The following is a 53,592-nucleotide window of genomic DNA, read 5'->3' as shown; positions in this document are numbered from 1 at the left end:
GCCTGCCCTGCGGCCGCGGCAGAGCCAAAGAGGGTTGCGCCTAAAGTGATTTGACCGCTGGATGGTCATGGCCGCAGGCGATCTGGCCCTCGTCCTTCACGCCCACCTCCCCTACGTTCGCTCGAACGAGCCTGGGTCGCTGGAGGAAGACTGGTATTTCCAGGCACTCCAGGAGTGCTACCTACCCCTATTAGCGGTATTGGAGGCCGCCGCCGCCAACCGGCTCCAGCGCCCCCGACTCACCCTCGGCCTCTCGCCCACCTTGCTTTCGCTGCTGGCAGATCGCCAGCTCAATGCCCGATTTTTGCCCTGGATTGGCCTGCGGCAGGAGTTATTGCTGCAGGCACCGGAGGGTCTCGAGGCGGCCGCCGCCCACCTGGGCCAACAACTGGCCGCGGTGGTGAGCCAGTGGGATCAGATCGGGGCTGAGCTGATCCCACGCTTCCAGCGGCTGCAGCAACTGGGTGTGCTCGACCTGATCACCTGTGGCGCCACCCACGGCTACCTGCCCCTGCTGCGCCAGGTGCCCGAGGCGGTGCGGGCCCAGCTGGTCACAGCCGTGCGGGAACATGAACGCCTGCTCGGGCAGCGCCCCCTGGGGATCTGGCTACCGGAGTGCGCCTATTACGAGGGCCTAGACGAGCAGCTGGTGGCCTGCGGCCTGCGCTATTCGGTGCTCGATGGCCACGGGCTGCTGCACGCCCTGCCCCGCCCCCGCTATGGGGTATTTGCGCCGATCTGCTCGCCGGCGGGGGCGGCCTTCTTCGGCCGCGACAGCAGCGCCACCCTGCCGGTGTGGAGCGCCCGCGAGGGCTATCCAGGCGACGGCGCCTACCGGGAATTCCACCGCGACCTGGGCTGGGACCTGCCCGAAGCCGAACTCACCAGCCACGGCATCCGCAGCCGCCGGCCCCTGGGCCTGAAACTGCACCGGGTCACGGCCCAGGGCTGCCCGCTCGAGCAAAAACAGCCCTACGAGCCCGCCATCGCGGCCGAGCGGATCGAGCACCATGCCGCCGCCTACCTGGAGGGGCGGGCCGAGGAGCTAACCGGCCTGGCGAGCTCGATGGAGCGCCGGCCCCTGCTGGTGGCTCCCTTCGACGCCGAACTCTTCGGCCACTGGTGGTTCGAGGGTCCCCAGTTCCTGGCTGCCCTGTTCCGTCAAGCGGAAAGCGCGGGGGTGCGACTGGTGACCCTGCGGGAAGCCCTCAGCGGCGACGAGCCGCTGCAGGTATGCCGCCCCTCCCCCAGCAGCTGGGGCCAGGGGGGCTATCACGACTACTGGCTCAACGACACCAACGCCTGGGTGGTGGCCGAATGGCAACGGGCATCCCAAGCGATGGTGCGACGGGTGCAGCAGGGCGTTGGCAGCGAGGCCCAACGCAGCCTGCTGACCCAGGCCGGAAGGGAGCTGCTGCTGGCCCAGAGCTCCGACTGGAGCTTCATCCTGCGGGCAGGCACCACCACCGAACTGGCCAAGGAGCGGATCGAGCGTCACCTCGATCGCTTCTGGCGCCTGATCGATGCGATCGACAACGGCACCGAGCTGCCAGCCCCATGGCTCAAAGCGATCAGCATCGAAGATGGACTCTTCCCCCTGCTGAACGCGGCCGACTGGGTGCCGCTGCGGAACTGAGGGGCGCACTCACCGCCCCATTACAGCCCGGCCGGCCACAGCAACCGCATCCCCAGCGCCCACTCCCGCCCCCGCTGCGCCATCAGAGCGGCCTTCACGCTCCAGGGCGCCGCAGCAAACAGGCGCACCATCGCCGCCAGCAGTTCGGGCACCGTGGCCGTGTTTGCCAAAAAGCCATACCACTGCTGATTGGGCAGGGAGAAGAAGGTGGCGAAGTGGGCCCGCAGCTGGGGTTCGGAATAGCGCATCAGCTTCTCCAGCCCGAACTGATAGAGGGCGTGCTTTCGGCGCAGCTCAAGGGGCCAGAGCGCCTGCCAGCCCGCCTGGGCCAGACGGGCTGAACCAGCCTGCGGCTCGGCCCGCAGCAGCGCCGCCACCGCCGCTGCCACCACCGGCGCGCGCCGCAGCAGCGAGCCCACCATGTAACCCGAGGCTGGGTGGACCATCGAGGCCGCCCCGCCGAAGCCGAGCACCGGCTGCTGCAAATCCGGTAAAGGCAGGTTCATCGGAAACAGGCAGAACTCCTCGTGCTCCACCTCCAGCACGGCGACGCCTCGATGGGCCAGCCGCCGCTCGAGGCGCTGCTTGAGCGTGGCATAGGGCACCGGTGGCGCCAGGGCCAGGGAGGTCTCCTCCACAAAGAAGCGTCCCTCGCCCAGGTCCATGGCATAAAGGAAGGTGGGAGGCTCGGCCCGCTCAGCCGCGCTGAGGTGATCGCAGCGGTAGTCCATCAGCACGAACTGGCCGGGCTCCACCGGTGGCGCCGAAAAGCGGCCCGTGATCCCGTAGGCCGCCTGACCGGCCACGGGGCCTTCATCGGGTCGTTGCACAAACACCGGCTGATGGCCGGTGGCATCCACCAGCAGACGGGTGCGCAGGCGGCTGCCGTCAGCGCAGCGCAGCACGGTTATGGAGCATCCAGAGTTCTCGCCATCAGAACTTCCCCCGCCTCCACAGTCAGGCTCCAGCTCGAAGCCCGTGGCCTGGCCCTGCAGGATGGCCACGCCGCCGCGGGCACAGGCCTCCAGCCATTGCCCCTGCAGGGCCGAGCGGTTGAACAGGCCGTAGTCGCGCCGGTGCTGCGTGGCCTGGTTGGCTGGGTCGGCCGGGTCGGCGGCGCCGCTGCCGAAGTAGCTCAGCGTGTTACTCCAGCGGTGCTCTAGCAGGTGGCCCAGGCCGAGGTCGTCCACCTCCTCCCCCCAGATGCCGTAGGTGTTCGGCCAGGGGGCGCGGGCATCGTGGGGGGCCAGCAGCGCCACGGCCAGGCCCTGCTCAGCCAGGGCAGCGGCGATACACAGGGCTGCCGGCCCCCCCCCCAGCACCACCACCATCACATCAGTGGGCATCAAGGCGGTACGGAGAAGGCTCATGCTGCATCACAGGGGCAGATAGAGGCTTCGTGGTGTGTCCTGAAAAGAACGAAAACCATGGTGCGCATAGAACGCCGCAGCTGCAGGAGTCTTGGCATCGACGACTAGGGCATAGCCTCCGACCGAGCGCGTGGCGTTGAGGCACCGCTGCACGGCCAAGCCCAGCAACAGGGGGCCGAGATCATGCCCGTGCCAGCGCTGATCCCGGGGCCAGGCGCCCGATTCGAAAACAGGGCACCGGATAGGGAGGCAGTGGCTTGGCATCGCCAGGCTGCAGATCGGCCAACGAGACCTCCGCCGGTGCCAGCGTGTAGAAACCCGCAATCTCCGCAGGAGCATCTGGCGGGACGAGCACGAACGTCTGGCTCACACCACGGCGCACGTTTTGGTGCGCCTGCTGTTTCAGAAAGCGATCGAGGGCAGGCTCACCACAAGAGAACGCCTTGCGGTTGTGACGGATGGGGTCGAGCTGCTGCTCCTCAAACACGGCTCACGCATGTGCGGGCCTGCTCCAACGCATCCCGCAGGGCCGCATTCGGCTCAAACGTTTGAGCTATCGCGGCATGAAAGGCCTTGAAATCCCGTTGAGACAGTGTGATCTGCTGATCGCGCTCAATGGCTTCGGTGGCACGCTGCTTGGCCGCCAAGCGCACAAAAGCAGCCATGGAAACCCCTTCGATGGCTGCCGCCTGGGCAAAGAGCTGCTTGTCTGCAGCGCTGAGCTTGAGATCCAGGCGCTCATCGACGGCCACGTCTTCACAGCCAACGGGGTGAATTGATAATACGGTAAAAAGCCGTATCCGCTTTTCACTCTTCAGTGTTGGTGACGACGGCTTCCCCAGGCTCGGTGGGGGCGGCCTCTTCCTCCTCCGGCGCCGGCGGCACCAGCACCACTTCCGTGAGGCGGTCGCCGGCATCCAGCTTCTGCAGGCGCACGCCGGTGGCGGCGCGGGACTGCTGGGGAATGGCATCGGCCTGAGTGCGCACGATCACCCCCTTCTCGCTCACCAGCAGCAGCTCCTCGCCGGCGCCGAGCACCTTCAGCCCCACCAGCACGTCGCCCTTATTGCGAAACTTGATCGCCCGCAGGCCCATGCCAGCGCGCTTCTGCAGCCGGAATTGATCAACCGGCACCCTCTTGCCCAGGCCGCTGGCGGCAGCCACTAGCACCCAGGGACCCTCGCTGGGGGCCACCTCTTCAGCCTCGTCGTCAGGGGTATCGTCCCCTACGCCGGCGCTGGCCACCTGGTCGGCCAGCTCGGCGGGCAGCACATCCATGCTCACCAGCTGGTCGCCGGGGCGCAGGTTCATGGCACGCACGCCGCGGGCAGTGCGGCCCAGGGGCCGCAGCTCCTCATCGGTGAGCCGGAAGTGGATCGTCATGCCGTTGCGCGATCCGATCAGGATGCTGTCGCCGGGCAGGGCCAGCCGCACCCAGGTGAGAGCATCGCTCTCCACCAGGTCGATGGCAATCAACCCATTGGAGCGAATGTTGGCGAAGGCCGAGAGGCGGGTTCGCTTGATCGTGCCGCCACTGGTGAGCATCACCAGCACGGCGTCTTCAGCAAATTCACTCACCGCCAGCAGCGAGGTGATCTGCTCCTCGCGGGGGATCGGCAGCATCTGCACGATCGGCGTGCCCTTGGCGGCCCGGCTGCAGATCGGCACCCGGTAGGCGGGCACGGTGTACACCACGCCCCGATCAGAAAACAGCAGCAGGTTGTCGTGGTCGTTGCAGCTGATAAATAGCCGCACGGCCTCTTCACCCTGGGTCTTGGTGCCAGCCTTGCCGCGGGTGCCGCGGCTGGTGGCTTCAAATTCGCTCACCGGCATCCGCTTGAGGTAGCCGTTCTCCGTGAGCAGCACCACCGATCGTTCGTTGGCGATCAGATCGATGTCTTCGAGGCCGCCTTCGAGGTCGAGGATCTCGGTGCGGCGAGGGGAGTCATACCGGCTGCGCAGTGCAGCGAGCTCCTCGGTGATGATTGTGAGCACCCGTTCACGTCGGCCGAGGATGTCCTTGTAGTCGGCAATCTTGGTTACCAGATCCTCATGCTCGAGGCGGATCTTGTCGGCCTCCAGGGCCGTCAGCCGCCGCAGCTGCATCTGCAGAATGGCGTCGGCTTGGATCTCGGTGAGGCCGTGGCGCTCCTGGAGCTGCTGCCGGGCCGTGGCCGCATCGGAGGCTGCCCGGATCAGGGCGATGATCGGATCGAGCTGGTCGAGGGCCAGCAGCAGGCCCAGCAGGATGTGGTCGCGTTCCTCCGCCTTGCGCAACAAATAGCGGGTGCGCCGCTCGATCGTCTCGACACGGAAGTCGATAAACACCTGCAACATCTTGCGCAGGGTGAGCAGCACCGGCTCTGACTTCACCAGCGCCAACATGTAGGCGCTAAAGTTGTTTTGTAGCGGCGTGAGTTTGAACAGGTTGTTGAGCACCACCTGGGGGTAGGCGTCACGGCGCAGCTCAATCACGATCCGCATGCCGTCGCGGTCGGATTCGTCGCGAATGTCGGCAATCCCCTCGAGCTTCTTGTCGTTGACCAGCTCGGCGATGCGCTCGATCAAGGATGCCTTGTTGGTTTGGAACGGCAGCTCGGTGATGATTACCGCATCCCGATCGGGGCGGCCCTTGACTTCCAGGGTTTCCACCGAAGCCACACCCCGCATCGTCACCGAGCCGCGGCCGGTGGTGTAGGTCTCGCGGATGCCACGGCGGCCCAGGATCTGTCCCCCGGTTGGGAAGTCGGGGCCCGGGATGATCGCCATCAACTGCAGATCATCGAGCTCGGGGTTGGCAATCAGGGCCAGGGTTCCGTCGATCAGCTCGGTGAGGTTGTGGGGGGGGATGTTGGTCGCCATCCCCACGGCAATGCCCGTGGAGCCATTGAGCAGCAGCTGGGGGATCCGGGCCGGCAGCACGGTGGGCTCCTGTTGGGAGCCGTCGAAGTTGTCGGCAAAGTCGACAGTTTCAGCTTCGATGTCATCGAGCAAGCTATCGGTGGTGAGCGCCTGCAGCCGTGATTCGGTGTAGCGCATGGCGGCCGGGGGATCACCATCCACCGAGCCGAAGTTGCCGTGCCCGTTAACCAGGGGCATGCGCATGTTGAAGTCCTGGGCCATCCGCACCAGGGCGTCGTACACCGCCGTGTCGCCGTGGGGGTGGTATTTGCCGAGCACTTCACCCACCACCCTGGCGCACTTGCGGTAAGGGCGGTCGCTGGTTAGGCCCAGCTCGTACATCGCGTAGAGAATGCGCCGGTGCACCGGCTTGAGACCATCGCGGGCATCGGGCAGGGCCCGGCCCACGATCACACTCATTGCATACTCCAAATAGGAGCGCGACATTTCATTGCGCAGATCGGTCTGGATGATCCGCGAATTGCCGCTACCGCCGGACTCCCCCGGTGAGTCAGCACCGGGTCCGCTGGGGTCCGCCATGGATGACCGCATTGATCAACAGAAAGTTTATCGAACCTCCGGGGGATTGCCCGGATCCGGCCCAATGGCGCCATGACTGCCCCTGCATTCCCACCCCAATCGCTGCCGCAATCCCAGCCGAAATCCCAGCTCCAGTGCCCGCCGCGCCAGGAGGGCGAGCTGCGCCAGCGGCAGGAGCAAGGCGAGCTGCGGGTGCGGGTCGCCGCCGAATATCGCAGCCTGGTGCGAGAGGTGGGCCTGGCCGAGGCCTATGCCGCCACCGATGTGGTGGTGGCGGCCGATGCGGGCTTCATGGATCAGGGCTGCCTAGTCTTGAGCCTCGGCCCCACCGACCCGCCGATCCGCCTGCGCACCGGCCTCCTGGCGGGCGTGCCCGGGCTGACCGGCTGCGGCAGTGGCGAGCTGGTGCTACCCATCGGCGGCGGCCTGGGGGAGGGGGCCGCCCTGAGCGGCGCCCAGCTGCTCAGGTCCCTGCTGGAAGGCCAATCGCTGCCGTTCAATGCCAGCGGTGAGGCCACCCCACTGCACCCCCGCAGGGAACTGCACACCGAACTCAGCCTCGAGCAGATCGGCGCGGGCCGGTTGCTGCTGCACCGGGCTATCAGCGAAAATGGGATTGTGGCGGTGAACCGAGCCGCAGGTCCCTGCCCGAGCCCCTACGGCACCCTGCTGGGAAAGGCCGCAAATGCCCTCTACAACTGCGGCGGCGCCGGCAGCATTGGCCTCACCATGCCCGGGCTCTCCCTGCTGGGGCCGGGCTCACCGGTGCTGGTAGGGGGTGGCTTGGGTTGGGTGGTTGGGGCGGGCAGCGGCCACCAGCCGGGCTGCAAGCGCCAGGCCAGCGGCCATGCCCGCACCCCCGGGGCCGCCGCCGCGGTCAGCGTCGACCTGCACGACCTGCGGCCGGAATGGGTGCGGCCCTGTTTTTTTGAAGGCCATGGCAGCGCCCTGCTGGTGGCGATCGCGGCACCAGTGCCCCTGGTCAACGCCAGGGTGGCGCTTCAGGCGGCCACCGGTCCTGAGCAGCTGGAGGTCCCGGTGCTCGACCTCTCGGTGCCCCGCCGGGTCAAACCGAGGCTGGCCTCCGTCACCTATGCCGAGCTGCTCTGCGGCGAGATCAGTTTGAAGGGGCAGCCCGTGGCCTGCGCCCCCTCCCACAGCCCGCGGCTGGCGGCCGCTATTGCAGAGGCCCTGGTGGGGGCCCTGTGCCGCGGCGAATTCCCCCTGAGGTTGCCCGCCGCAGCGCTGAGTTCGCGAGCCAGCCTGCTACCGATAGAGGCCTAGCTGGGGGCGGGACGCCCAGCGGCCGTAAACTTGGGCCATGGCTGAATCCACCCATAACCCTGCCCCCGTGAACGCAACCCCTGAAAACGGGAATGGGGGCCCAGACCCCGAACAAGTTCCCGAACAAGCTCCAGAACCGAGCGTCGCCACCACCTTGAGTGTGGAAGCCAGTGCCGCCCCGCTCCTTGCCCAGGCAGGGCCTGGTGACGATGGACCCAACAGCGGCGAAGGGGGCGAATGGGAGCTACTGCTGCAGAAGCTGCGCGAATGGCTCAATCAGGGCCAACTCCAGAGCTTCTGGGCCCAGGCGAGCAAGCCAGTCACCCTGCTGGCGGCCCTGGTGGGCGTGCTGCTGGTCTTGAGGATCTATGGCGCCCTGCTGGGGGCCATCGAGAGCCTGCCGCTGGTTCCCGGCCTGCTGGAACTGGCCGGTGTGGTCTGGATGGTGCGCTACGGCGTACCCAAACTGTTGCGTAGCAGCGAGCGCGAGCAACTGCTGGGCGGCCTCAGCAAGCGCTGGAAATCCTTTCGCGGCCAGGGCTGAACCCTGACAAAAACAGGCAATTGGTAGCGCGCCGGTTGATAGCTTGGCCCGAACCCGTAATCTCCAGGTGGATATTCAGCTCGGTCGCTCCCGTACAGTTCGCCGGGCCTACGGCATCGACGAGATCGCCCTGGTGCCGGGGAGTCGCACAGTTGATCCCGCTACAACCGATAGCAGCTGGAGTCTAGGCGGCATCGCTCGGGAGATCCCGATCATCGCCAGTGCCATGGATGGCGTGGTGGATGTGGCGATGGCGCTGGAGCTCAGCCGGCAGGGCGCTCTGGGGGTTCTGAACCTGGAAGGGGTGCAGTGCCGCTACGACGATCCCAATCCCGTGCTGGATCGGATTGCGGCGGTGGGCAATCAGGAGTTCGTGCCGTTGATGCAGGATCTCTACAGCCAGCCCGTGCGCGAAGACCTGATCCGCCAGCGGATCGCCGAGATCAAGAAGGGTGGCGGCATCGCCGCTGTCAGCGCCACCCCGATGGCCGCCCTGAAATTCGGCACGGCGATCGCCGAGGCCGGCGCCGACCTGTTCTTTGTCCAGGCCACGGTGGTGAGTACCGAACACCTCGGCCCCGAAGGCCAGGCCAGCCTGGATCTGGAGGTTCTCTGCCGCACTTTCGGCGTGCCGGTGGTGATCGGCAACTGCGTGACCTACGACGTGGCCCTCAAGCTGATGCGGGCTGGCGCCGCCGGCGTGTTGGTCGGCATCGGCCCGGGAGCCGCCTGCACCAGCCGGGGCGTGCTGGGCATCGGCATCCCCCAGGCCACCGCCGTGGCCGACTGCGCTGCCGCCCGCAACGAATACCTGGCCGAGAGTGGCCGTTACGTGCCGATCGTGGCCGATGGAGGCATCGTCACCGGTGGCGACATCTGCAAGTGTCTTGCCTGCGGCGCCGACTCCGTGATGATCGGTTCGCCCATCGCCCGCGCCAGTGAAGCCCCCGGGCGAGGCTTTCACTGGGGCATGGCAACCCCAAGCCCCCTGCTCCCCCGCGGCACCCGCATCAAGGTGGGCACCACCGGCAGCATAGAGACAATCCTGCGCGGCCCGGCCTGCCTCGACGACGGCACCCAAAACCTGCTGGGCTGCATCCGCACCTCCATGGGCACCCTGGGGGCCCGCACCCTCAAGGAGATGCATGGGGTGGAGGTGGTAGTGGCCCCTTCCCTACTGACCGAGGGCAAGGTGTATCAGAAGGCCCAGCAGCTCGGCATGGGCAAATAGGGCGCGGGATTAGCGTGAATATGTGCGAGCTTCGGCTCACACACTCCTCACACCCTCCGGCCCGGTGCTTCCGGGCTTTTTGTCTTCCCCCCTCACCCACCCCAATCCAGCCCTGATAACGGCCTGCAAAGCTGCTGGGTGGGTGCCAACAACCTTGCTAGATTCGCAGAACCCTGATCCTGCAAGGATGTCTAGCTCTGCTGCTGTCACTGACGCTTCCTTTGAGCAGGATGTGCTCAAGAGTGACTTGCCCGTGCTGATTGATTTCTGGGCACCCTGGTGCGGCCCCTGCCGCATGGTGGCGCCGATCGTCGACGAGATCGCCAGCGAATTCGAGGGCAGAATCAAGGTGTTCAAGCTCAACACTGACGAAAACCCCAACGTCGCCAGCCAGTACGGCATCCGCAGCATCCCGACTCTGATGATCTTCAAGGGCGGCCAGAAGGTAGACACCGTCGTGGGTGCGGTTCCCAAAACCACCCTCTCGGGCACTATTTCCAAATACCTCTGAGCGACCCATCCCGCTTCGGTCAGAGTCCGCTCCAGGCCCTGACCCAGGAACTCGAAAACCACCCCCAACGGCACCTCATTGAGCGATCTCTGGTGTCGTTGTTGCAGATCGGTAGCCGCGAACGCGGCTACCAGGAATGGCGACTGGTCAGTGGGGCCCTCGCTGACATCAGCGAAGCCCTGGAGGTGTTCCAGCCCCACCGGGATACCCGCAAGATCACAGTCTTCGGCTCAGCCCGCACCGTGGCCAGTGATGCCTGCTACGAGCTGGCCGAACAGCTGGCCCGCAGCGCCGTTGAGGCGGGTTTCGAGGTGATGACCGGGGCTGGCGGCGGAATCATGGAAGCCGCCAACAGTGGCGCGGGCTGCGAAGCGAGCATTGGCCTCAATGTGGACCTGCCCTTTGAGCAGCACCCCAACCGCTTTGTCAGCAGCTGCGGCGGCCGACTGCTGCACTTCCGCTATTTCTTCACCCGCAAACTCTTCTTTCTGCGGGAAAGCGATGCCCTCGTCGTTTTACCAGGCGGTTTCGGCACCCTGGATGAATTATTCGAATCACTCACCCTCATCCAGACAGGCCGCACCCCGCCGATTCCCCTGGTGCTGCTTGCCCCCCCAGGCGACGCCTTCTGGAGCGGCTGGCAACGGGATGTCAACCAGGGGCTCGCCGCCCGGGGGCTGATCTCTCCTGAAGACGGTGATCTGCTGATTGAAGCCCACAGCGCTGAAGAGGCGGTGGAGCGCATCAGCCACTTCTACCGCCTGTTCCATTCAGCCCGCCTCGGCGACGACCGCATCGAGCTCCTGCTCAAAGCCCCTCTCCAGAGCGAGCAGCTCGACGACCTCAATCACCGCTTTGACGACTTGGTGGATCAGGGGGTTATCCAGGCCAGCGAAACCGTCGACGACCATGGCCTGCTGCGCCCCTGCCTCTACTTCCACTTCGACCGGCGCCGCATCGGCCGGCTCTATCAACTGCTCGAACAGCTCAACGACCTGGCCCTGCCGCCCGACCAGACATTGGAGCAGCCCGGCCGCCGCAAACCCTCCCCCCAACCATGAGTCGCCTTGGCCTGATCGATTACGGCATGGGCAACCTGCACTCGGTGCAGCGAGGCTTCGAACGTCTGGGCGCTTCAGTTCAGACCGTGCATGGCGCCGAGGAGATGGAGGGCTGCACGGCCCTGGTGCTGCCGGGGGTGGGGGCCTTCGACCCGGCCATGGAGCGGTTGCGCCAGGGGGGCCTGGCCACCGCAATCAGCTCCTGGTGCGCAGCAGGGCGGCCGCTGCTGGGCATCTGCCTGGGCCTCCAGCTGCTATTTGAGGCCAGCGATGAGGGCACAGCTGCCGGCTTGGGCCTGCTCAAGGGTCGTGTGCGGGCCCTGCCGCGTCACCCGGACCAACCGATACCCCACATGGGCTGGGCGCCGCTGATCCCCTCCAGCCCCAGCCCCCTGCTGCCCGCCGACGCCCCCGAGAGCTGGGTGTACTTCGTGCACTCCTATGCCGCCGATCCCAGCGATGGGGCCTGCAACACCGCCCTTGTGGGCTTCGGCGACACCGCCGTCACAGCGGCGGTTTGGCAGGGAGCCATTGGCGCCTGCCAGTTTCACCCGGAGAAATCCGGACCCCACGGCGAGGCCATTCTGCGCCGCTGGCTGGCCTGGCTGGGCCGCCCATGAGCCTGCGGCTGAGCGGTGGTCGCCGTCTGCAGAGTCCACCTGGAAACACCGCCAGGCCCACCAGTTCCCGGGTGCGCCTGGCGGTGATGAACCTGCTGGCGGCAGAGTTGCCCGGCTGTGCCTGGCTGGATCTGTGTAGCGGCAGCGGCGTGATGGCATGCGAGGCCCTGCAAAGGGGGGCCCTACGGGTCGTGGCGATTGAGCAGGACTGCCGCATCGCCGCCGTCGCCAGGGCCAATCTGGATGCGGTGGGCCTGGGCCTGGGCCCCTCGATGGCCCAGTGGGAGGTGCACTGCCGCGAGGTATGCCGCTGGCTCGCGGCCGCTGGGCAGGAGAGCTTTGATCTGATCTATGCCGATCCGCCCTACGCCGCTGAGCTCTACCAAGCCATCGCCGCAAGGGTGGCCGCAGGCAGCTGGCTCAGGCCCGGTGGAACTCTGGTGTGGGAATGCGCGACCAAAACAATGCCAGCCATCCCTGATGGCTGGCACCTGGCTGACCAAAGAACCTATGGCAGCTCCAGCTTGATGCTGCTCAACCAGCCCTAGGCTCAGTGCTGGGGGATCTCAGTCGAGCAGGGTGCCGCGGCGATACTGGTTCCAGGCCGCCACAAACAGGCCGGCGAGGGTGACTGGAATCAGACCGAGCACAATGCCGCAGAGCAGGGGTTCGATCATGGAGGCACTACTGCAACTATTCAATTCTTTCACGCCCATGGCCCCAATCGCGAGCCTTCCGCACCAACTGTGACTGGCCCTCCCCTACCACTTGAAGTAGCGCCATCTGAAGCCGCCCCAACGCAGGCCGCCCCGGGCCGCCCCGGCCTGGTGGTTGCCCTGGTGGGAATGGCCGCTGCGGCCTGCATCGTGGCCCTGTTGCTGGTGCTCCCCGCAGCCCAGGCCGACCCCTACACCCGCCAGGCCCTGGGGCTCAGCGGTTCGGCTGAAAACGGCGGCCTGCTGTTTCGAGTCAACTGTGCCGGCTGCCACGGCATTGCCGGCCAGGGGCTGGTGGGGCCCAACCTGCACGGCGTGGCCGAACGCAAGAATTCGCGCCAGCTGATCCAGCAGGTGGTCAGTGGGCGCACTCCGCCGATGCCCCGATTCCAGCCCGAACCCCAGGCCATGGCAGACCTGCTGGCCTACCTCAACGGACTGGTGTGAGCAGAGCGAGCGAACTCGTGGTGGTGCTGGTGGAGCCCGCAGGTCCGTTGAATGTGGGCAGCGTCGCCAGGCTCTGCGCCAATTTCGAAGTCGCCGAGCTGCGTCTGGTGGCCCCCCGCTGCGACCATTTGGGCGCAGAGGCCCGGCTCCTGGCGGTGCACGGGGCCTGGGTGCTCGAGCAGGCCCGCCTCTTCCCCAGCCTGGCCGCCGCCCTGGCCGACTGCCGCCGGGTGGTGGCCACCAGCGGCCGGCGGGACGGCGAACCCCTGCCCCTGCTGACGCCCGAGCCAGCCCTGCACTGGCTGCGGCAGGGGAGCGCGCCCCTTGCCCTGGTCTTCGGTCGGGAGGACCGGGGCCTCAGCAACGACGAGCTGCTTCAGGCCGGCCGGCTGCTCACCCTGGGCAGCGGTGCGGCCTACCCATCACTCAACCTCTCCCACGCCGTCGCCATGGTGCTGCACAGCTGGCGTGGCCTGCAGGCCCCGCCCAGCTCCGCCCAGCCCCTGCCCGAACCATGCCAGCGCCAGGAAATTGAAGCCATGCTCGGCGACGCCGAAAACCTCCTGCTCGAGGTGGGTTTCCTCCATCCCCACACCGCCCAGGCCCGCATGGCCAAGCTGCGGGGGCTGCTACAGCGGGCCCAGGCCTCCAGCGAGGAGGTGGCGCTGGTGAGGGGCATGGTGCGCCAGCTGCGCTGGGCCAGTGAGCGCGGCGACAGGCCTGGACGGACCCCTTAGCTTCGGAAGACTTTGTTTGCAGGGCTCCGTGTCCGCCGGCCGGCCAACCCGTCCCCCCAACAGCAGCTGGGGCCAACCCCTGCGCCTGGTGTTGCGTCTGGTGGTAATGGGCATCGGCCTGGGGGTGATCACCGGCACCAGCCTCAAGCTGCTGGCGCCCCGCCTGGCCCAGGGCGCCGGCGATGCCGCCGAACCCAAGCCAGAGCTGGCCAAAAGCGGCAAGGGGCTCAGCCAGGGCTCATTTGAGCCCCGCACCGAGCTGACAGCCTTGAGCCAGCGCTGGGGCCAACTGGCCGCAGTCCACAAAGAACTCACCGCCAGCGGCTTCCTGCTGGTGCTCGACGACGGCCGCTACGCCCAGCTCCAGCCCGACCTGCCCCTGCCCGCCGCCAGCTCGATCAAGACGCCGATCCTGCTGGCGGGCCTCGAAGACCTCGACAGCGGCAAGCTGGGCTGGAACGATCCCCTCGCCCTGACCAAGGAACTGGTGGGCGGCGGCGCCGGCTGGATGGCCAGCCGACCGGTTGGTACGCGCTTTCCCTTCTTTGAGGCGGCCACGGAGATGATCCGGGTGAGCGACAACAGCGCCACCAACCTGCTGATCAAAAAGCTGGGCGGCAAAACCGTCTTGAACGAACGCTTCATTGCCATGAACTTGCCCTCGACGGCGGTGAACAACTGGCTGCCCGACCTCAACGGCACCAACACCACCAGCAGCCGTGACCTGGCCAGGGCGATAGCCCTGGTGGACACCGGCGAAAGTCTCAGCCCCCGGGCCCGCGACCTGTTTCGCGAAATCATGGGCAAATCCCGCACCAACACCCTGATTCCTTTGGGCCTGCTGCAGGGCCTCGGCAAGGACGCCGCGGACCCCGACAGCGAGCTGCTGAGCTTCGGGATCACCACTTACAACAAAACTGGTGACATCGGCATCGCCTACTCCGATGCGGCCCTGATCCAACTGCCCACCGGCCAGCGGGCCGTGGCTGCGTTCATGGTGAAGGGCCCTTTCAACGACCCCCGTTCCACCGATTTGATCCGTGCCATGGCTGGCGAAGTGGCCAAAACCTTGGTGGGCCGCAAATGAACCGTCCTCGCCTGCTCCAGGCCGGCTGGCTGCCCCTGCTGCTGCTAACCAGCCTGGCTGGCCCCGCCGCCCTGGCCCAGCCCGCCCCCGTCGTGTTGCGTCCCCAGAGCGTTGCCCCCCTGCCCGGGGGCCTGGATCGGGTGCTGCTGGTGAATGACAACAATCCCGAGCTGATTCGCGAGCCCGGGATCCTGCTTTCCACTTTCCCCGGCACTGGTCGCGGCGTGCCTGCAGCCCACCTGGATGTGGCCTTGAACGGCCGCTTTGATCTGTTCAGCCACCACGTGTATGCGGGCAAGCCGGAGAGCCTCGACTCCACCCTTTGGCTGGCGGTGCTGGCGGCGCCCCGCGGCCCCGGGCCCGTGACCCTGAAGCTGCTGGCCGGCTCCACCGCCCTATCGCAAGCCATCGAACCCGGCCAGGCCGGCGCCCCATTCCTGCCCCTGCCCGCCCTGATGGTGCAGGGCACCACCCCGGTGTGGGCTGGCCCCGGCAGCCGCGTGGCCACCGAATTGCTCTCCCGCCAGCGCAGCCCCGAGCTGCCCGCCAGCTGGACCCTGACCCCGGGCGCTCCCACCACCCTGATCATGTTGCCCCTGCCGGTGCGGGGTCTGGACCCCCTGCTCAACGGCCGCAACCTGCAGCTGCGGCTGGAGAGCTCGGCCCCAGTGAGCCTGGCCACCCTGGCGGCCTTCGGCCGGGGCAATGAGCCGCCGGCCGCCTCTAGCTGGGCCGCCCTGCTGGAGGGGGGCCTCAGCCCCCGCGAGCACAGCCCCACCCCGCGGGGCAGCAAGGGGGGGATGGTGTACTCGCGGGTGAGTGGGGTGCAGGTGGGCAGCACCTGGCGCACCCGCATCACCGATCCGGGCAAGAGCTGGCTGAGCGTGAGCCGGGCGCCGATCTCCTGGCCGATCAGCAGCCTGGAGCGGGGCAGCCTCGGCAGCGGCCAGGTGCAGACCGCCGAGCTGCAGGCCTTCTACCCAGGCACCGCCTGGGCCGCCCACGGCAACTACGGCGTCGAATACGACCTCAGCATTCCGCTCCGCAACGACACCACTAAGCCGGTGGCCCTGCAGCTGGCCCTGGAATCACCGCTCAAGGGCGATGCCGCCAGCGGTGGCCTGCGCTTCAAAAGCACTAGCGGCAGCACTAATGGCAGCACAAGTGGCAGTCGGCCGGTGATGTTCCGCGGCACGGTGGAGGTGACGGGCCTTGATGGCGCCAGCCCGGGCAGCCGGCCCCTTGGCCGGCGCAGCTTCCATTTGGTGCAGCGGGCCGGTGAGCCCAGCCCCGCCTTCGGCACCATCAGCCTGGCGCCAGGGGCCAGCCGCCAGCTGCAGGTGCGGTTGATCTATCCGGCCGATGCCACCCCGCCCCAGGTGCTCAGCCTGTTGCCGGTGCCAGATCCAGCAATTAATCCAGCTGTGGAGCCAGCTGTGAAACAATCCGAATCAACTCCAGCCACTCGTCCGTGACGCCAGTCCGCAAGCGCAGGGTCTTCCCCTTCACCCAGGTCGTCGGGCAGGAGGAGATGAAGCTGGCCCTGCTGCTCAACGTGATCGATCCGCGCATTGGCGGCGTGATGATCATGGGCGACCGGGGCACCGGTAAATCGACCACGATCCGGGCCCTGGCCGACCTGTTGCCCGAAATCGATGTTGTGGCCGGCGACCCCTACAACAGCTCCCCGGTGGACCCCGACCTGCAGAGCGCCGAGGTGCGTGCCCGGGCCGAGCAGGGGGAGTCGCTGCCGGTGGAGCCCCGCCAGGTGCCGATGGTCGACCTGCCCCTGGGAGCCACGGAAGATCGCCTCTGCGGCACCATCGACATCGAGAAGGCCCTCAGCGAGGGCGTTCGCGCCTTTGAACCCGGCCTGCTGGCCAAGGCCAACCGCGGCCTGCTCTACGTCGATGAGGTGAACCTGCTCGACGACCACCTGGTGGACGTGCTGCTGGATTCAGCCGCCTCAGGCTGGAACACGGTGGAGCGCGAAGGGGTGAGTGTGCGCCACCCCGCCCGCTTCGTGCTGATCGGCTCGGGCAACCCGGAGGAGGGGGAGCTGCGGCCCCAGCTGCTCGATCGCTTCGGCATGAGTGTGGAGGTGCGCACCGTGCGCGATCCGGAGCTGCGGGTGCAGGTGGTGGATCAGCGCACCGCCTTCGACAGCGACCCCGACGGCTTCAACAACTCCGTGCAGACAACTCAAGACGCCCTGCAGGAGAGGGTGGTGGCGGCCCAGCAACTGCTCAATCAGGTGCAGCTCGACGACGACCTACGGCTGCGGATCAGCGCCGTCTGCGGCGAGCTGGATGTGGATGGCCTGCGCGGCGACATCGTCACCAACCGGGCCGCCCGGGCCCTGGCGGCCTTCGAGGGGCGCACTGAGGTGGACGAAAACGACGTGGCCCGGGTGGTGGCCTGCTGCCTGCGCCACCGCCTGCGCAAGGACCCCCTCGAGCAGATCGACACGGGCGAAAGAGTCGTGAAGGTGTTCTGCAAGGTGTTCGAGCGGCCCGACTCCGCCGACCGCAGCGCCTTCGAACTGGCCCTGGCTGCCTAGTGCGCATCCTCGGCATCGATCCCGGCCTGGCCCGCGTTGGCTATGGGGTGATCGAGGTGGAGGAGCAGCGCGGCGGCGCCCAGCACCTGCTGGACTGCGGCATCATCCGCACCGAACCGGGCCGCAGCGAGGGCGAGCGGATGGTGGAGATCGCCCGCGACCTGCGGGTACTGATCCGCACCTGGAAGCCCCAGCTGGCGGTGGTGGAGAAGTTTTTCTTCTACCGCTCCAGCACCACGATCTCGGTGGTCCAAGCCCGGGGGGTGCTGATGATGACTCTGGCCCGCTTTGGCGTGGCGGTGGTGGAATTTCCGCCGATGCAGATCAAGCAGGCCCTCACCGGCCATGGCCACGCCCAGAAAGAGGAGGTGCTTGAGGCGGTGATGCGGGAGCTCAACCTCGACACCCCGCCCAGCCCCGACGACGCCGCCGATGCCCTGGCCGCCGCCCTGACGGGCTGGTTCCAGCGATGAGCGCCAGCGGCGGAGCCACCAAGGCGAGCCTGCGCCGTCACTTCCGGGCCCTGCGCCAGGGGTTGGTAGAAAGAGCCCAACCGGCCATTGAGGCCCAGGCCCAGCGGCAGGTGGCCGGCCTGCTGGACGATGGCCGCCTACTTGGCCTCTACTGCCCCTTGCCCGGCGAAATCAACCTGCTCTCGCTGCAAAACCTGCTGCCCGGCCGACTGGCCCTGCCTGCGATCACGGCAAGCCCACGGGATCCAAGTGCCCGGTTGGTCTACCGGCCCTGGCGGGCAGGTGATCCCCTGGAGCCAGATGGTTGCCGCATCCCAGCGCCGCTGGCCGGCGCTGGGGAGCTGCCAGCGCCGGCGCTGGGGCTGCTGCTGGTTCCAGCCCTGGCCTGCGACGCCTCCGGAATCCGCCTGGGCTATGGCGGTGGCTGGTATGACCGGTTGCGGGCCGACCTGGCCTGGGCCCAGGTGCCAGTAGTGGCGGTGCTGCCGCGGGGCTGCCGGGTGGAGCGCCTGCCCCGAGATCCCTGGGATGTGCCCCTCCAGGGCTGGCTGGATGAGGACGGCCTGGCCTGGCTGGACTGGTGAATGGGAAGAGTTGTTGACAAAGGCTTTACGGGGGCCGCAGTCGACTTCGCTCCTTGCCAGGATCGTTTCACCGAAATGTTCCTGATTTGGACCTGCCTGCCTCCCGCTTCGCAGCCAAAACCTCTTCAGCCAAATCCTGTGCAGCCAAACCCATCTCGGCCCCGGAACAGGTGCTGGCCGCCGAACTTCAGAATCGCGGCCAAAGTAATGACGCCCTCTCGATGATGGTGAGTTCGATGGTGCGGATGGTCCAGGCGGGCAAAAGCAGCGATAGTCGTTGGCAAGCCTCCTGATCCCGTAATGCGCCTGCGCCTCCTGCCAGCCTTGTTGTTCCTGGGCGTCGCGGCTACGGCCCTGAGCCAGGCACCGGCCCTGGGCCATGCAATCGAAAGCAGCCTGGAGCGGGTCAGCAGCCTTACCGATCAAATGGTGCTCGAGAGCCGTTTCGGCAATGGCCAGCCCGCCGCCGATGCGGTGGTGCGCCTGATTCCCCCTGGCGGTCAGCCGATTGAGGTAGGCCGCACCGACGCCCTTGGCCAGCTGCGCTTCCAGGTGCCCCAGGACGCCACGGCCCACTGGGAGGTGCAGGTAGATCAGGGACCCGGTCATCGCGATTATCTGGAACTGCCTGGCAAGGTGCACTCAGGCCGGGCTCCGGTGGACAAGCCCGGCAGCCAGCACCTCCAGCAGCTCTCCGATGGCCTGGGTGTGGGCCTGGGCCTCCTCGGCCTCAGCACCATCGGTGGGCTGATGGCCTGGCGTCAGCGGCACCGGCCAGATCGCCGGCCAGATCGCAACTGATGGCCGCCCCCACGGGCAGTCCCGCCCTGGACCACATCGTTGAACGCCTGGCCGGCACTGCGGACCCCAGGCGCCGCTACGAATATGTGCTCTGGCTGGCCAAGAAGCTCGCCCCCCTACCTGAGGAGTTCCGCAACGAAGCCTTCAAGGTGAAGGGCTGCGTCTCCCAGGTGTTTGTAGCTGGGGAGCTGGTCAACGGCACCCTTCACTGGCGCGGCGATTCGGACGCCGCCATCACCAAGGGGCTGCTGGCCCTGTTGATCGAAGGCCTGGAGGGGCTGACGCCAGAGCAAGCGGCAGGAATCGATCCGGCCTTCATCGCCGCCACCGGCCTGCAGACCAGCCTGACGCCATCGCGGGCCAACGGCTTCCTCAACATCCTGCTGAAGATGCAGGCCCAGGCCCAATGCCTGGCGGCTTGACACGGCGTCTTAACACAGCGGCTTGACAACCTCGACGCAACGGATTTCTAGGATCGCCGTTCCGCAATCCCCCAGCGCATGACCATCGGCATCGGCTTGCTCGGGCTCGGCACGGTGGGGGCAGGGGTGGCGGCCATCCTGGCGAGCCCGGAGGGGCGCCATCCGCTGGTGGCAGAGCTGGCCCTGTGCCGGGTGGCGGTGCGCGACCTGGCCCGTCCGCGGCCGGTGGCGCTGGCGAGCGACCTGCTGACCACAGATCCCAGGGCAGTGATCGAAGACCCTGCTGTCGAGATCGTGGTGGAGGTGATGGGCGGCCTCGAGCCTGCCCGCTCCCTGATCCTGCAGGCGATCGCCGCCGGCAAGCCGGTGGTGACCGCAAACAAGGCGGTGATCGCCCGTTACGGCGAGGAGATCGCCGCCGCCGCCGCCGCCCATGGCGTGTACGTGTTGATCGAGGCCGCTGTGGGCGGGGGCATTCCAATCATCGAACCGCTCAAGCAATCCCTCGGCGCAAACCGCATCCAGCGGGTCAGCGGCATCATCAACGGCACCACCAACTACATCCTCAGCCGCATGGCGGCCGAGGGAGCGGCCTACGCCGACGTACTGGCCGATGCCCAGCGGCTGGGCTACGCCGAAGCCGATCCCGCAGCTGATGTGCAGGGGGGGGATGCGGCCGACAAGATCGCCATCCTGGCCGGCCTGGCCTACGGCGGCAGCGTGCCCCGGGACGCCATCCCCACCGCGGGCATCGACCAGCTCGACGCCCGCGATGTGGCCTATGCGGCCCAGCTGGGCTTTGTGGTGAAGCTGCTGGCAGTCGCCGAGGCTATGCCTAATGAAGTGGCTATGCCCAGCGCTGGCGGGCAGGCCGAGCAGCTGCTCGATGTGCGGGTCCATGCCACCCTGCTGCCCAAGGCCCATCCCCTGGCCGGGGTGAATGGCGTCAACAACGCAATCCTGGTGGAAGGGGATCCGGTCGGTGAAGTGATGTTTTACGGGCCCGGAGCCGGGGCCGGGCCGACGGCATCGGCCGTCGTGGCCGACATCCTCAACATCGCCGGCATCCGCCAAGTGATCCACCAGATGGGCAACCAGTTGGGAAACCAGATGGGCAGTGGCGGCAAATCCCCCCTCGATCCGCTGCTGGCGGCCAGCAGCTGGCGCCCCTGCCGCCTGGTGGACAGCGCCATCACCAAACATCGCAACTACGTGCGGCTGCGCACCGGCGACCAGGCGGGTGTGATCGGCAAGATCGGCACCTGCTTCGGGGAGGCGGGGGTATCGATCCAGTCGATCGTGCAGTTCGAGACCCAGAGCGCCGGCGACGCCGAAATCGTGGTGATCACCCACGAGGTGTGCGAAGCCAACTTCCGCCAGGCCCTGGCCGGCATTACCGCCCTCAGCGACGTCCACGCCGTGGCCGCCTGTCTCCGCACCCTCTAGGCCTGGCCGTGGTCAGGTCTGCAAATCGCCACCTGGCCTGGCCAGCGAGGCCCGCGGCAAGCCACAGTGGCTCCATCAATCGAAAGCAATCCTTAAGCTTCTCCGCTGGTTCGATCCGTAAACGCTTTTATGTCCATTACCACTTTTATGACCACTACTACCTGCTCCCCCAACTCGGCCGACCTTCACCAAGGAGCCTGCGTCCACCTGGGCAGTGATGAGCAGCTCTATCAAGTGATCGGCATCGACCACCACCACGACCGCTGCTGGCTGCGCCGCTGGCCCCTGACCCGCCAGGGCTCGGAAGTCTTTGAAATTTCACTGCAGAACGTCAGTCTGGCCGCGCCCCATCGGTCTTGAATGGCCTCTACTTGAATGGCTCCCATCTGACGGCCGCCCCTTGCCCCGCGCCCCGCGGCTGATCAAGTCGTTGATCCAGTCGCCAGTCAAAAAAACCCTGGCCCAGCCCCTCCCCCTGGCCCTGTTGATTGGCAGCCTGGGGCTGGTGCTTCTCCTTTCAAGCTGTAGGGCGCCCAGGCCCAGCCATGGGGGGATCAAGCGCCTGGTGGTTGCCAGCAAAAACCGGGTGGACACGGTTGATCCAGCCGGTGGCTACACCTTCGGAGCCATGCAGCTTTTGAGCGCGATCGGCGATCCGCTCTATGCCATCAATGCCCGCGGCCAGCTGGAGCCGCGCCTGGCGCTAGCCCCGCCTCAAGTCAGTGCCGATGGGCTGACGGCCCGGGTGGAGCTGCGCCAGGGCGTGCGCTTCCACGACGGCACGCCCTTCAACGCTGCGGCCATGGTGTTCACCCTGGAGCGCTTCCTGGCGATCGGCAAGCTCAGTTATCTCCTGGGGGATCGGGTGAGCGGGGTGCGGGCCGTGGGGCCCTACACGCTTGAGCTGACCCTCAAGCGCCCCTTCAGCGCCCTGGCAGAGCTGCTCAGCGCCGTCAACCTCACGCCCCTCTCGCCCAGCGCCTACCGCAATCACCGCAAGAGCTTCCTCAACGACCGCTTCGTCGGCACAGGGCCCTACCGGCTCAGCTTCTTCACCAACCAGCAGCAGCGGCTGGAGCCCTTCGCCGGCTACTGGGGAGCCAGAGCGGCCAACGGCGGCATCGACCTGGTGTCCCTCAGTAATTCCACCGCCCTGTTCGGCGCCCTGCAGAGCGGCGAAGTGGACGTGTTGCTCTCCACCAGCCTGGAGATCGACCAGCAGGCGGCCCTGCGCCGCAGCGCCACGGCAGGCAAGCTGCAGGAGGGCAGCGGGCCAGCCCTCGAGATCGGCTATCTCACCCTGCTCACCGACCAGCCGCCCCTCAACGATCCCCGGCTGCGCCAGGCCGTGGCCTACAGCCTCGATCGGGCCACCATCAGCCGCCGGGTCACCCTGGGCCTGCGACCGCCGCTGCGGGATCTGGTACCCCCCAGCCTCAAGGGCTCCGACCCCACCGCCTGGCCCAGCTACAGCCCGCCCCGGGCCCGCGCCCTCTACCGCCAGGCCGGCTACTGCCAGGGCAAGCGGCTCAGCCTGCCGCTCACCTTCCGCTCCAACATTCCCGCTGACCGGATGTTTGCCCTGACCTGGCAGGCCCAGCTGCGCCAAGATCTGGGCGACTGCGTCGAACTCGAGGTGACCGGCATGGAGGCCACCACCGCCTACCGCCAGCTGGGGGAGGGAGCCTTCCCGCTGATCCTGCTGGAGTGGATGGGCGACTTCCCCGACGCCGACAACTACCTGGTGCCCCTGCTGGGCTGTGAGGAGGCCCGCGGTGAGCGCTGTCTCAAGGGGGCCAGCGCCGCCAGTGGCAGTTTCTGGGCCAAACCAGGGCTGCAGCAGGAGCTGGAGCGCAGTGCCTCCCTGACCGGCCCCGCCCGGGCCGCCCAGCTGCGCCGCATCCAGCGCCAAACCGCCGCTGCCAACCCCTACCTGCCGGTATGGCTGGTGGCACCCCGGGCCTGGGCCCAGCGGAATGTGAGCCAGCCCCGTTTCGACGGCTCCGGCCGGCTGCTGCTGCAGGAGCTCAACAAGCCATGAGCCGCCGTCGCGCCCTGCTGCGCTACCTGGCCGCCCGGCTTGCCCTGGCGCCGCTGATGCTCTTGCTGATCGCCAGCCTGGTTTTCCTGCTGCTGCGGCTGGCTCCAGGCGATCCGATCGATGCCCTGCTCGGCACCCGCGCCCCCGAGAGCGCCCGGGCGGCCCTGCGGACCCAGCTGGGTCTCGACCAGCCCCTGCTGCAGCAATACGGCACCTTCCTGGGCAAGCTGCTGCATGGCGATCTGGGCGCCTCCCTCACCAACCAGGAACCCGTCACGGCGGTGATCCGCCAGAGCCTGCCGGCGTCCCTGGAGCTGGGGGTGGTGGCATTGCTGCTGGCGGCGCTGGTGGGCCTGGCGGTGGGCTTCTCCGGCATCGCCCGGCCCGAGGGCAAGCTCGACCTGGCCGGCCGTCTCTATGGCATCGGCACCTATGCCCTGCCGCCCTTCTGGGCGGCGATGGTGGTGCAGCTGGTGTTTGCCGTGTGGCTGGGCTGGCTGCCGGTGGGGGGCCGCTTCCCGCCCACCCTGCTGCCACCGGAAGGCAGCGGCTTCTACCTATTTGACAGCCTGCGCTCTGGCCTGGCCACGGGCCAATGGCAGCAGCTGGCGGGCAGTGTGCGGCACCTGGTGCTGCCGGCGGCCACCCTGGGCCTGCTGCTGAGCGGCATCTTCGCCAATGCTTTGCGGCTCAACCTGCGCCGCACCCTCGGCTCCGACTATGTGGAGGCGGCCCGCAGCCGTGGCCTGGGCGAAGCCCGGGTGGTGCTGCGCCATGCCCTGCCCAACGCCCTGCTGCCGGTGCTGACAATCACGGGCATCACGGTGGCATCGCTGATCGGCGGCGCCCTGCTGATCGAGGTCACCTACTCCTGGCCAGGCATCGCCTTCCGGCTGCAGGAAGCGATCAGCCAGCGCGACTACCCATTGGTGCAGGGGATTGTCGTGGTGGTAGCTGGCCTGGTGGTGCTGGTGACGGTGGTAGTGGACCTGGTGGTGGCCCTGCTGGATCCCCGCATCAGCTTCTGAGCTCAGGGCTCCGGAATCCGCTGTTTCCAACGGCGGGCCTGGCCGCCGTCAAGCACGTAGGCCTGCACGCCCTCCTGCTCGCGAAGCTGGGGGGAAAGCAGGCTGGGCTGCTCCATACCCTGGAGAAATTCAGTGGTGAAGTTGAGCAAAAGGGCCTGCACCTTGAGCGGCGCGATGCCCACCAGCTCCTCTCCCAGTTGAAACAGGGCCTCGCCCCGGCTTTCAATCCGCACGGGCGAAAAGTGGCTGGCTCCCTCCACCAGCACCAGCCGGCTGCGGGGGTGGCGGGCCCGGGCGAACACCGCCAACTGCTCCTGAACAGGGGGGGTGACCAGATCAAGGCTGCCTCCCACCAGCAGCACGGGCAGATTGAGATCCTGCAGGCTCCGGTAGGGCCAGAGCAGGCTGCCGAAACCATTGAAAGCCACCACCCCCAGCAACGGGGTGGGCTGGGAAACCTGGGCGAGCCCCGGTGCGGCGCTGGCCGCCCCATCCCCGATGATCCCGGGCAGCTGGCATTGCATCAGCCGCGAGAGGTTGGCGAGCGGCAAGGAAACCATGGCCAGCTCACAACGCCGGGCCAAACCCCGCTCCGGCACCAGACCAGCAGCCATCAGCGCCGTCAAGCCCCCAAGGGAATGGCCTAGCAGCACCACCCCCTGTTCGCCGGCCGGCGAAGGGCCAAAGGAAGGCAAGTGACCCTCCCGCTGGGCCTCCAGCACGGCCTGTAGGTCGGCGAGGCGCTGGGGCAGGGCTTCGGCTCCCGGTGGCGGCGCATCCCCCAGCAGGGAGGCCTGCAGTGCCTGCTGGTCGCTGCCGGGATGTTCCAGCACCACCGCCGGCCAGCCGCGATCGGCCAGGGCTGACGCCAGCCAGCTGAGCTGGTCGGGGCTGCCGCCGAGGCCGGGCATCACCAGCAACCAGGGGCCCCGGCGGGGCTGGTGGGCTGGCCAGAGCTCAATCGGCAGGGGCGTGGCCCGGTGGGGCACGGTCAACAGCAGGCGCTTGGGCAGGCGGCTCAAGGAGCCCGTAAAGGCAAGGGGCCTGGAACTACGCCGCGGCAAACCCAGCTGGCGCAGCTGGGCAAGGGCGCCGTTCTGACGCTGGAGCTGCCTGCGCCACTGGCTGGCCAGCTCCAGCGCCCCGTCGATGCGCAGGGTGACACTGGCCACGGGCAGGGAGCGCAACAGCTCCAGGGTGGACACCCTGCCCTGGCTTTGCAGCAGCTGGTGCAGGCTGGCCAGCAGCAACGGGGCCGTGCTGGGACCCTGGCCCTTGCTGGCGGGGACGGTAACGGTGAGCAGCCCTCCGGCTTCCTTGAGCATCTGCTCTCCGGTCCAGCTGTTGAGCAGCTGTTGACCAAAGCTGCGGTTCTGCAACAGGGGGGCCTGCAGCAGCCGGATCAGGTCACGACGGCTCTGGGGCTGGAGCAGGTTGAGCCACACCCCTAGATCCCCAGCCAAATTCCCAGCCAGATCACTATTGCCGTCCCCGGGGCGGGTGGACTGCATCGGCTGGCGGGTAAAGGCCTCCAGCTCCACCAGATCAATCGGCAGCTCGAGCCCGTCAAGCTGGAGGCGCAACTCATCGGCAGCCTGGGCCGGCAGGGGAGCCAGCAGGCTCGCGATCCCACCGAGGGCCGGGGCACCGAGGGGCATGGCACCGAGGAGCAGGGCAGCGAAGGGACGCAGAAACAAGACCGGAAGTGGAACCAGGGGCAAGGACACCCGCCAGACTGGCACCCTGCCGTGAATTGCCCTGCTTGTGCAAACTCCACCGCATCCGTCCAAGCGGATGGCTGGATCAGTTCCCGGCTGCCCTGCGCCACGTGTCCCTGGTTCGGCTGGTGGCCTCGGTGGGGGCAGGCGGGGTGCTCTACCTGACCCCGATCGTGTTCCACCAGGAAGCCTTCAGCGCCCAGGCGGTGACCCAGGGGCTGGCGCTGGCGGCCCTGGCCGGCACGTTGGGGCGCTTGCTGAGCGGCGCCCTGGTGGATCGGGGGCTGGCCTGCTCAATCCCGGTGCTGCTGGCCGCAGTGGCCATTGTGCTTGGTGACCTGCGGCTGGCGAGCACCAGCAGCTTCGCTGGCTATGTCCAGGGCCAACTGCTGCTGGGCGTAGCCGCAGGCCTCTACTGGCCGGCGATCGAGCTGGCAGTGCCACTGGGCTGCAGCTCGGGTCCAGCGCCAATCCCCTCTGCCCGGGGCTATGCCATGGCGCGCAGCGCCGATGCGGCAGGCATCGCCACGGGCGCCCTGGTGGGAGCCCTGCTGGCGGCGGCGGGGCGGCTGCGGGGGATCTACCTGGTCGACAGCATCAGCGCCCTGGTGCTCGTGCTGCTGCTGCTGCGCCAGCCCCTGCCCAACCCGGAGCCGTCCGCTGCCACCGCCGCCGCCAAGACCCCCTGGCGCCAATGGTTGCCAGCCCTGCTACCCGTGCTGGCGATCAGCCTGCTGGCCACCTCCCTACCCGTATTGATGCAAAGCGCCCTGCCTTTAGATCTGGTGCGGGGCGGGCTGGAGCGGGCGGCCATGCCCGAGAGCCTCGGCGCCCTGCTGGTTGGCATTCAGCTGGGGCTGCTGGTGTTGATCCAGTGGCCCGTGGGACAAGCCCTGGCCCGCAGGCCAATCGCCCACGGCCTCGGACTCAGCCTCGCCTGTTTTGCCGCCGGCACAGTGCTGCTGGCCTTCTCGGCCCTCACCCGCCAGGGCCTGTGGCTGGTGTTGTTGGCCCAGCTGCCCCTGGCCCTGGGGGCAGCTGCATTTCTGCCGATCGCCACCGAGGCGGTGATCGAACTGAGCCCGCCTGAACATCGGGGCCTGGCCATGGCCCTCTTCTCCCAGTGCTTTGCCCTGAGCGCCCTGGCTGCACCGCTGCTGGCGGGGCGGGCCCTCGACGCCCAGCGCCACGCCGGCGGCTTCTGGATAGGGATGACCCTGCTGTGCCTGGCGGGGCTCAACCTGGTGAGACGACTTAAACCGCGGCAGGCGGCTCAGGCTTAGGGGCCTGGCTGGCCACCCAGGCCTCATGGGGCAGGGGCTCGGTGCCGTACTCCCAATCGTCGTAGTCGGGATCGTTGCGGATCTTCTGATGAAGCTCCTTCTGCACGTCGAAGTCGTGGAGAGAGTCGGCAGGTGAGTTGGCAGGTGAGTTTGTCTGGGCTGGTTTTTGCTGGGCCGGATCGGTCACGGGGTAAGGGGGCATGTTGGGGCCATTCTGAGCCCCCGCCCCCGGCCCCCGGCCCCCTTCCAAAGGATCAGGCAAATCCGCCGTGTTCCCCCAGCAGGGAAATCCCAACTCGAACGCGCTGATCAGGATTCCACTGAGCTCGGCGTTGCTTGGCCTTGCTGGGCGATGCGGGCGAACATGGTTGCGCGGGCGATGTGCATAGGTCTGTGCGAGCTGCACACATTCCTGAGCAGTGGCGGCGTGGAAGCGGGGGGGGCAGCTGATCAGATCAGCGAGCTGGTCGGAAGTGGCTCTGTTTTCAATGTCGCTTGACATCCGGTTTACTGGAGCTCAAGGCCACAAGCCGCACTGCTCTCAGCGCCTCGTTCCAAGCAGCCTCACGAGGATGTGAAGTTGACGATCTTGTCCGCCATAAAACACGGCGAGAATGCAAATCTAGGCCGCTTCTGCGCAGATCTGAAACCAGTAGATGGCCTAGTAGATCGCCTGACCAAGGGCGAGATACCACAGGCCTGGCAAGAGGTCGTCGTGGATGGACCCGCGCATTGGGGCCACAGCCAGTCGTTCCGAGTGGGCAACTATGGCGTCAACTCTAGCTGCCGCGTGGAGTGCAGCTTGGTCAGCGGGGTCTCCAAAGTCTTGATAGGCCTTACTGAGAAAGGCCTCGATGAGGGCGAGATCCCATTCGGCAGCGGCGGCGAACACCACGGTCCATGCAGCTTTTGTCATGCCCGCCACTTGCTCAGGCGCTCACGCAGCTCGCCGGACGTCACAAACGGGCCACTTGCCCGCTAAGCAAGGAGGGCGTGCAAGGCCGCCCGATCGGCCTGGGCATCGGCGTGCTGCTGCCACAAAAGATCTAGACCCTGCTGAAGAACGGAACTCATTGAAGGGAAACGGCCGGTCTCCGCCAGGGATCGGATCTGGCACAGGCGTCCTGGTCATCGCTTAGAGAGATCGAACTCTTGACGGTCACGACACGATCCACAGGGGTCTCGTCAAGCATGACTGATTAGCACCAGCGGCCAGAGGGGAGAAGGCATCAACAGATGAGTTGATGCGGAAAGAGGGCGCTAGGGTGTTCTACAAATCGTTTAACGAGATCCACAATGGCGATCGGTGTGCGGGTGGCGCCCGAGCTGGAGCAGCAGTTGGATAGGCTGGCGCGGAGCATGGGAAAGAGCCGGAGCGCTTGTGTGCGTGAGGCGATAGCGCAATATGTGCAGCGCTTCAGTAATAACGATGAGGCTCGGCGTCAGTCGGCTTTGATTGCTGAACACAGCGGCAAACCCAACTGGAGTGAGCAACTTCCGGACTGGACTGATTGGACCGCATGACGGAGTTGGACAGCATGACGGTGGCTCTACAACGGGGATTAATCGTGACGGTTGCCACCTCTGGGGTGTACTCAGGCAAGCCAAGACCAGCCGTCGTGGTGCAGGCCAATCGCTGGCTTCAAGGTCATCCAAGTGTCACGCTCTGTCCGCTGACCAGCACCCTGCTGGAGGCACCACTGGTGCGAATTCCCGTGAACCCCAGTGGCAGCAATAGGCTGCGCAAACCCTCACAGCTCATGGCAGACAAGCTTTTCACAGTGCCCACAGCCGCTGTCGGTGCCGTGGTGGGGATCCTGGAATCAGGAACCCTGGCTGAACTCGATCTCGCCCTGCGCAGCTGGCTTGAGCTGCCCTGACTTCACACCAACACCACCAGTTCACCGTCCTGATGCAGCACGTTCCGAACCTCTGGAGCGTTGAGCCCCCCCCTTGGAACCGCAAACCGCTGCAGCCCGACAAGACAACCTGGGGCCAGCACCGCCAGCAACCCTCGCGCCCATCGCACCAGCGGCGTTCACGCCGCGGCAGCCCACGCGGAACCTCAGACGTTGAACAAAAACTCCATCACATCCCCTTCCGCCACTATGTAGTCCTTGCCCTCGGCCCGCAGCCAGCCCTTGGTGCGGGCTGCGGCCAGCGAGCCCGCCTCCAGCAGCTGCTGGGTGCCAATCGTCTGGGCGCGGATGAAGCCCCGCTCGAAATCGGTGTGGATCACCCCGGCGGCCTGGGGGGCGGTCATACCGGCCTGGATCGTCCAGGCGCGGGTTTCCTTTTCGCCGGTGGTGAAATAGGTGCGCAGGCCGAGGAGGGCATAGGTGGCCCGGATCAGGCTCTGCAGGCCGCCTTCCTCAACCCCCAGGCCCGCCAGGAATTCGGCGCGGTCCGCCTCGGGCAGCTCGATCAGCTCGGCCTCCACCTGGGCTGAGATGCGGACGGTGGCAGCCCCCTCCTGCTTGGCCACGGCGGCCAGCTCCTGGCAATAGGCATTGCCGCCGGCCAGGTCGTCTTCGCTCACGTTGGTGGCGTAGATAATCGGCTTGGCGGTGAGCAGCCCTAGGGGCTTGAGCAGCAGTGCCTCCTCGGCGCTGAACACCAAATTGCGAGCCGCCCCGCCGGCCTCCAGCTCGGCCTGGACCCGTTCTAGAACCCCATCTTCGGCCTGGGCCTCCTTGCTGGTGCGCGCCTGCTTCTTGAGCCGCTCGCGGCGTTTCTCCACCTGGGATAGGTCGGCCAGGCCCAGCTCCAGGTTGATCACCTCGGCATCGCGGGCCGGGCCCACCGAACCGCTCACATGGATCACGTCGTCGTTCTCGAAGCAGCGCACCACGTGCACGATCGCGTCCACCTCGCGGATATTGGCCAGAAACTTGTTGCCCAGCCCCTCCCCCTGGCTGGCCCCCTTGACCAGGCCGGCGATATCCACAAACTCCACCTTGGTGGGGATGATCTCCTTGCTGGAGCTGAGGGCCGCCAGCTGGTTGAGGCGGGGATCCGGCACCGAAACGATGCCCGAGTTGGGCTCGATCGTGCAGAAGGGATAGTTGGCGGCTTCGGCCTGGGCATTGGCCACCAGGGCGTTGAACAGGGTCGACTTACCGACGTTGGGCAGTCCGACGATTCCGGCTTTGAGCATTGCTGAAATCTACGGGCCGCAGGCGAGGGCTCCCAGCAGCGAAAATGGTGATCTTCGCCCCCAGGCTGATCCCCACCCTCACTCCGCCACCGGCAGTGTCCAGCCCATCGGCAGCGTCAAAGCCAATCTCCGGGCCCGGCCCTGGCCCAAGCCGGCCCTGGCAAAAGCAACGGCGCCTGTGGGCAGCGGCCGCTGCGGCGGTGGTGCTGGTGGCTGGCATCGCCTTGATCCAGCGGCAGCGCGGCCCGAGCAGCGCCAGCCTGGCGACTTACACCGTGCTTGCCGCCTCCGGCAACCTGCCTGGCGTGGTGAGTGTCAGTGGCGAGCTGGCAGCTGAAAAAAGGGTGAATGTGAGCCCCAAACGCCAAGGCGTAATCGAAGAGCTCTATGTGGAGGAGGGCGACCAGGTGCTACGCGGCCAGGCCCTGGCCCGCATGGATCGCGGTGACCTCGACGACCGCTTGGGGGAGCTCCAGGCCCAGCTGAACTCAGCCCAGGCCGAACTGGTGCGCAGCCGCAGCGAACTGGAGCGCAACGAGCGGCTCTATCGCCAGAACGCCATCAGCCTGAGTGACTACAACAGGGTGCGCAGCACCTTTCTGGTGGATCAAGCTGGCGTGCGCGCCGCTGGTCAACGGCTAGCAGCCCGCCGGGTGGAGCTGGCCGAGCTGGTGGTGCGGGCCCCCTTTGCTGGCGTGATCAGCCAGCGCTTCGCCGATCCCGGTTCCTTTGTGACCCCCACCACCACCGCCTCAGCCACCGCAGGCGCCACCAGCTCCTCGATCGTGGAACTCTCCCAGGGCCTGGAAGTGATTGCCAAGGTGCCCGAGAGCGACATCGGCAGGGTGCACATGGGCCAAAGCGCCACGGTGCGGGTGGATGCCTTTCCAGACCAGCGCTTCGAGGCCAAGGTGCTGCGGATCACACCAAGGGCCGTCAAGATCAACAACGTCACCTCCTTCGATGTGGTGCTGCGCCTGGTGGGTGAGCCGCCCGAGCTGCGGATCGGCATGACCGCCGACATCGGCTTCCGAACCGGCCAGGTGCGGGCCGAAACCCTGGTGCCCACCGTGGCGATCGTGACCGAATCGGGCCGCCCAGGAGTCCTGCTGGTGGGCAAGAACAACCAGCCCACCTTCCAGCCGGTGGAGCTGGGCATCAGCAGCGGCAAGGACACCCAGATAATCTCGGGGCTCAAGAGCGGCACCCGGGTGTTCATCGACCTGCCCCCCTGGGCCAAGAAACGCCCCTAGGGGCTTGTCGCCCGTTGCGCTGAGACCAGGAAGCTGCGGGCAGCCTCCACAATCCGCCCCGAAGCCTGGCCATCGCCGAAGGGGTTGTGGGCCCGGGCCATGGCCTCGTAGGCCTCGGGGTTGTCGAGCAGGCGACTGGCCTCCGCCACCATGTCGGCGCTGTCGGTGCCAATCAGCCGGGCGGTGCCCGCCTCCACTGCCTCGGGCCGCTCGGTGGTGCGGCGCAGCACCAGCACCGGCTTGCCCAGCGATGGCGCCTCCTCCTGCAGACCGCCCGAATCGCTCATCACCAAGGTGGCGCCGCGCATCGCCGCCACCAGCTGGTCGTAGTCGAGGGGCTCCACTAGGAAGGCCCGCGGATGGTCGCCCAACAGGGCCTGCAGCGGTTCGCGCACGGTGGGATTGCGGTGCAGGGGTAGCAACAGGGCGGTGTCCGGGTACCGGTCCAGCAGCTCACGGAAGCCGCGGCCAATCTCCTGCAGCCGCTCACCCCAATTTTCGCGCCGGTGCACCGTGGCCAGGATCACCCGCTGCCGCTCGAAATCCAGGCCGGGCAACTGGTAAGGCGGTGCCTGCTCGGCCATCAGCAGCAGGGCATCGATCACCGTATTGCCGGTCATCAACACCGTGCCCACCACGCCGGAAGCCCGGCAGTTGGCCGCCGAGAGGGGGGTGGGGGCAAAGTGCAGCTGGGTTACCTGGGAGATCAGGCGGCGGTTGGCCTCCTCGGGGAAGGGATCGAGCAGGTTGTCGGTGCGCAGCCCGGCCTCCACATGGCCCACCGGGATCTGCTCATAGAAGGCCGCCAGGGCAGAGGCGAAGGCCGTGGTGGTGTCGCCCTGCACCAGCACCAGATCGGGGCGATGGCTGGCGAATTCCTGCTGCAGCCCCTGCAGGGCGCCGCAGGTGATGTGGGTGAGGGTCTGCTTGGGCACCATCAGGTCCAGGTCGTGGTCGGCCGTCAGGCCAAACAAGGCCATCACCTGGCTCACCATTTCGCGGTGCTGGCCGGTGAGCACCACCCGGGTGCGGAAATCCTCGGCCCGCTGGAACGCCCGGATCACCGGTGCCAGCTTGATGGCCTCCGGACGGGTGCCCAGCACGATCGTGACTAAGGGCTTAGACACCGAAGCTTTGCAGACTTACTGATCCTACGAAGGGCTAATCCTACGAAGGGCGCTGGCAAGAGATCCGGGAAGAAATCCGGGGCTGACAGACAGAAGCGCAGCCGCGAAGCTGGGGCAACGCCGCTGGGCCCATGAGTCAATCCCCCTTTCCCCCCTCGCCCTTCCCGGCCGCGCCCCCCTCACCGCCGGCCGCCAGCCGCCCCAGCTTCGAAAGCGTCAGCCAGCCTGACAACCTGGAGGGCATCGTGCGGATCGCCCACGAGCAGGGCTTCTCCGATGTGCACCTCGGCGTGGGTGAGGAACCCCGCTTCCGGGCCAGGGGGGAAATGACAGGCACCGGCTGGCCGAGCACGGATGCGGCCCGCTTCAACGGCTGGATGCGGGAGATGCTCAGCCCCGCCGCCATCGACGGCTTCCAGCGCGATAAGGACTACGACGGCTCCCACGCCTTCCCCTTTGTGCGGGTGCGCATCAACCTGATGGATTCGTTGCGGGGGCCCGCGATGGTGCTGAGGCTGGTCCCCCAGAAGATCGCCAGCCTCGAAGACCTCAACCTGCCGCCGGTGCTGCAGGAGCTCTGCCGCAGGCCCAAGGGAATGGTCCTGGTGAGCGGAGCCACCGGCTCTGGCAAGAGCACCACCATGGCGGCCATGGTCGATTGGATCAACAGCAACCAGAGCCGGCACATCCTCACGATTGAGGATCCGGTTGAGTTTGTGCACGTCAGTCGTCGCTCCCTGATTCGCCAGCGGGAGGTGGGCCAGCACACCAAGCTGTTTGCCAAAGCGCTGCGGGCAGCCCTGCGGGAGGATCCGGATGTGATCCTGATCGGGGAGATTCGCGACCGGGAAACCCTGGACACCGCCATCGAGGCCTCCCAGACCGGCCATCTGCTGTTTGCCACCCTCCATACCAACTCCGCCATCAAGACGGTGGAACGGATGCTGGGCATGTACCCGCCCAGCGAGCAGGAGAGCGTGCGCCGGGCAGTATCGGAGACCTTGCTGGGCGTAATCGCCCAGGGGCTCATAAAAACCAATGACGGCAAACGGGCCGCCTACCACGACATCCTGATCAACACCGACGCCTGCAAGGACTACATCCAGCGCGGCGAACTCGACGCCATCGAGCAAATAATGGGCCGCAGCGGCTTTGACGGGATGCAGACTGCCAACCAATCCCTGCAGATCCTGGTGGAGCAGGGCCGGGTCAACCCCGTGGACGCCATTGCCGAGAGTCCCAAAGCCAACGAACTGGCCCAGGCCCTGCGTGGTCGCTACTGATTTTCAGGAAAAATATGCAGCGATAGATAGTCAGCGGCTGGCCAACCGGGCCACCACCAGAACTGAAAGTCCCACCGAAAGCCCAACCATCGCCAGGCGACCATTCCAGATCTCAGCCTGGGGAGTGAAACCACGGCGCCAGGCGTTCAGCTCGGTTGGCGGCACCTCTTCGCCAGCGACATGACTGGGCTCGCCAGCTACTTGAACAGGGGAGTGTGACGTGGGAGCAGGACGCTCCAGGGGATCGCTCTCGCCGTCGAGGGGGGTCATGGCACCGCACCGATCCGCAGGGTTACCAGCCTACGGGCATTGCATTAAAAGCATCCAGGGTGTTCATAGAGCCGATCTGCCTGCTCCAGCGGCATTCGGGCCCCAACCCCCAGCTCCAGGGAGCTGGTCTGACCGGCCGCCAGCCGCTGGGCAGCCGCCAGGCCGATCATGGCTGCGTTGTCGGTGCAGTAGGCCAGCGGCGCCACCCGCCAGGCCAGGCCATCCCGCCGGCAGCTCTGCTCCAGCAGGGCCCGCAGCCGCCTGTTGGCTGCCACTCCCCCAACCAACACCAGGGTTTCAAGTCCCTGCTCCCGGGCGCAGCGGCAACTCCGCTCCACCAACACCTCCGCCACCACCTGCTCGAAGCTGGCCGCCAGATCGGCCAGGGGCAGGGGCTCAGCGGGCCTGGCCTGCTCCAGGGCCCGGACCTGGCGCAACATCGCCGTCTTGAGGCCACTGAAACTGAAGTCGTAGGGGTAATAGCCCCCCTCCGGGCGAGATACCCGGCCCTTGGGCAGGGCAAAGCGGCTGGGATCGCCCTCCCGGCCAGCGGCCTCGATCGCCGGACCGCCCGGATAGGCCAGGCCCAGCAGCCGGGCCACCTTGTCAAAAGCCTCTCCGGCCGCATCGTCATGGCTCCGGCCCAGGCGCAGATAGCGGCCGGGCCCATCGACCCGCAGCAGTTCGGTGTGGCCACCGCTGACCAGCAGCACCAGGTATGGGCCGGGCGGCAGTGGCTCCCCCAGCTGCACCGAGCAGAGGTGACCCTCCAGATGGTGCACGGCCACAAAGGGCTTGGCAAAGAGGCGAGCCAGGGTGCGACCTGTCACAGACGCCACCAGCAGGGCCCCCACCAAGCCGGGGGCAACGGTGGCGGCAATGCCGTCGAGGTCGGCCAGGGCGACATCGCTTTCAAGGCACACCTGGGCGATCAGCTGGGGCAAGGCCTCCACATGGCGACGGGAGGCGATTTCGGGCACCACACCCCCCCAGCGGGCGTGCTCTTCCACCTGGGAAGCCAGGGCACTGGCCAGCAGCGTCCGGTCGCGCACAATCGCTGCCGCCGACTCGTCACAACTTGTTTCGAGGGCAAGAACCGTGGGCATCTGAGCTGGGGAGCTCCCGTACTGTCCGTGGGTGACATCCTGCCCCGCGGCCCCGCGTCTGATGCGCCGTTTTATCTCCCCCAGACTCTTCGCAGTTCTGCTCTCAGCCTTCCTGTTGGTCGGCTTTGCCCCCATGGCCCATGCGGACGTGGCGGGCCTGACCCCCTGCTCCGAAAGCGCCCGCTTTCAGCAGCGGGCCGCCACCGCCAAAACTGAGCAGGCCAAGGCCCGTTTTGCCATGTACAGCCAGGCCGTTTGCGGTGCCGATGGCCTGCCCCACCTGATCGTGGACGGTCGCTGGAGCCACGCCGGCGACTTCATGATCCCGGGTATTGCCTTCCTATACATAGCCGGTTGCATCGGCTGGGCTGGTCGCAACTACCTGCGGGCGATCCGGGGCGACAAGGACGCCACCATGAAAGAGATCCAGATCGATCTGCCGCTGGCCTTCAAGAGCACCCTGGCCGCCGCCACCTGGCCCCTGGCCGCCTTTGGCGAACTCACCAGCGGCAAGCTGCTCGAATCCGACGACAAGGTCACGGTTTCGCCACGCTGAGCAGTTTCGCCACGCTGAGCAACTTCGAACTGCGACCCGTCCTGTCCTGAATTTCAACCATGAAAAAGTTCCTCACCACCGCTCCGGTTTTTGCCGCCGTCTGGTTCACCATCACGGCCGGCATCCTGATCGAGTTCAACCGCTTCTTCCCCGACCTGCTCTTCCATCCGCTCTGACCGCGGCCTAGCAGTTCAGACCGCGGCCTAGCCGTTCAGGCCCATCAGCTGCTCCAGCTGAGCAAGGGCCTCTTCCAGGTTGCCGTTCAGCAGCCTGGCGTCGAATTCCGGGGCTGCCGCCAGTTCAATGCGGGCCCGCTCCAGGCGGCGAGCGATTGAGTCCTCACTGTCACTGCCGCGGCCCCGGATGCGGCGTTCCAGCTCCTTGAAGCTGGGCGGCTCCACGAAAATCTGGAATCCGGCGCCAAAGCTCCTGCGCACCTGCCGGGCCCCCTCCAGCTCAATTTCCAGCAGCACGGGCCGGCCAGCTGCAAGTTGGGCCTCCACCGGCTGACGGGGGGTGCCGTAGAGGTTGCCGGCAAATTCAGCCCACTCCAGGAAGCCCGCCCCGGCCACTTGCCGCTCAAAGGCATCCCTACTCAGGAAAAAATAGTGCTCACCATCCACCTCGCCGGCCCGGGGGCCCCGGGTGGTGGCCGAGATGGAGAGCCAGATCTCTGGGTGCCTCTCCAGCAATCCCTTCACCAGGGTGCCCTTGCCAACCCCACTGGGGCCGGTGATCAGGGTGAGGCGGCCGGGCAGGGCGCTCATGGCAGACATCAGCTCTGGCCTGCAGAGTAGAAGCCAGCCTCGAAGCCCCTGCCCTGCCCATGGCCCCCTCTCGCCTGCAGGCAGTGGACGTGACGACCCTGCGGGCGCTGCTGGCTGAATGGCGGCCACTACTACTGCCCAGCCGCTTCGAGAAGGCCCAACAATCCAGCCCCCACACCCTGCAACTCAGCCTGCGCAGCCTCAGCGGGCCCCACTGGCTCGAGCTCAGCTGGCAGGCGGAAGCTGCCCGTCTGCACACGATCCCAGCGCCGCCCCGCCAGGGCGATGGCAGCACCCTGGCCCAGCAATTGCAGCATGGCCTGCGGGGGCTGGCCCTGGTGGAAATTCTCCAGCAGGGCTGGGAGCGGGTGGTGGAGCTTGGCTTCGCCCGACGCCCTGGCGAGCCCGTGCTGGGCTGGCTGGTGGTGGAACTGATGGGGCGCCACAGCAACCTGCTGCTGCTGGATGGCGAGCGCCAGGTGGTGGCTCTGGCCCGCCAGGTGAAACCGAAGCAATCGCGCCTGCGGCCAATCGGCACGGGGGATCCCTACCAGCCCCCGCCCCCCCTGGCCGGCGAGCCCCCGCGGCTCGAGGAGAGCTTCCAGAGCTGGCAGAGACGGCTGAGCCTGGTGCCCCTGCCGCTGCAGCAGGCCCTGAGGGACGCCTACCAGGGAATGAGCCCGGCCTTGCTGCGTCAGCTGCTGCCGCCGGGTTGGGGGGAGCTCGAGGTGGGCGGGCTCAGCCCAGCCCAATGGCAGCTGCTTTGGCAGCTATGGCGCCAGTGGCTCGACGCCGTTGCAGGGGAGCAGTTCTGCTGGCACATCGAGCCGCAGGGCTACCGCTGCTGGGGCAAACTGTGCCCGCAGGAGCCCCAGGGGATCAACCGGGGCCTGGCCGCCTATTTCAGCGAGCAGCTGGAGGCCAGCGCCCTGCTGCACCATCGACAGCAACTGCGCCACCGGCTCGAGGCTGTCGCCGCCAAAGAAACCCGTCAGGCCCGGGAACAGGAGGCCCTGCTGGCGGCAGTTGCCGAGGCCGACGTCCTGCAGCATCAGGCCGACGCCCTCCTCAGCCAGATCCAACCCAGCCGCCAGTGCATCGACGCAGCCCAGAAGCTCTACAAAACCGCCCGCAAACGCCGCCGCTCCGTGGCGGCGATCACTCCGCGGCTGGAGCTGCACCACCAGCGGCTGGCCTGGTTGGAGGCAAGCCTCACCTATCTCGATCAGGCCGAAAACCTCAACCAGGTGCTGGGCCTGGCCGCTGACCTAGAAGCGCTGGGTAGTTTGCCTGGGCTGGGCGGTTTATCTGGGCAAGGCAGTGGACCTGGCCGCAGCGTGCCCCGCCGGGCCCGGCCCGGCTCCGTGGTCGAGGGCGTGCCCCAGCCCCTGGAACTGCACACCGCTTCCGGCCTGCCCCTGCAGGTGGGGCGCAACCACCGCCAAAACGACTGGATCAGCCTCCGGCAGGCCCGCCGCGGAGATCTTTGGTTCCATGCCCAGGAAGTGCCGGGGAGCCATGTGGTGCTGAAGAGTTCCCAGCGGCTGGCCAACGAGGGCGATCTGCAGGCCGCCGCAGATCTGGCGGCCCACTTCAGCCGCGGCCGGGGCAACCTGCGGGTCCCGGTGGTGATGGTTCCCACCGAAGACCTACAGCGCATCCCCGGGGCCGCGCCCGGTACGGTGCGCCATCGCGGCGGCACCGTGCTCTGGGGCGAGCCCCAGCGCGCTCTTAGCCTGCTTGGGGGACTGTCACCATGAGCGCCGAATCCGATCCAGCCAAACCAGGGAGAGCGGATCTGCCCCAGCCAGCTCCGCCCCCCATCCGGCTGGCCAGCCAACCAAACCTCGAGGAGTTTCCTGGGGAGGTGGAGATGAGCCTGGTGGACCATCTCGAGGAGCTGCGCCGGCGGGTGCTGCGCAGCCTGCTGGCGGTGCTCCTGGGCGCCGCTGGCTGCCTGCTGGCGGTCAAGCCACTGGTGCGCCTGCTGGAAATGCCTGCCGAGGGCATCCGCTTTCTGCAGCTGGCGCCAGGGGAATTTCTGTTCGTATCGCTGAAGGTGGCTGGCTACGCGGGGCTCAGCCTGGCCCTCCCCTACGTGCTCTACGAGGGGCTGTCCTTTGTGTTGCCAGGTCTGAGCCGCAGGGAGCGGCGACTGGTGGCGCCGGCGGTGGCGGGCTCAGCGGTGCTGTTTGCGGCCGGGCTGGCCTTCGCCTGGTGGGCCCTGGTGCCTGCGGCCCTGAACTTCCTGGTGAGCTACGGCGCTGACGTGGTGGAGCCGAGCTGGTCGATTGAGCGCTACCTGGATTTCGTGCTGCTGCTGATGGTGGCCACGGGCCTGGCCTTCCAGTTGCCCGTGTTGCAGCTGCTACTGGGTGCGCTGGGGCTGGTGCAGGCCAAGGCCATGATCTCGGGCTGGCGCTGGGTGGTGCTGGCAAGTGCCCTGGCCGGGGCCGTACTCACCCCCTCCACCGATCCGGTGACCATGCTGCTGCTCTCCGGCGCCATCACGGCCCTCTACCTGGTGGGCATCGCCCTGGTGGCCCTGAGTGAAAGGCTGCGCCCCGCCTGAGCAGCCCGATTCAGAGCAGAAACTCGCTTGCTCGCCCGGCAGGAATCTCTAAGGCCAGTCCCATCGCCCGCCCCTGCCTGGGCTTGTCGGTGGTGGTGAGCAGCCAGTGCCGCACCTGGCCCGCCACCCCCAGACCATTGAGCAGCCCGCTGAGCTCTTCGAGCTTGAGGAGGTAACCCTCCTGGCTCAGCGGAAAGGACTGCTGCTCCAGGTAGGCCCACATCACCTGCAAATAGATGCGGCCTCGCCGCTGCACCAGCTGGAGATCGTAGGAAACCTGCCAGCGGGCCAGCAACAGGTCCCAAACCTCCTGGCCCGAGAGAGTTCCATCGCCTTCGCCGGGAACCGGCATGGGGCTGGGGGGCAGGGGCAGACCAGGGCTCACGCGACGCTGGCGGCAAGGGATTGCACAACAGCATGTTGCAGCCACCGCTGAGAGGCCCCAGGCGGGCTCCTGACCGCACAGGCAAGGTTCATAATGGGCAATACGTTGTCCCGGCAAGCCGACATGACCCAGCTGCCTGCGAGCGCTTCCACTGGCGCTTCAAATGGTGATGTCCCCGGAATGGGTCGTCGGCAGTTCATGAATCTGCTGACCTTCGGGTCGGTTACTGGCGTAGCCCTGGGCGCCCTCTATCCGGTGGCCCGCTACTTCATCCCCCCCAAGGCAGCAGGCAGCGGCGGCGGCACCACCGCCAAGGATGAGCTGGGCAACACAGTTACGGCCAGCGGCTGGCTCAGCACCCACAAGGAAGGCGACCGCAGCCTGGTGCAGGGACTCAAGGGTGACCCCACCTACCTGCTGGTGGAGGGAAGCGATGCCATCGGCAGCTACGGCATCAACGCCATCTGCACCCACCTGGGCTGCGTGGTGCCCTGGAACAGCGGCGCCAATAAGTTCATGTGCCCCTGCCACGGCTCCCAGTACGACGCCACCGGCAAGGTGGTGCGCGGCCCGGCCCCGCTCTCCCTGGCCCTGTCCCACGTTGCGGTGGAAAACGACACCGTCTTCATGAGCCAGTGGAGCGAAACCGACTTCCGCACCGGCGACAAGCCCTGGTGGGCCTGATCCCCCGATCCCCATTTCCCCTTCCCGTCTGTCGCCTGATCCCGTGATGCGTCGTTCCCTCTCCCTGCTGTTCGGCTCCCTGATCGCCTTTGCCGTGCTTTTAACCGGCGCCAGCCCCAGCTGGGCCTACCCCTTCTGGGCCCAGCAGAACTACGCCAGCCCGCGGGAAGCCACCGGCAAGATCGTTTGCGCCAACTGCCATCTGGCCAAGAAGGCCACCCGAATCGAAGTGCCCCAGGCCATCTTCCCCGACACCGTCTTCAAGGCGGTGGTGGAGATCCCCTACGACACCAGCGTGCAGCAGGTGTCCGGTGACGGCAGCCCCGCAGGTCTGAACGTAGGTGCGGTTGTGATGCTTCCCGATGGCTTCACCCTGGCCCCCCAAGACCGGCTCAGCGATGAATTGAAGGAGGAGACAGCAGGCATCTACTACACCCAATACTCCGACGACCAGCCCAACATCCTGCTAGTTGGTCCCCTCCCGGGGGATCAGCACCAAGAGATCGTCTTCCCGATCCTCTCCCCAGATCCGGCCACCGACAGCAGCATCCACTTCGGTAAATATCAAATCCACGTGGGCGGCAACCGGGGCCGGGGCCAGGTGTACCCCACCGGTGAAAAGAGCAATAACGGTGTGTTCAATGCGCCTGTGACTGGCAGCGTTTCGGCCATCAGCGCCGGAGACAATGGCTCCTCCCTGGTGGAGATCACCGCCCCTGATGGCAGCACGGCCACCGAAACCGTGCCCGCCGGCCCCTCCCTGACGGTCGCCGTGGGCGATGCGGTCACGGCCGGTGCGGCCATCACCAACGATCCCAACGTCGGCGGCTTTGGCCAGCTCGATGCGGAGGTGGTGCTCCAGAACCCGGTGCGGATCTACGGGCTGCTGGCCTTCTTCGCCGCCATCGCCCTGGCCCAGATCATGCTGGTGCTCAAGAAGCGTCAGGTGGAGAAAGTCCAGGCCGCAGAAGGCATCGTCTGAGCAGCGTGCTTGCCATCTTCACCTCCCCGGGGCCCCTGGTTTTCCAGCTGGGTCCCATTGCCTTGCGTTGGTATGGTCTGCTTATCGCCATCGCCGTGCTGCTGGGTCTCAGCCTGGCCACCAGGCTGGGCCGGGCCCGCGGCATCGAACCTTCCCTGATCGCAGACCTGCTGCCCCTGTTGGTGCTGGGGGCGGTGCTGGGTGCCCGGCTCTATTACGTGCTCCTGGAATGGCGCCAATACGGCTGCAACTGGCTCGATGTGCTGGCCATCTGGCGAGGCGGCATCGCCATCCACGGCGCCCTGCTCGGTGGCAGCCTCGCTGCGGTGCTCTTCTGCCGCTGGCGCAGGCAGCCCTTCTGGCCCCTGTTGGATGTACTGGTGCCCGCGGTAGCCCTGGGCCAGGCCATAGGCCGCTGGGGCAACTTCTTCAACTCAGAGGCCTTCGGGCTACCCACCGATCTGCCCTGGAAGCTGTTCATTCCACTGGCTTTCCGGCCCAGCGAATTTCTCGACCAGGCCTACTTTCACCCCACCTTCCTCTACGAATCCATCTGGAATCTGGGGGTTTGCATCCTGCTGTTGCTCCTGTTCCGCGCCGCCAGCAGGGGCCGCATCCAGCTGTTGCCAGGGACCCTCAGCTGCGTCTATCTGCTTGCCTACAGCAGCGGCAGGGTTTGGATCGAGGGGTTGAGGACCGATCCCCTCTGTCTGCTCGCCGCCCCGCCCTTCTGTGAGGGCGGCCTGCGCATGGCCCAGCTCGTGAGTTTGCTGCTGATCGGGCTGGGCGGTGCTGGCCTCTGGTGGTTGTACGGCCGCCACAGCCCCCTACCCGACCCCAGTGGAGTTTCCGCTTGACCAGCCCTACCGTTTGGATCGTCGGTGCGGGCCCCGGCGCCCCCGACCTGCTCACCCTGCGCGCAGCCAGGCTGCTGGAACGGGCCGAGGTGCTGGTGTGGACCGATTCCCTGGTAAATCCCCAGATCGCTGCCCTGGCTCCGGCGAGCTGTGAACAGGTGCGCACCAGCAGCCTCACCCTCGAGCAGGTGCTGGCGGTGGTGCTGGATCGGGCCAGCGCCGGCAAGACCGTGGTGCGGCTCCACGACGGCGACCCCTGCCTCTACGGCGCCATCGCCGAGCAGATCTGCCGCCTGGCCGATGCCGGTATCGCCGTGGAGGTGGTGCCGGGCCTGAGTGCCTACCAGGCTGCCGCCTCGGCCCTGCAAAGCGAACTCACCATCCCCGGGCTGGTGCAGACGATCGTGCTCAGCCGCACCGGTGGCCGCACGGGCGTGCCCGAGCGCGAGGCCTTGGAGCACCTGGCAGCCCTGCGGGCCTCCCTCTGCCTCTACCTCAGCGCCCGCCATGTCGAGGAGGTGCAGGCCGAACTCCTGCGCCACTACCCAGCCGACACCCCCGTGGCGATTGGCTACCGGGTGAGCTGGCCCGACCAATGGCTCAGCGTGGTGCCCCTGGCCCAGATGGCCCAAGTGAGCCGCGAACGGGGCCTGATTCGCACCACCCTCTACGTGGTGAGTCCTGCCCTGGCGGCGCCGGCCGAAGCCCGCTCCAAACTCTATTCAGCCAGCCACAACCACCTCTTCCGCGGCGGCATCTGAGACCTTCTCGCCGTAGAGCTCCCGGGCCAGCCGGTCGCGATCAAACCGGCAGCCGAGCCGCTCGGCGATAGCCGCCACATCCCGGGCCCCATTGCCCAGGCAGCAGGTGCCGCCTGGAGAGGGGGTGACGTTGAACACCAGGCCCGGGCGGGCGGCGATGCTGGCCTCGCCCAGCATCAGCTTGCGATTGGCCTTGTCAATAAGCTGGGGACGCACGCCGCCATAGCCCTCCGCGAAGCTGAGGTCGCCCAGCTCCATGCTCGGCACGATCTTGCGGGCATCGGCCAGAAACAGGCGCCGCCGCAGCCAGGGCACCTCAAACAGCAGGTTTTTAAAGATGTAATTGCGGATGTCAGCGGTGCGCAGCAACTGCCAGAAAACCGCGAGCACGGCCCAATCCAGCCGCAGCACCTGCAGGAACTCCCAGAACGAGCCCGGCTTATAACGCTCCAGCAGCGGCAGCAGCAGGGCCGTGGGGCCGAAGCGGGTCTTGCCGGGGGCTCGCACATCCGGGTCGCCATGGATGGCGGCGAAGGGCAACTTGTCGTTCTGAACCGTGTACACCTTGCCCTGGAGCAGGTCGGGGGTGAAGTAGAAGCTGCCGGCCACCGGCAGGCAGGAATACTCCAGACCAAAACCCATCCGTTGGGCCATCAGCAGGCTGTGGGCGCCGGCATTCACCACCACATGGCGAGCCCGGACACTGCGGGGGGCCTGGCCTGCAGCGCTGGTGCATCCGGCGGTGGCAACCAACTCCACCCGATAGCCCTCACCCTCCGGGCTGATCGCGGCCACACTGGTTCCGAGCTGGAGGCTGAGCTGGCGGCCGCTGCCGACCAGTGCCTGCCGGGCTTGGGCCACAAAGGAGGCCGAGAGCTCCTCGTAATCCACAGCAGTGTAGGTGCTGCGAATACCGATGGCCACCAGCTCCTCCGGGCGCATTTGGCCATTGACAAAGCCCACCTGGGGCTCCCAGCTGGCTATCTGCTGCTTGTCGAGCAGCTCCATGGCGGGGAAGTGGGGCGAAAAGCGCTCAAAACGCTCCCGCAGAAAGGCGCACTCCCGCTCGCCCACGCCGAGCACCATCTTTGGGGTGCGAAACACGCAGCGCTTGCGGGTCTCTGGATCGAGCAGATCGGCGTAATGGACGATCATCTCTGCCGTGCGCTTGACCAGCAGGGCCTTCTCCAAGGTGTAGTTGGTCTCGATGTCGCCGCAATGGATCGTCTGGCTGTTGTTGGAGACCTTGGAGTTCACCCGGGCCAGGGCGTCATAGCGCTCCACCAACAGGAGGCGATCGAGGTCCGTGTAGCGGGCCAGCTCGAACAGCAGGGCCGTGCCGCACACGCCGCCACCGACAATCAGCACGTCAACGTCAAATGGGGCCGGGCCGCCAGACGGGGCCAGGGACAACTCTGTTCCAGGAGGTTGGGCGCTCACGCGATGCGGCTGGCTCTGCCCCATGGTGGCCGATGGGCTGCCTGCGGTGTTTTAGGCTCAGGGAGTGCGGGCGATTAGCACAGCGGTAGCGCACTTCCTTCACACGGAAGGGGTCACTGGTTCGAATCCAGTATCGCCCATCTGAGCAGGGTCGATGCCAGACCCCCAACCAGCAGGCAGAATTGCTGTAGCTTTTCGCCGACCTGACCCAATTGCCGGTCCCCTGCCCAAATAACGCGACTGGCGGCCTTTCAGCCCTAGGGGAGGCTCTCCGCCATGGCCGCGAGGCCCAGGGTCTCAGCATTGCCGAGCTGGCTGGTCGGCTCAATATGGGCCTGGAGCAGCTCCAGGCCCTAGAGGCTGGTGATGCCAGCCGCCTGCCCGAAGCCGTATTCGTGATCGCCCAGGCCCGCAGGGTGGCTTCCAACCTGGCAATCGACATCAGTGGCCCCCTGCAGATGCTGCGCGCCAGCGGGCCATTCCAGCCCCAGGCCGCCAGTGCTCAGACCCCGCTCGCCCCAGGGCCAACTGGCCCCCGCCCACGCCCACAGATCCTGGGGCCCATGGCCCTGGCAGCAGCAATCCTGGCTGGGGTGGCAACGGGGGGCAATCTACTGCGCCAGCAATGGTTGCAGCAGCGGGCCCAGCCTGGGCCTGCCGGCAGCCGCATCCCTATCCCAACGGCAGCCCAACCTGCGGCTGTCGCCACCAGCAGCCCGGAGCTCGTGCTGCGCAGCCAGGAGCCCAGCTGGCTGGAGGTGAAGGCCGAAGCAGGCAAGGTCCTCTTCCGCGGCACCTTCAACGGCGAGCGGCGCTTCCCCCTAGGAGGCGGACTGCAGGTGCTCGCCGGGCGACCCGATCTGGTGCAGGCCCAGCTGGGCACCGCAGCGAGCCGGGTCCTGGGCCCGATCGATCAGGTGCGCTGGCAGCGTTTTAGTGCTCCGGCACCCTGAGCTCCAGGCCGCAGGCCTCCCGCACCACGGCAGCGCAGGCCTGCAGGCTCCAGCGCTCCAAGCTGAGATCCACCTGCGGCTGCCCTGGGGGAGCCGCCACGGGTTCCAGAACTATGCCCACGGCGCCTTCCTGCCGTTGCACCTGGAACGCTGCGATCACCGGGGCCGGCCGGCGGTCTAGGGCGGCGGCCAACCGCAGCAGCAGGGCCATCGAACTCACCGTGCGCCGCTGCTCGCGGCCCTCGATCAGCTGCCACGACTCATGCCGTTTCTTCGGCAAGCTGCGCCGGTGATAACGGCCGATCGCCGCCACCATCAGGTGCTCCAGCTCGGTGTAGCCCAGCAGCTCGCCATGGCGAATCAGATACCAGCTGTGCTTGTGGTAAGCCGAAATATTGATGCTCTTGCCACAGGTGTGCAGCTGGGCGGCGGCCCAGAGCAATTCCCGACCTGGGCCGTCGTCAGTGTGGAGCAGCCCGCGGGATTGGTCGTAGAGGCTCAGGGCGTGGGCCGCGACCCGATCAGCCCGGGAGGGGTCAACGCCAAAACTCTGGGCCAGGTGCAGAACCGTGCGCTCCCGGATCGTGCTCTGGAAGGCGAAGCGATCGTCCAACAGCCCATTGCGCAGCATCCAATCGACAATCAAGCCCTCTCGCAGGGCCCGATCACACACCACCAGCTCCCGCACCTGCAGCATGGCCATCGCGGTCTGCAGGATCAGCGCCCCGGGCACGATGATTTCGGAGCGCCGCTCATTGATGGCGCTCAGGGCCCGGCGCTGCTCTGGGGTCATCGCCAGCAGCCGGGCGGTGAGCTGGTCGATGCGCTCCCGGCTGAGCCGGTAACCATGGAGCTTGAGCGGGGGTTTGGGGTCTTCGGCCGCCGCCAGGGCCGCCAGGGCCATGGCCGTGCCGCTGGTGCCAACCATCAGCGGCTGCTCACCCGGCCGCAGGGCCGCCTTCACTTCGGCAACGGCCGGATCCAGGGCCCCTTGGATGTAGGCCTGCAGAAATCCCCGGCGATCGGCGGGGAGCGGGTCCTGCTGGCAAAACTCCCGCTGCAGCCGCACCGCACCGATACGGGTGCTGCTGAGGCAGCGGGCATCACGACCGTCGGCCAGCACCAGTTCGGTGGAGCCACCACCGATATCGATAATCAGGTGGGGTTGGTCGCCGAAGGCCATGCCCGAGAGCACCCCCAGATAGATCAGCCGGGCCTCCTCCGGGCCACTCACCAGATCCACATCCAGCCCCAGCTGCTCCTGGAGGGCCACCAGGAAATCCCGACCGTTGGGGGCCTCCCGCACGGCGCTGGTGGCCGCGGTGACGATCTGCTCCACGCCATGGCTGAGGGCCAGGTCGCGGTCGTGGCGCAGGGTGCGGAAGGCTCGCTCAATCGCCTCAGCGCTTAGATCGCCACTGTGGGGATCCCTGTCGCCAAGCCGGGTGGTGGCCTTCTCGGCCAGCACCACGCTGAAACTGCAGAGCTTGGGATCCACCTCCGCCACCAGCAGGTGGATCGAATTGGTGCCTATGTCGATCGCCGCCACCCGGCGCCGGCCGGCCGGCTGAAGGTTGGGGACCTGGACCATCGGGCTCGGCTGCTGCCGCTAGGGCGCCACTTTGCCATCCGCGGGCTATCCCACCGGCACCCCTAGGGTGCGGCGCAATGGAAAAAGAGCATGGCCTTCTCCCAACTGCGGGCCTGGCTGGAGCTGGTGCGCTGGCACAAGCCCAGTGGCCGCTTGATTCTGCTGATTCCAGCCGGTTGGAGCCTCTGGCTCGCCCCCCATGCCCCGCCGCCAGCCCAGCTGGTGGGATGGATCGTGGTCGGGGGCCTGGCCGTGAGCGCAGCCGGCTGCATCGCCAACGACCTCTGGGACAGGCGCATCGACCCCCTGGTGGAGCGCACCCGCACCCGCCCCCTGGCCGATGGCCGGGTCAGCGTGGCCGAAGCGCTGCTGTTGCTGCTGGTCACCCTGCTGGTAGCCCTGGGGGTGGTGGTCTGGGGCCTGCCGCCGGCGAGCCGCGGGGCCTGCCTGGGGCTGGCGATCGCCGCCCTGCCGCCGGTGCTGCTCTACCCCTCGGCCAAGCGCTGGTTTGCCTATCCCCAGCTGGTGCTTGCCCTCTGCTGGGGCTTTGCCGTCCTGATCCCCTGGGCGGCCCGCACGGGTTCCCTGGCGGGCGGCTGGCCCCTGGCCCTGGTGTGGCTGGCCACCCTGCTGTGGACCTTCGGCTTCGACACGGTGTATGCCATGGCCGACCGGGACGACGACCGGGCCATCGGCGTGCGCAGCAGCGCCCTCAGCCTGGGTGAGCGCGCACCCCTGGCGGTGGCCCTCAGCTACGGCCTGGCCAGCCTGGCCCTGGGCCTGGCGGCAGGACTCCAGGGCACGGGCTGGATCACCTGGCCCCTCGGCCTGGTGGCAGCCGCGGGCATGCAGTGGCAAGCGGCCCTGCTGAGGCGCCCGAATCTGCCCCGCTCGGCCTTCGGGCGCCATTTCGGCCGCCAGGTGCAACTCGGGGGTCTGCTGCTGCTCGCCCTGGTGCTGGGCCAACTGCCATGAAGCAGCCAGCGCCCCTCCAGCCCGGGGACCGGGTACAGATGGTGGCAGCCAGTTCGGCCCTGATTGGGGACGCTGCCCTGGCCCGCCTGGATGGCGGCATCTCGGTGCTCCAGGGGTGGGGCCTGGAGGTGGAGCTCCCCCCGCTGACTGGGCGGAGCTGGGGCTACCTGGCCGGCAGCGATCAGGAGCGGCGCGGCGACCTGGAGGCCGCCGCCCGGCGGGGCGCCGACCTGCTGGCCTGCGTGCGCGGGGGCTGGGGCGCGGCTCGCCTGCTGGAGCAACCCCTGGCCCTGCCCTGCCGCTGGCTGCTGGGCTTCTCCGACGTCACCTCCCTGCTCTGGGCCCAGCTGGCCCAGGGCCAGGGCGGCGCCATCCACGGTCCCCTGCTGACCACCCTGGGGGCCGAGCCCGCCTGGAGCCAGGAGCGGTTGAGGGCCGTGCTGTTCGGCGAACCCCTCGCCCCCCTGCAGGGTGAGGGCTGGGTTGGCGGCAGCGCCAAAGGGCCGCTGCTGGCGGCCAATCTCACCGTGGCCACCCACCTGCTCGGCACCTCCCACCTGCCCGATCTGCGCGGCGCCATCCTGGTGCTGGAGGACGTGGGCGAAGCCCCCTACCGGATCGAGCGGATGCTCACCCACTGGCGCCTGTGCGGGGCACTGCAAAAGCTGGGCGGCATCGGCCTGGGGGCGTTCAGCGACTGCGATGGGAACTCGGGGGGGGCAAGTTCAGATTGCTTCTCGCTTGAGCAGGTGCTGCGTGAGCGCACCGCCGATCTAGACATGCCGGTGGTGGCTGGCCTGCCCGTGGGCCATGTGGCCGGCAATGCGGCTTTGCCCCTGGGGGTCATGGCCGAGCTCGATGGCGACAGCGGTCAGCTGCGAATTGGGCCAGCTGCAACTCAGCTCTAATGAGCAGCAGGCCTGGTCGAGAGCACCGCTGCAGCCACGCTGAGATCGAAGGGGGTGGTGAGCTTGATGTTGGAGGGCGGCCCCTCCAACACCTGCACCGGCAGACCAAGCAGTTCAAATAGGGCCGCGTCGTCGGTGACACTCCAGCCCTGCTCCCTGGCGCTGGCGTGGGCAGCCCGCAGCTGGTGCACGGGAAAGCCCTGGGGGGTCTGGGCCGCCCAGAGAGAGCGGCGATCGGGGGTGGCGGTGATCGTGCCCTCGCCGTCCACCTGCTTGATCGTGTCGGTGACCGGGGTGGCGGCAATCACGGCAGCCCCGCCGGATACGGCGGCGGCACAGCGCTGCAGCAGCTCGGGCTCCACCAGGCAGCGGGCGCCATCGTGAATCAGCACCCCCTCCGCCTCGGGCGGCAGCGCCGCCAGACCCCGACTCACCGACTCCTGGCGCGTGTCGCCACCGACGATCCAGCGGACCGGCCGGTCTGGCGCCGCCGCCGCCACGATCGCGGCGATCGCCTCCCCATCCAGCGGCTGCCCGACGATGCCGATCCAGCTGATGGCAGGGCAAGCCAGGGCGGCCTCCAGGGTCCAGGCCAACACGGGCCGACCCGCCACAGGCAGCAACAGCTTGTTGCCCTCTGCCCCCATGCGGCGGCCGCTGCCGGCGGCGGCGATCAGCAAATGCACAAGCAACTCCCGTTCAGTGGGTCAAACCGGATCCAATTCATACAATCAGGCCGCAGACTCCATGCCCTTGCAATGCGCGCCCTGTTTCTAATCCCGGGCGGCAGCAGCGAGCAGCTGCAGAGTTTCGCCGCCGCCGCCGCGGTGGCCGACCAACTCAAGGCCGAGGTGCAGGTGGTCTGCCCGATGGCAGCCATGCCCATCTGGAGCCTGCATCCGGCGGTGGGCCGGGCCCTGCCCTTCGCCTACGACCAGGCCACCCTGGCCGACTGGGCCAACCTGATGGGATCGGTGCGCGAGCCTGATTTTCAGCTGTGTTTCAACTTGGCGCCCAGCCGCCAGATGGACCTGATGCTGTCCCTGAGCCACATTCCCACCCGAATTGCGGCCAGCGGTTTCTCCGCCACCAAAAAGATCACACCCAGCGCTGACGCCTGGCCCAACCAGGCCCTAGCCGCCTACCTCCAACCGATCGGGGTGCGGCTTGAGGCCGACAGCTTCCGTCTCACCCTGGCCCAGGCTGATCTCGCCGCCGCCGCCGCCGCCCTACCTGCCGGGGATGGGCCGGCCCTGCTGCTCGCCCCCTCAGGCGCGGCTGGCGACTGGCCCGCCGGCCAGTGGCAGGACCTGCCGGCAGTGATCCGCACCAAACTGCCCAACCTGCGGACCCAGGCGGCCCTGGGGGGGGCCACGGCCGGGGCCCTGCGTCAGCGGGCAGCCCAGATTGCCAGCGTCGATGTGGTGTTGGCCAGCGATCCGCTGACGGTTGAACTGGCCCTGCTACTGGGGATACCGCTGGTGGCCCTGGGCCGGGAAGCCACCAGTCTGCCCAAGCGCGCCGGGGTTCAGGGCCTGGGCTCCGCCACCTCCCTCAGCCAGCTCACGGGCGCCGAGGTGCTGGCCGCCCTGGGCCTGGGCTGATTACTCCAGACGATCAGCCCACGCCATACGATCAGCGCCAGTGAAGCCCTAGCTGCGATGCCCAGCCCCGCTCCCCTGGCCGACCAAGTGGCCCTGGTCACCGGAGCCAGCAGGGGTATTGGCCGTGCCATAGCCCTGGAGCTGGCCGCCGCCGGGGCCCTAGTGGTGGTCAACTACGCCAGCTCACCCCAGGCCGCCGAAGCGGTGGTAGCCGAGATCGCCGCGGCCGGGGGCCAGGCCTGGGCCCACCAGGCCAACGTGGCCGAGGAGGAGCAGGTGGAGGCGATGGTGAAGGCGGTGCTGGCCAAGGAGGGCCGGCTCGATGTGCTGGTCAACAACGCCGGCATCACCCGCGATGGCCTGCTGATGCGCATGAAAACCGCCGACTGGCAGAGCGTGATCGACCTCAACCTCACCGGCGTGTTCCTCTGCACCCGGGCCGTCAGCCGCACGATGCTGAAGGCCCGCGCCGGCCGGATCATCAACATCACCTCGGTGGTGGCCCTGATGGGCAATCCGGGCCAGGCCAACTACAGCGCCGCCAAGGCGGGCCTAATCGGCCTCACCCGCAGCAGCGCCGCCGAATTCGCCAGCCGCGGCGTCACCGTCAACGCGGTGGCCCCCGGCTTCATCGAGAGCGACATGACCGCCGAGCTCAACAAGGAGCCGATCCTGGCGGCCATCCCCCTGGGGCGCATGGGCCAGCCGGCCGAAGTGGCCAGCGCCGTGCGCTTCCTGGCCGCCGATCCAGCCGCCGCCTACATGACCGGCCAGGTACTGCAGGTGGATGGCGGCATGGTGATGCGCTAGGGCCTCAGGGATTGGTGATCGGCTGACCCAGCTCCTCGCGCAGCCGGCGAATTCTCAGCAGCAAGCGCAGACGGCGGCTACGGGCGGTAATTGTGAGAAAAAGTCGCACCGGCACGTACACCAGGGCCATCAACACCCCGAACACCGCCACCATGACAAACACCATCGCATTGGCACTGGTGGCAGGCGCCAGCGCAACCGCTTCGTTTGCGCTTTCCAGGGCCGTTTGCAGCAGATCCTCCATCTCCCCGCCTTCTGCTTGGGTCGACCCTATCGAGGCTGGCGGGATTCGGCAGCCCAAGGAGGGGATCGATTCGGCTTTCCCCACCCCACCCCCCCCTGCGTGGAGCGGGGCTGCTGTGGGACCCTGAAAACACCCGAATTGACCGCACTCCATGGCCAAGCTGATCAGCTTCTCGGATGCTTCCCGCGGCTCCCTCGAGAGGGGTGTCAATGCCCTGGCCGATGCGGTCAAGGTGACCATCGGCCCCCGCGGCCGCAACGTGGTGCTCGAGAAAAAATTCGGCGCCCCCGACATCGTCAATGACGGCGTCACCATCGCCAAGGAGATCGAGCTCGAGGATCCCTTCGAGAACGTGGGCGCCAAGCTGATGCAGCAGGTGGCCAGCAAAACCAAGGACACCGCCGGCGATGGCACCACCACCGCCACCCTGCTGGCCCAGGCCATGGTGCGCGAGGGCCTCAAGAACGTGGCCGCCGGCGCCAACCCGGTGGGCCTGCGCAAGGGTATGGAGAGGGCCTGTGCCCAGATCGTCGCAGAAATCGCCGCCCGCTCCCAGGCCGTCGCCGGTGAGGCGATCCGCCAGGTGGCCACCGTGAGCTCCGGCAACGATGAAGAGATCGGCCGGATGATCGCCGAGGCCATGGACAAAGTCAGTGCCGACGGCGTGATCACGGTGGAGGAATCCACCTCCCTTGCCACAGAGCTGGAGATCACCGAAGGCATGGCCTTCGACCGGGGCTACAGCTCCCCCTACTTCGTCACCGACCAGGAGCGGCGCGAATGCGTTTTCGAAAACGCCCTGATCCTGATCACCGACCGCAAGATCAGTGTGATCTCAGACCTAGTGCCCATTCTGGAGGCCGTGTCCAAAAACGGCAGGCCGCTGTTGATCCTCTCCGAGGACGTGGAAGGCGAAGCCCTGGCCACCCTGGTGGTGAACAAAAACCGTGGCGTGCTCCAGGTGGCCGCCGTGCGGGCCCCTGGCTTCGGTGATCGCCGCAAGGCCATGCTGGCTGACATCGCCATCCTGACTGGCGCCACCGTGGTCAGCGAAGACCAGGCCATGACCCTGGATAAGACCGGCCTGGCCGAACTCGGCCAGGCGCGCCGCATCACCATCACCAAGGACAGCACAACGATCGTGGCCAACGGGGACCACCAGGCCGCCGTTGCCGACCGGGTCGCCTCGATCCGGCGCGAACTTGACAACACCGATTCCGAATACGACCGCGAGAAGCTCAATGAGCGGATCGCCAAGTTGGCAGGGGGTGTGGCCGTGATCAAGGTGGGCGCACCCACCGAAACCGAGCTGAAGAACCGCAAGCTGCGCATCGAGGATGCCCTCAATGCGACCCGCGCCGCCGTGGAGGAAGGCATCATTGCCGGCGGGGGTTGCACCCTGCTTGAGCTGGCCCAGGGCCTGGATGCCCTGGCCGCTTCCAGCCAGGGCGATGAGCGCACCGGCGTTGGCATTGTGCAGCGCTCCCTGGCCGAACCCGTGCGCCAGATCGCCCACAATGCCGGCGCCGACGGGGCCGTGGTGGCCAACGAGATCCTGCGCCTGGGCAAGGGCTACAACGCCCTCACCGGCGTCTACGAAGACCTGCTCAGCGCCGGCATCCTCGATGCCGCCAAGGTGGTGCGCTTGGCCCTCCAGGATGCGGTGTCAATCGCTTCGATGCTGATCACCACTGAAGTGGTGATCGTCGACAAGCCCGAACCAGAAGCCCCCCCCGCCGGCGGCGACATGGGTGGAATGGGCGGCATGGGTGGAATGGGAGGTATGGGTGGAATGGGCGGTATGGGAATGCCCGGGATGATGTGAGCCCTAGCAGGCCTGCACGTAGGCAGCCACCTGGAGGTCAACTCCGGTGATGGCGGTGCCCACCACCACCAGGTCTGCACCCTGATCAAGGGCCTGACGCACCTGCTGGGGGCAGGCGATGCCTCCTTCGCACACCAGGCTCACCTCGGGGGGCAGTTGCTGCCTGAGCAGCGGCAGCAACTGCCAAGCAGGTGGACGCATGCCAGCCGTTTCCTCCGTGTAGCCATACAGGGTGGTTCCCACCCAGTCACAGCCAAGGGCGGCGGCCCGCAGACCATTGGCAACGCTGTCGACATCGGCCATCAGCGGCGCCCCCAGCTCCCGCCTGGCCCGGCCGATCAGCTGCTCCAACTCCTCGCCGCCCGGCCTTACCCGCTCGGTGGCGTCAAGGGCGATCACATCTGCCCCCGCGCCCCACACCGCAAGGATTTCCTGCCAGCC

Annotated in this window: 61 protein-coding genes and 1 tRNA gene (1 of these 62 running past the window's edge); 42 read left to right on the top strand and 20 right to left on the bottom strand. The window is 67.4% G+C overall.

The window, feature by feature from the left end:
• The first annotated feature begins 67 nt into the window (after positions 1-67).
• Positions 68-1,636 carry a glycoside hydrolase family 57 protein gene (locus H8F27_RS12775; RefSeq protein ID WP_197148490.1) on the top strand — a complete coding sequence of 523 codons (1,569 nt, stop codon included), beginning with the start codon at positions 68-70 and terminating at the stop codon, positions 1,634-1,636.
• Positions 1,637-1,656: 20 nt separating this feature from the next.
• On the opposite strand, the gene crtL is transcribed toward H8F27_RS12775, so the two are convergent.
• The 4 genes from crtL to gyrA form a co-directional block, all read right to left on the bottom strand.
• Positions 1,657-3,006, bottom strand: a complete 1,350-nt coding sequence (gene crtL, locus H8F27_RS12770; RefSeq protein ID WP_197148488.1) for a lycopene beta cyclase — start codon at positions 3,004-3,006, stop codon at positions 1,657-1,659.
• Between the two features lie 181 nt (positions 3,007-3,187).
• The gene (locus H8F27_RS12765) at positions 3,188-3,493 is read right to left on the bottom strand and encodes a hypothetical protein (protein ID WP_197148486.1); all 306 of its coding nucleotides are present in this window, start codon (positions 3,491-3,493) and stop codon (positions 3,188-3,190) included.
• Positions 3,486-3,758, bottom strand: coding sequence for a DUF1778 domain-containing protein (locus tag H8F27_RS12760; RefSeq protein ID WP_197148479.1), 273 nt, complete (start codon positions 3,756-3,758; stop codon positions 3,486-3,488). The genes H8F27_RS12765 and H8F27_RS12760 overlap by 8 nt, the downstream gene beginning before the upstream one ends.
• 55 nt (positions 3,759-3,813) lie before the next feature.
• Positions 3,814-6,447 carry a DNA gyrase subunit A gene (gene gyrA / locus H8F27_RS12755; protein ID WP_197148477.1) on the bottom strand — a complete coding sequence of 878 codons (2,634 nt, stop codon included), beginning with the start codon at positions 6,445-6,447 and terminating at the stop codon, positions 3,814-3,816.
• Positions 6,448-6,519: 72 nt separating this feature from the next.
• Here gyrA and H8F27_RS12750 point away from each other — a divergent pair, with 72 nt between their 5' ends.
• The 7 genes from H8F27_RS12750 (at position 6,520) to rsmD (ending at position 12,246) form a co-directional block, all read left to right on the top strand.
• Entirely contained in the window at positions 6,520-7,731 is a 1,212-nt protein-coding gene (locus tag H8F27_RS12750; protein ID WP_197148475.1) for a homocysteine biosynthesis protein, read from the top strand.
• A 67-nt stretch (positions 7,732-7,798) separates the two neighbouring features.
• Positions 7,799-8,275 carry a CAAD domain-containing protein gene (locus H8F27_RS12745; RefSeq protein ID WP_197148473.1) on the top strand — a complete coding sequence of 159 codons (477 nt, stop codon included), beginning with the start codon at positions 7,799-7,801 and terminating at the stop codon, positions 8,273-8,275.
• Between the two features lie 67 nt (positions 8,276-8,342).
• Positions 8,343-9,506, top strand: a complete 1,164-nt coding sequence (locus H8F27_RS12740) for a GuaB3 family IMP dehydrogenase-related protein (RefSeq protein ID WP_197148471.1) — start codon at positions 8,343-8,345, stop codon at positions 9,504-9,506.
• Between the two features lie 187 nt (positions 9,507-9,693).
• Positions 9,694-10,017, top strand: a complete 324-nt coding sequence (gene trxA / locus H8F27_RS12735; protein ID WP_197148469.1) for a thioredoxin — start codon at positions 9,694-9,696, stop codon at positions 10,015-10,017.
• 92 nt (positions 10,018-10,109) lie between these two features.
• A complete protein-coding gene (locus tag H8F27_RS12730) occupies positions 10,110-11,078 on the top strand; it encodes a TIGR00730 family Rossman fold protein (RefSeq protein WP_231596264.1) in 969 nt (322 codons plus the stop codon).
• On the top strand, positions 11,075-11,698 hold the full coding sequence (hisH, locus tag H8F27_RS12725; RefSeq protein WP_197148467.1) for an imidazole glycerol phosphate synthase subunit HisH: 624 nt from the start codon (positions 11,075-11,077) through the stop codon (positions 11,696-11,698). The genes H8F27_RS12730 and hisH overlap by 4 nt, the downstream gene beginning before the upstream one ends.
• Positions 11,695-12,246, top strand: a complete 552-nt coding sequence (gene rsmD / locus H8F27_RS12720) for a 16S rRNA (guanine(966)-N(2))-methyltransferase RsmD (protein WP_197148465.1) — start codon at positions 11,695-11,697, stop codon at positions 12,244-12,246. The genes hisH and rsmD overlap by 4 nt, the downstream gene beginning before the upstream one ends.
• An 18-nt stretch (positions 12,247-12,264) precedes the next feature.
• Here rsmD and petG read toward each other — a convergent pair whose 3' ends face one another.
• A complete protein-coding gene (petG, locus tag H8F27_RS12715; RefSeq protein WP_094559756.1) occupies positions 12,265-12,375 on the bottom strand; it encodes a cytochrome b6-f complex subunit V in 111 nt (36 codons plus the stop codon).
• Between the two features lie 168 nt (positions 12,376-12,543).
• Here petG and H8F27_RS12710 point away from each other — a divergent pair, with 168 nt between their 5' ends.
• From H8F27_RS12710 to H8F27_RS12645, 14 genes are all read left to right on the top strand, one after another.
• Complete coding sequence (locus H8F27_RS12710) at positions 12,544-12,861, top strand: cytochrome c (RefSeq protein WP_197148463.1); 318 nt, start codon at positions 12,544-12,546, stop codon at positions 12,859-12,861.
• Positions 12,858-13,598, top strand: coding sequence for an RNA methyltransferase (locus tag H8F27_RS12705; RefSeq protein ID WP_231596263.1), 741 nt, complete (start codon positions 12,858-12,860; stop codon positions 13,596-13,598). The genes H8F27_RS12710 and H8F27_RS12705 overlap by 4 nt, the downstream gene beginning before the upstream one ends.
• 28 nt (positions 13,599-13,626) lie before the next feature.
• Positions 13,627-14,685: a serine hydrolase gene (locus H8F27_RS12700; protein WP_231596262.1), complete on the top strand. Its 1,059-nt coding sequence runs from the start codon at positions 13,627-13,629 to the stop codon at positions 14,683-14,685.
• A complete protein-coding gene (locus tag H8F27_RS12695; RefSeq protein WP_197148462.1) occupies positions 14,682-16,160 on the top strand; it encodes a DUF3370 domain-containing protein in 1,479 nt (492 codons plus the stop codon). The genes H8F27_RS12700 and H8F27_RS12695 overlap by 4 nt, the downstream gene beginning before the upstream one ends.
• Positions 16,157-17,245, top strand: coding sequence for a magnesium chelatase ATPase subunit I (bchI, locus tag H8F27_RS12690; protein WP_197148460.1), 1,089 nt, complete (start codon positions 16,157-16,159; stop codon positions 17,243-17,245). The genes H8F27_RS12695 and bchI overlap by 4 nt, the downstream gene beginning before the upstream one ends.
• Positions 17,245-17,718: a crossover junction endodeoxyribonuclease RuvC gene (gene ruvC, locus H8F27_RS12685; protein WP_197148458.1), complete on the top strand. Its 474-nt coding sequence runs from the start codon at positions 17,245-17,247 to the stop codon at positions 17,716-17,718. Before bchI ends, ruvC begins: the two co-directional genes overlap by 1 nt.
• Positions 17,715-18,302 carry a 5-formyltetrahydrofolate cyclo-ligase gene (locus tag H8F27_RS12680; RefSeq protein ID WP_197148456.1) on the top strand — a complete coding sequence of 196 codons (588 nt, stop codon included), beginning with the start codon at positions 17,715-17,717 and terminating at the stop codon, positions 18,300-18,302. The genes ruvC and H8F27_RS12680 overlap by 4 nt, the downstream gene beginning before the upstream one ends.
• Positions 18,303-18,388: 86 nt before the next feature.
• Complete coding sequence (locus H8F27_RS12675) at positions 18,389-18,595, top strand: hypothetical protein (protein WP_197148455.1); 207 nt, start codon at positions 18,389-18,391, stop codon at positions 18,593-18,595.
• Between the two features lie 7 nt (positions 18,596-18,602).
• The gene (locus tag H8F27_RS12670; RefSeq protein ID WP_197148453.1) at positions 18,603-19,103 is read left to right on the top strand and encodes a hypothetical protein; all 501 of its coding nucleotides are present in this window, start codon (positions 18,603-18,605) and stop codon (positions 19,101-19,103) included.
• Entirely contained in the window at positions 19,103-19,525 is a 423-nt protein-coding gene (locus H8F27_RS12665; protein ID WP_197148451.1) for a SufE family protein, read from the top strand. Before H8F27_RS12670 ends, H8F27_RS12665 begins: the two co-directional genes overlap by 1 nt.
• Before the next feature lie 78 nt (positions 19,526-19,603).
• Positions 19,604-20,971, top strand: coding sequence for a homoserine dehydrogenase (locus H8F27_RS12660; RefSeq protein ID WP_197148450.1), 1,368 nt, complete (start codon positions 19,604-19,606; stop codon positions 20,969-20,971).
• A gap of 129 nt (positions 20,972-21,100) precedes the next feature.
• Positions 21,101-21,331, top strand: coding sequence for a hypothetical protein (locus H8F27_RS12655; protein WP_231596261.1), 231 nt, complete (start codon positions 21,101-21,103; stop codon positions 21,329-21,331).
• A gap of 40 nt (positions 21,332-21,371) precedes the next feature.
• Entirely contained in the window at positions 21,372-23,012 is a 1,641-nt protein-coding gene (locus H8F27_RS12650; protein WP_370594419.1) for an ABC transporter substrate-binding protein, read from the top strand.
• On the top strand, positions 23,009-24,040 hold the full coding sequence (locus H8F27_RS12645) for an ABC transporter permease (RefSeq protein WP_197148449.1): 1,032 nt from the start codon (positions 23,009-23,011) through the stop codon (positions 24,038-24,040). The genes H8F27_RS12650 and H8F27_RS12645 overlap by 4 nt, the downstream gene beginning before the upstream one ends.
• A gap of 2 nt (positions 24,041-24,042) precedes the next feature.
• On the opposite strand, the gene H8F27_RS12640 is transcribed toward H8F27_RS12645, so the two are convergent.
• Positions 24,043-25,737, bottom strand: a complete 1,695-nt coding sequence (locus H8F27_RS12640) for an alpha/beta fold hydrolase (protein ID WP_231596260.1) — start codon at positions 25,735-25,737, stop codon at positions 24,043-24,045.
• Between the two features lie 65 nt (positions 25,738-25,802).
• Here H8F27_RS12640 and H8F27_RS12635 point away from each other — a divergent pair, with 65 nt between their 5' ends.
• On the top strand, positions 25,803-27,041 hold the full coding sequence (locus H8F27_RS12635) for an MFS transporter (RefSeq protein ID WP_370594418.1): 1,239 nt from the start codon (positions 25,803-25,805) through the stop codon (positions 27,039-27,041).
• Here H8F27_RS12635 and H8F27_RS12630 read toward each other — a convergent pair.
• Complete coding sequence (locus H8F27_RS12630) at positions 27,013-27,228, bottom strand: hypothetical protein (protein ID WP_197153674.1); 216 nt, start codon at positions 27,226-27,228, stop codon at positions 27,013-27,015. The two genes, H8F27_RS12635 and H8F27_RS12630, sit on opposite strands and share 29 nt — an antisense overlap.
• Before the next feature lie 474 nt (positions 27,229-27,702).
• Positions 27,703-27,957, bottom strand: coding sequence for a hypothetical protein (locus tag H8F27_RS12625; RefSeq protein ID WP_231596259.1), 255 nt, complete (start codon positions 27,955-27,957; stop codon positions 27,703-27,705).
• 380 nt (positions 27,958-28,337) lie between these two features.
• Between H8F27_RS12625 and H8F27_RS12620 the strand changes: the two genes are divergently transcribed.
• Together H8F27_RS12620 and H8F27_RS12615 are read left to right on the top strand one after the other, a co-directional pair.
• On the top strand, positions 28,338-28,565 hold the full coding sequence (locus H8F27_RS12620; protein ID WP_197148448.1) for a ribbon-helix-helix domain-containing protein: 228 nt from the start codon (positions 28,338-28,340) through the stop codon (positions 28,563-28,565).
• A complete protein-coding gene (locus H8F27_RS12615; protein WP_231596258.1) occupies positions 28,562-28,921 on the top strand; it encodes a type II toxin-antitoxin system PemK/MazF family toxin in 360 nt (119 codons plus the stop codon). The genes H8F27_RS12620 and H8F27_RS12615 overlap by 4 nt, the downstream gene beginning before the upstream one ends.
• Positions 28,922-28,923: 2 nt before the next feature.
• Here the strand turns inward: H8F27_RS12615 and H8F27_RS12610 are convergent, their stop codons facing one another.
• Both H8F27_RS12610 and ychF read right to left on the bottom strand, forming a co-directional pair.
• Positions 28,924-29,070 carry a hypothetical protein gene (locus H8F27_RS12610; protein WP_197148444.1) on the bottom strand — a complete coding sequence of 49 codons (147 nt, stop codon included), beginning with the start codon at positions 29,068-29,070 and terminating at the stop codon, positions 28,924-28,926.
• Positions 29,071-29,106: 36 nt separating this feature from the next.
• The gene (gene ychF / locus H8F27_RS12605) at positions 29,107-30,198 is read right to left on the bottom strand and encodes a redox-regulated ATPase YchF (protein WP_197148442.1); all 1,092 of its coding nucleotides are present in this window, start codon (positions 30,196-30,198) and stop codon (positions 29,107-29,109) included.
• A gap of 47 nt (positions 30,199-30,245) precedes the next feature.
• Here ychF and H8F27_RS12600 point away from each other — a divergent pair, with 47 nt between their 5' ends.
• Positions 30,246-31,451: an efflux RND transporter periplasmic adaptor subunit gene (locus H8F27_RS12600; RefSeq protein ID WP_370594417.1), complete on the top strand. Its 1,206-nt coding sequence runs from the start codon at positions 30,246-30,248 to the stop codon at positions 31,449-31,451.
• On the opposite strand, the gene wecB is transcribed toward H8F27_RS12600, so the two are convergent.
• Complete coding sequence (gene wecB / locus H8F27_RS12595; RefSeq protein ID WP_197148438.1) at positions 31,448-32,578, bottom strand: non-hydrolyzing UDP-N-acetylglucosamine 2-epimerase; 1,131 nt, start codon at positions 32,576-32,578, stop codon at positions 31,448-31,450. The two genes, H8F27_RS12600 and wecB, sit on opposite strands and share 4 nt — an antisense overlap.
• 131 nt (positions 32,579-32,709) lie before the next feature.
• Here wecB and H8F27_RS12590 point away from each other — a divergent pair, with 131 nt between their 5' ends.
• Entirely contained in the window at positions 32,710-33,861 is a 1,152-nt protein-coding gene (locus H8F27_RS12590) for a type IV pilus twitching motility protein PilT (protein ID WP_197148436.1), read from the top strand.
• 30 nt (positions 33,862-33,891) lie between these two features.
• On the opposite strand, the gene H8F27_RS18320 is transcribed toward H8F27_RS12590, so the two are convergent.
• Positions 33,892-34,131: a high light inducible protein gene (locus H8F27_RS18320; RefSeq protein ID WP_370594416.1), complete on the bottom strand. Its 240-nt coding sequence runs from the start codon at positions 34,129-34,131 to the stop codon at positions 33,892-33,894.
• 44 nt (positions 34,132-34,175) lie between these two features.
• A complete protein-coding gene (tsaD, locus tag H8F27_RS12580) occupies positions 34,176-35,237 on the bottom strand; it encodes a tRNA (adenosine(37)-N6)-threonylcarbamoyltransferase complex transferase subunit TsaD (protein WP_197148431.1) in 1,062 nt (353 codons plus the stop codon).
• 61 nt (positions 35,238-35,298) lie between these two features.
• Between tsaD and H8F27_RS12575 the strand changes: the two genes are divergently transcribed.
• Together H8F27_RS12575 and psaJ are read left to right on the top strand one after the other, a co-directional pair.
• The gene (locus tag H8F27_RS12575) at positions 35,299-35,793 is read left to right on the top strand and encodes a Photosystem I reaction center subunit III (protein WP_197148428.1); all 495 of its coding nucleotides are present in this window, start codon (positions 35,299-35,301) and stop codon (positions 35,791-35,793) included.
• A 59-nt stretch (positions 35,794-35,852) separates the two neighbouring features.
• Positions 35,853-35,969: a photosystem I reaction center subunit IX gene (gene psaJ, locus H8F27_RS12570; protein ID WP_197148426.1), complete on the top strand. Its 117-nt coding sequence runs from the start codon at positions 35,853-35,855 to the stop codon at positions 35,967-35,969.
• Positions 35,970-35,996: 27 nt separating this feature from the next.
• Here psaJ and gmk read toward each other — a convergent pair whose 3' ends face one another.
• Entirely contained in the window at positions 35,997-36,560 is a 564-nt protein-coding gene (gmk, locus tag H8F27_RS12565) for a guanylate kinase (protein WP_370594415.1), read from the bottom strand.
• A 59-nt stretch (positions 36,561-36,619) separates the two neighbouring features.
• On the opposite strand from gmk, the gene H8F27_RS12560 reads away from it, so the two are divergent.
• Entirely contained in the window at positions 36,620-38,320 is a 1,701-nt protein-coding gene (locus tag H8F27_RS12560; RefSeq protein WP_197148422.1) for an NFACT family protein, read from the top strand.
• Positions 38,317-39,132, top strand: coding sequence for a twin-arginine translocase subunit TatC (tatC, locus tag H8F27_RS12555; protein WP_197148420.1), 816 nt, complete (start codon positions 38,317-38,319; stop codon positions 39,130-39,132). Before H8F27_RS12560 ends, tatC begins: the two co-directional genes overlap by 4 nt.
• A 10-nt stretch (positions 39,133-39,142) precedes the next feature.
• Here the strand turns inward: tatC and H8F27_RS12550 are convergent, their stop codons facing one another.
• Positions 39,143-39,484, bottom strand: coding sequence for a DUF3067 family protein (locus H8F27_RS12550; RefSeq protein WP_197153556.1), 342 nt, complete (start codon positions 39,482-39,484; stop codon positions 39,143-39,145).
• 156 nt (positions 39,485-39,640) lie between these two features.
• Between H8F27_RS12550 and petC the strand changes: the two genes are divergently transcribed.
• From petC to cobM, 4 genes are read left to right on the top strand one after another with little or no spacing between them, the layout of a single operon-like run.
• Complete coding sequence (gene petC, locus H8F27_RS12545) at positions 39,641-40,201, top strand: cytochrome b6-f complex iron-sulfur subunit (protein ID WP_197148418.1); 561 nt, start codon at positions 39,641-39,643, stop codon at positions 40,199-40,201.
• 46 nt (positions 40,202-40,247) lie between these two features.
• A complete protein-coding gene (petA, locus tag H8F27_RS12540) occupies positions 40,248-41,183 on the top strand; it encodes a cytochrome f (protein ID WP_197148416.1) in 936 nt (311 codons plus the stop codon).
• Positions 41,180-42,040: a prolipoprotein diacylglyceryl transferase gene (lgt, locus tag H8F27_RS12535; protein WP_197153555.1), complete on the top strand. Its 861-nt coding sequence runs from the start codon at positions 41,180-41,182 to the stop codon at positions 42,038-42,040. Before petA ends, lgt begins: the two co-directional genes overlap by 4 nt.
• Positions 42,037-42,801: a precorrin-4 C(11)-methyltransferase gene (gene cobM, locus H8F27_RS12530; protein ID WP_197148414.1), complete on the top strand. Its 765-nt coding sequence runs from the start codon at positions 42,037-42,039 to the stop codon at positions 42,799-42,801. The genes lgt and cobM overlap by 4 nt, the downstream gene beginning before the upstream one ends.
• Here the strand turns inward: cobM and H8F27_RS12525 are convergent.
• A complete protein-coding gene (locus H8F27_RS12525) occupies positions 42,763-44,214 on the bottom strand; it encodes an FAD-dependent oxidoreductase (RefSeq protein ID WP_231596257.1) in 1,452 nt (483 codons plus the stop codon). The two genes, cobM and H8F27_RS12525, sit on opposite strands and share 39 nt — an antisense overlap.
• 95 nt (positions 44,215-44,309) lie before the next feature.
• Here H8F27_RS12525 and H8F27_RS12520 point away from each other — a divergent pair.
• Together H8F27_RS12520 and H8F27_RS12515 are read left to right on the top strand one after the other, a co-directional pair.
• A tRNA-Val gene (locus H8F27_RS12520) sits at positions 44,310-44,381 on the top strand.
• Positions 44,382-44,453: 72 nt separating this feature from the next.
• The gene (locus tag H8F27_RS12515) at positions 44,454-45,194 is read left to right on the top strand and encodes a helix-turn-helix domain-containing protein (RefSeq protein ID WP_197148410.1); all 741 of its coding nucleotides are present in this window, start codon (positions 44,454-44,456) and stop codon (positions 45,192-45,194) included.
• Here the strand turns inward: H8F27_RS12515 and H8F27_RS12510 are convergent.
• Entirely contained in the window at positions 45,175-46,785 is a 1,611-nt protein-coding gene (locus H8F27_RS12510) for a Ppx/GppA phosphatase family protein (protein ID WP_197148408.1), read from the bottom strand. The two genes, H8F27_RS12515 and H8F27_RS12510, sit on opposite strands and share 20 nt — an antisense overlap.
• A 90-nt stretch (positions 46,786-46,875) precedes the next feature.
• Between H8F27_RS12510 and H8F27_RS12505 the strand changes: the two genes are divergently transcribed.
• Together H8F27_RS12505 and H8F27_RS12500 are read left to right on the top strand one after the other, a co-directional pair.
• On the top strand, positions 46,876-47,760 hold the full coding sequence (locus tag H8F27_RS12505) for a 4-hydroxybenzoate polyprenyltransferase (protein WP_197148407.1): 885 nt from the start codon (positions 46,876-46,878) through the stop codon (positions 47,758-47,760).
• A complete protein-coding gene (locus tag H8F27_RS12500) occupies positions 47,757-48,668 on the top strand; it encodes an LD-carboxypeptidase (protein WP_197148405.1) in 912 nt (303 codons plus the stop codon). Before H8F27_RS12505 ends, H8F27_RS12500 begins: the two co-directional genes overlap by 4 nt.
• Here H8F27_RS12500 and ispD read toward each other — a convergent pair.
• Positions 48,665-49,354 carry a 2-C-methyl-D-erythritol 4-phosphate cytidylyltransferase gene (gene ispD / locus H8F27_RS12495; RefSeq protein WP_197148403.1) on the bottom strand — a complete coding sequence of 230 codons (690 nt, stop codon included), beginning with the start codon at positions 49,352-49,354 and terminating at the stop codon, positions 48,665-48,667. The two genes, H8F27_RS12500 and ispD, sit on opposite strands and share 4 nt — an antisense overlap.
• Before the next feature lie 72 nt (positions 49,355-49,426).
• On the opposite strand from ispD, the gene H8F27_RS12490 reads away from it, so the two are divergent.
• Together H8F27_RS12490 and fabG are read left to right on the top strand one after the other, a co-directional pair.
• The gene (locus H8F27_RS12490; RefSeq protein ID WP_197148401.1) at positions 49,427-50,272 is read left to right on the top strand and encodes a lipopolysaccharide heptosyltransferase family protein; all 846 of its coding nucleotides are present in this window, start codon (positions 49,427-49,429) and stop codon (positions 50,270-50,272) included.
• Positions 50,273-50,329: 57 nt separating this feature from the next.
• Positions 50,330-51,082, top strand: coding sequence for a 3-oxoacyl-[acyl-carrier-protein] reductase (gene fabG / locus H8F27_RS12485; protein ID WP_197148399.1), 753 nt, complete (start codon positions 50,330-50,332; stop codon positions 51,080-51,082).
• 4 nt (positions 51,083-51,086) lie between these two features.
• Here fabG and H8F27_RS12480 read toward each other — a convergent pair whose 3' ends face one another.
• Complete coding sequence (locus tag H8F27_RS12480) at positions 51,087-51,326, bottom strand: hypothetical protein (protein WP_197153673.1); 240 nt, start codon at positions 51,324-51,326, stop codon at positions 51,087-51,089.
• A gap of 151 nt (positions 51,327-51,477) precedes the next feature.
• Between H8F27_RS12480 and groL the strand changes: the two genes are divergently transcribed.
• Positions 51,478-53,151: a chaperonin GroEL gene (gene groL / locus H8F27_RS12475; RefSeq protein ID WP_197148397.1), complete on the top strand. Its 1,674-nt coding sequence runs from the start codon at positions 51,478-51,480 to the stop codon at positions 53,149-53,151.
• Positions 53,152-53,154: 3 nt separating this feature from the next.
• Here groL and H8F27_RS12470 read toward each other — a convergent pair whose 3' ends face one another.
• Positions 53,155-53,592, bottom strand: the 3' portion of a protein-coding gene (locus H8F27_RS12470; RefSeq protein WP_370594515.1) for an N-acetylmannosamine-6-phosphate 2-epimerase. 243 nt of this gene lie beyond the right edge of the window; only the last 438 of its 681 coding nucleotides appear in the window; its start codon lies off the right edge, out of view; the stop codon is at positions 53,155-53,157.

Source organism: Synechococcus sp. CBW1108, assembly GCF_015840335.1.
Lineage (GTDB): Bacteria > Cyanobacteriota > Cyanobacteriia > PCC-6307 > Cyanobiaceae > Cyanobium_A.
This window is presented reverse-complemented; position numbering and strand designations above follow the sequence as displayed.

What these genes read in the sequence shown, in the direction of transcription:
- psaJ (WP_197148426.1), top strand. Translation starts at nt 35,853, where the DNA reads ATGAAAAAGTTCCTCACCACCGCTCCGGTTTTTGCCGCCGTCTGGTTC.
- H8F27_RS12500 (WP_197148405.1), top strand. Translation starts at nt 47,757, where the DNA reads ATGAAGCAGCCAGCGCCCCTCCAGCCCGGGGACCGGGTACAGATGGTG.
- H8F27_RS12560 (WP_197148422.1), top strand. Translation starts at nt 36,620, where the DNA reads ATGGCCCCCTCTCGCCTGCAGGCAGTGGACGTGACGACCCTGCGGGCG.
- H8F27_RS12680 (WP_197148456.1), top strand. Translation starts at nt 17,715, where the DNA reads ATGAGCGCCAGCGGCGGAGCCACCAAGGCGAGCCTGCGCCGTCACTTC.
- H8F27_RS18320 (WP_370594416.1), bottom strand. Translation starts at nt 34,131, where the DNA reads ATGACCCCCCTCGACGGCGAGAGCGATCCCCTGGAGCGTCCTGCTCCC.
- tatC (WP_197148420.1), top strand. Translation starts at nt 38,317, where the DNA reads ATGAGCGCCGAATCCGATCCAGCCAAACCAGGGAGAGCGGATCTGCCC.
- H8F27_RS12645 (WP_197148449.1), top strand. Translation starts at nt 23,009, where the DNA reads ATGAGCCGCCGTCGCGCCCTGCTGCGCTACCTGGCCGCCCGGCTTGCC.
- H8F27_RS12655 (WP_231596261.1), top strand. Translation starts at nt 21,101, where the DNA reads ATGTCCATTACCACTTTTATGACCACTACTACCTGCTCCCCCAACTCG.
- rsmD (WP_197148465.1), top strand. Translation starts at nt 11,695, where the DNA reads ATGAGCCTGCGGCTGAGCGGTGGTCGCCGTCTGCAGAGTCCACCTGGA.
- H8F27_RS12490 (WP_197148401.1), top strand. Translation starts at nt 49,427, where the DNA reads ATGCGCGCCCTGTTTCTAATCCCGGGCGGCAGCAGCGAGCAGCTGCAG.
- hisH (WP_197148467.1), top strand. Translation starts at nt 11,075, where the DNA reads ATGAGTCGCCTTGGCCTGATCGATTACGGCATGGGCAACCTGCACTCG.
- H8F27_RS12575 (WP_197148428.1), top strand. Translation starts at nt 35,299, where the DNA reads ATGCGCCGTTTTATCTCCCCCAGACTCTTCGCAGTTCTGCTCTCAGCC.
- petC (WP_197148418.1), top strand. Translation starts at nt 39,641, where the DNA reads ATGACCCAGCTGCCTGCGAGCGCTTCCACTGGCGCTTCAAATGGTGAT.
- H8F27_RS12665 (WP_197148451.1), top strand. Translation starts at nt 19,103, where the DNA reads ATGGCCGCCCCCACGGGCAGTCCCGCCCTGGACCACATCGTTGAACGC.
- H8F27_RS12670 (WP_197148453.1), top strand. Translation starts at nt 18,603, where the DNA reads ATGCGCCTGCGCCTCCTGCCAGCCTTGTTGTTCCTGGGCGTCGCGGCT.
- H8F27_RS12480 (WP_197153673.1), bottom strand. Translation starts at nt 51,326, where the DNA reads ATGGAGGATCTGCTGCAAACGGCCCTGGAAAGCGCAAACGAAGCGGTT.
- H8F27_RS12710 (WP_197148463.1), top strand. Translation starts at nt 12,544, where the DNA reads ATGGCCGCTGCGGCCTGCATCGTGGCCCTGTTGCTGGTGCTCCCCGCA.
- gmk (WP_370594415.1), bottom strand. Translation starts at nt 36,560, where the DNA reads ATGAGCGCCCTGCCCGGCCGCCTCACCCTGATCACCGGCCCCAGTGGG.
- H8F27_RS12775 (WP_197148490.1), top strand. Translation starts at nt 68, where the DNA reads ATGGCCGCAGGCGATCTGGCCCTCGTCCTTCACGCCCACCTCCCCTAC.
- H8F27_RS12550 (WP_197153556.1), bottom strand. Translation starts at nt 39,484, where the DNA reads ATGCCGGTTCCCGGCGAAGGCGATGGAACTCTCTCGGGCCAGGAGGTT.
- petA (WP_197148416.1), top strand. Translation starts at nt 40,248, where the DNA reads ATGCGTCGTTCCCTCTCCCTGCTGTTCGGCTCCCTGATCGCCTTTGCC.
- H8F27_RS12510 (WP_197148408.1), bottom strand. Translation starts at nt 46,785, where the DNA reads ATGGTCCAGGTCCCCAACCTTCAGCCGGCCGGCCGGCGCCGGGTGGCG.
- H8F27_RS12505 (WP_197148407.1), top strand. Translation starts at nt 46,876, where the DNA reads ATGGCCTTCTCCCAACTGCGGGCCTGGCTGGAGCTGGTGCGCTGGCAC.
- gyrA (WP_197148477.1), bottom strand. Translation starts at nt 6,447, where the DNA reads ATGGCGGACCCCAGCGGACCCGGTGCTGACTCACCGGGGGAGTCCGGC.
- groL (WP_197148397.1), top strand. Translation starts at nt 51,478, where the DNA reads ATGGCCAAGCTGATCAGCTTCTCGGATGCTTCCCGCGGCTCCCTCGAG.
- H8F27_RS12660 (WP_197148450.1), top strand. Translation starts at nt 19,604, where the DNA reads ATGACCATCGGCATCGGCTTGCTCGGGCTCGGCACGGTGGGGGCAGGG.
- petG (WP_094559756.1), bottom strand. Translation starts at nt 12,375, where the DNA reads ATGATCGAACCCCTGCTCTGCGGCATTGTGCTCGGTCTGATTCCAGTC.
- H8F27_RS12615 (WP_231596258.1), top strand. Translation starts at nt 28,562, where the DNA reads ATGACGGAGTTGGACAGCATGACGGTGGCTCTACAACGGGGATTAATC.
- H8F27_RS12695 (WP_197148462.1), top strand. Translation starts at nt 14,682, where the DNA reads ATGAACCGTCCTCGCCTGCTCCAGGCCGGCTGGCTGCCCCTGCTGCTG.
- crtL (WP_197148488.1), bottom strand. Translation starts at nt 3,006, where the DNA reads ATGAGCCTTCTCCGTACCGCCTTGATGCCCACTGATGTGATGGTGGTG.
- fabG (WP_197148399.1), top strand. Translation starts at nt 50,330, where the DNA reads ATGCCCAGCCCCGCTCCCCTGGCCGACCAAGTGGCCCTGGTCACCGGA.
- ychF (WP_197148442.1), bottom strand. Translation starts at nt 30,198, where the DNA reads ATGCTCAAAGCCGGAATCGTCGGACTGCCCAACGTCGGTAAGTCGACC.
- H8F27_RS12750 (WP_197148475.1), top strand. Translation starts at nt 6,520, where the DNA reads ATGACTGCCCCTGCATTCCCACCCCAATCGCTGCCGCAATCCCAGCCG.
- trxA (WP_197148469.1), top strand. Translation starts at nt 9,694, where the DNA reads ATGTCTAGCTCTGCTGCTGTCACTGACGCTTCCTTTGAGCAGGATGTG.
- H8F27_RS12590 (WP_197148436.1), top strand. Translation starts at nt 32,710, where the DNA reads ATGAGTCAATCCCCCTTTCCCCCCTCGCCCTTCCCGGCCGCGCCCCCC.
- H8F27_RS12625 (WP_231596259.1), bottom strand. Translation starts at nt 27,957, where the DNA reads ATGACAAAAGCTGCATGGACCGTGGTGTTCGCCGCCGCTGCCGAATGG.
- tsaD (WP_197148431.1), bottom strand. Translation starts at nt 35,237, where the DNA reads ATGCCCACGGTTCTTGCCCTCGAAACAAGTTGTGACGAGTCGGCGGCA.
- H8F27_RS12620 (WP_197148448.1), top strand. Translation starts at nt 28,338, where the DNA reads ATGGCGATCGGTGTGCGGGTGGCGCCCGAGCTGGAGCAGCAGTTGGAT.